We start from the raw sequence: 47,874 nt of genomic DNA, 5'->3' as shown, positions 1-47,874 counted from the left end.
TTCGCAACTTGGTCTACGCGATGCCGCCGTACATCTGCACGCCCGACGAGATCTCCCGGATCACCTCGGCGATGGTGCAGGTGGCCCGGCTCGTTGGCCAGCAGTGACGACCCGCTGCGCCCGGCGTCGCCGCGCTGGCGATCGCCACTGGTCTGATGGTGGCGACCCGCTGCGCCCGGCGTCGCCGCGCTGGCGATCGCCACTGGTCTGATGGTGGCGACCCGCTGCGCCCGGCGTCGCCGCGCTGGCGATCGCCACTAGGCTGAACCGCTATGAACGCCTCCCCGCAGGCACCGATCGACGTCTCCCCGCTGGCCTGGCTGGGGGCGGTGGAGCGGCAGCGCCGCGAGGCCGGGCTGCGCCGCGCACTGCGGCCGCGCCCCGCCGTGGCCACCGAGCTGGACCTGGCATCCAACGACTACCTGGGGCTCTCCCAACACCCCGACGTGATCGACGGTGGGGTGGCCGCGCTGCGCATGTGGGGTGCCGGGGCGACCGGCTCCCGCCTGGTCACCGGCGACACCGAACTGCACCAGGAATTCGAGTCCGAGCTCGCCGACTACGTCGGTGCGGCCGCGGGATTGCTGTTCTCCTCGGGATACGCGGCCAACCTGGGAGCCGTCGTCGGCCTGTCCGGCCGGGGTTCGCTGCTGGTCTCCGACGAGCATTCGCACGCCTCGCTGGTCGATGCCTGCCGGCTGTCGCGGGCGCGGGTGGCGGTGACGCCGCATCGCGACATCGGCGCCGTGGAGGCGGCGCTGCGGGCACGCGACGAGGAACGCGCGGTCGTCATCACCGAGTCGGTGTTCAGCACCGACGGCGCGCTGGCGCCCTTGCGCGAATTGCACGAGGTGTGCCGCCGGCACCGCGCCCTGCTGATCGTCGACGAGGCGCACGGCCTGGGAGTGCGCGGCGGCGGGCGCGGGCTGCTGCACGAGGTGGGGCTGGCCGGCGCGCCGGACGTGGTCATGACGACCACGCTGTCCAAGGCGCTGGGCAGCCAGGGCGGCGCGGTGTTGGGGCCGGCGGCGGTGCGCGCCCATCTGATCGACGCGGCACGCACGTTCATCTTCGACACCGGCCTGGCCCCGGCGGCGGTGGGTGCGGCGCGTGCCGCGCTGAGGGTGCTGCGGGCCGAGCCCTGGCGGGCGGATGCCGTGCTGCGCCATGCCGGCACGCTGGCCGAGGTCTGCGGCGTGCTCGAGGTGCCGCAGTCCGCGGTGGTGTCGGTGATCCTGGGCGACCCGGACGTGGCGATGGCGGCCGCGACCGCCTGCCTGGACGCCGGTGTGCGCGTCGCATGCTTCCGGCCGCCGACCGTGCCCGCCGGCACCTCACGGCTGCGGCTGACCGCGCGCGCGTCGCTTGACGACGCCGAGCTGGTCATCGCGCGCCGGGTGCTGACCGATGTGCTTGCCGGGCTTGGGTAGGGCGCACCGGTGACGGTTCTGGTCGTCACCGGCACCGACACCGGGGTCGGGAAGACGGTCGTCACCGCGGCGCTGGCCTGTCACGCCCGCCAGGCCGGCATTGACGTGGCGGTGTGCAAACCGGTCCAGACCGGCACCGACTCCGGCGACGACGACCTTGCGGAGGTGGCCCGGCTGTCCGGGGCGACGGAGCTGGCCGGGTTCGCGCGGTATCCGCAACCGCTGGCTCCGGTCGCCGCGGCCGAGCAGGCCGGGATGGCGTTACCCACCCGCGAGCAGCTGCTGGCGCTCATCGCGGAGTTGGACCGGCCAGGACGGCTGACGCTGGTCGAGGGCGCCGGGGGCCTGCTGGTCGAACTCGGCGAAAACGGTTTCACCGCACGCGATCTGGCCTCGGGGCTGGGCGCTGCTGTGCTGGTGGTGGTCAGCGCCGCGTTGGGCACCCTCAATCACACCGCGCTGACCTTGGAATCGATTGCCGCGCAGAATATCTCGTGTGCCGGGCTGGTGATCGGCAGCTGGCCCCAGCGGGCCGGGGTGGTGGAGACGTCCAACCGGTCCGCACTGGCCCGGCTGGGCGCGGTGCGTGCCGCGCTGCCCGCGGGGGCGGCATCGATGAACGCCGCCGACTTCGCGGCGCTGTGCGTCAACGCCTTCGACCGCGACTGGGTCGACGCGCTGGTCGGCTGATGGTCCACTCCATCGAGCTGATCTTCGACCGCGACACCGAGGCGGCAGTCCGGACCATCTGGGAAGCGTTGGCCGCGGCCGGAATTCCCAGCCAGGCACCGGCCAGCCGGCCGCACGTGACGCTGGCGGTGGCCGAAGGCATCGCCGCCGACGTCGACGCGCTGCTGGGCCCGGTGAGCGAGCAGCTACCGCTGCGCTGCCTCATCGGTGCGCCGGTGTTGTTCGGCCGTGGCAGCGCCGTATTCGCGCGGCTCGTGGTGCCGACGGGCGAGCTGTTGGCCCTGCACGCCGAGGTGCACCGGCGGTGCGCCCCGCATCTGAGGCCCGGCCCGATGCCCAACACCCTGCCCGGTCAATGGACCGCGCACGTCACCATGGCCCGCCGCGTCGGCGGCCCCCAACTCGGGCGCGCGTTGCGCGTCGCCGGCCGGCCCGCGCAGATCGAGGGCAGCTTCGCGGGTTTGCGCCGCTGGGACGGCGGCAAGAAGGTCGAGCACCTGATCGGCTAGCCGCAGTGGTTGCGTTGGCCAATGCCGGACGGTTCGCGCAGGCGGGCGGGGATCATCGGTGTGAGTCGTGTGGTGAGTTGCGAGAAGAGCCGCCCGGCGATGAATTGCCTTACCAGCGTGGCGAATCCATCATGCGTGGTCCCGCGATATCGCGGATCGAGGTGTTGTCGTAGCCGGCGTCGGCGAATAGGCGGCGCGCGGTGGCCGCGATCCCGCTTCGGCGTCAGGGTTTCCGGGAGGTCGTCCTATCGGAGGCGTACTCAGAAACTCTACAGTCGTTGACTTATCTCGGTTCGCGTCGTTAGCCTGGACGTGTACAGGAAGCATCAAGACACCCGACTTCTTGCGGCTTGACATCGTCGCCGTATCTGGCGTGAAAACCGTTGGGAAAACGCGGCTTACGGCTCTGAGTGAAGGAGAGCATGATGCGTACAACGACTGCGGCGCTAGGCAGTGCGGCGTTTTTTCTCGTCGCTCCGGGGACTTTCGCCGGACTGATCCCCTGGCTGATCACCGGCTGGCAATCCCGCCAGCCGCTCCCGCATTGGGTGATCGCCCAAATCATCGGGGTGCTGCTGATCTGTGTGGGCCTGGTGCCGGTGGTGTCGGCGTTCGCCGAGTTCGCCAAGGCGGGTGGCACGCCCCTACCCGTCGCTGCGCCTCGACGACTCGTCGTCAGTGGATTCAACCGGTATGTCCGCAATCCGATGTACGTCGGGCTGCTGGTGGCCATCGTCGGCCAGGCCCTGCTGTTCGGCAGTCTCGGCACCCTCATCTACGCCGCGATCATGTGGGCGGCGACGGCCTCGTTCGTGCGCTGGTACGAAGAACCTACGCTGCGGCGCCAATTCGGGACCGAATACCAGAGCTATCGGCAGGCGGTGCCCGCGTGGTTCCCCCGACTGCGCCCATGGACGCCCGACCCAACATGACATCGCCCTCTGGATTCGATGCCCCACCGGGACATCAGCCTTGGTCGCGCTCCCGCATCGCCCGGGGGCGCACGCCTAGCCACCGAAGAGCAGATACAAACCGGTGAAGGTGTAGCCGACCATCACCAACATCATGCTCAGCTGCCCGGTGAGCTGATGGCCGGCGGGAAGCAGCCGCAAGGCCTTGTCGTGGGCGGCGATCACCGCGACGATGTGCCCGGTGACCACGCAGGTCACCTTGACGGCGGCCAGCACCGGCGGATGCATGGACAAGACGTAGGCCACGTGCAAATGCGCCAGGCCGAACGGGTTCCAGCCGCGGCCGAACGGGTCGGCCAGCGCGAACATCGCCTGCTGTCCGCGCTCCACCAGGTAGGACAGGTAGTGCGCGAAGATGTAGCCCACCACGATCGGGATCAGCGAATGCGCCATCTCGCCGGGCAACTCGCGGCGGCGCCCGCGGCTGACCCCGCCGGTGGCACGCGCGGCCAACGAAAACGTCACCGCCACAACGCATATGAACACGATCAGCCCGATGGTGCGCAACGCCGACGACGCCACGGCGGGGGACGCGCCGAAGTCCCGCGTGAGCCGATCGGCGAAGCCGCGCCAGGTCGGCGACGCCGAGAAGCTGTCGAACGCCGTGGACCCGAGCAGCACCGCCAGCAGCACGACGACGCCCGGGCGCACCGGCAGCGACGGCAGATGGTCGAGCGGGTTCCCGACGACGATCCTTCCGGTCTCCCGATTGCGGCGAAACGGCGACAGCCGGGAGACGGCCATGCTGTACACGGCGAACGGGTCGGCGCGCGCCAGCCAGCGCTGCCCGCACAGCCACGCCCCGCCCAGCATCAGCAGCGCGTAGCCGCCCACCCACGCCCTGACCCAGGGCAAAGACCCCGGGTTCGGGCTGGCCAGCTCCATCCACACGAAGGCGAACAGCCCCAGCGCCGCGGGCCGGTAGCCCCAGCCTTCCGGGTAGGACAGCCGCGGCCGGCCGAGCCGCTCCGGGGTGACGCGCCGCAGCAGCAGATACACCGTGCGCATCGGCGAAATCACCCGCCACACCGGCCCGACGGCCAGCGACAGCGCCACCAACCCGACCCACAGCAGCACATAGAACGCGCCGAGCAGCGCGTTGGACTCCGAATCGGGACCCCATACCCCGGCCGCCACCGCCCATGCCGCGAACGCCAGCGCCACCGCCGCGGCGGTCCGGCGGGTCACCCGGGCGTCGACGAACGTCGTCAGCGCCGCCGGCAACGGCCGGCCCGGCTTGAGCGGATCGAACCGGGGCCGACGCCACGCGAACGCGACCAGGGCAAAAGTGAACGTCAGCGCCCATGCCGCCCCGACCATCGCGTAGGCGTAGGGCACCGGAAGATCGCCCGATCCGCCGAGACCATGCGCGAGCACCACCGCCGCATGGGCGGAGGTCACGGCCGCACTTGGATGGTGGCGATCGTGCGATCCAGATGGTGCAGTTCGACCGCGACGTTGCCGGGCACCGTGACGGCGAACTCAAACGTCTGGTTGGGCGCCGCCGCCACCTGGAACTTGTGATCGGGCGTCGAATGCACGTGCAGCTCGTCGGTGGCATCGCTGGTCACGTGCAGGGTGATCTGCTGGTGCACGTTGGCCTGCAGCATGGCGTTGGTCGGGGTCACCTGCCCGTTGGCGATGGTCACGTCGACCACCAGGGGTGCCGCCGGGGACTTGCTTGCAGAGCCGCCGCAGGCGACCAGGCCGCAGGTCAGCACCGCCACCCACGCCGTGATGAGCGTGCCGCGAATCGTCATTTGTGCTACGCCGCCCGGGGGATCCGCTGCTTGTCCTCGACGGGTTCCGGTTCGGTGACGGCATTGCCCAGCCGGCCCGCGCCCCACGTCAGGCCGGCGATCACCGTCAACGTCAGGAACAGCACCACGATCGAGCCGGCGGTGAACAACCAGCCTGGGGCATTCTGGTCGCGTTCGCGCTGCAGGATGGTGATCTCCTGCACGAATGGCCGGTTCATCGCCGGCAACGCCGGAACCTCGGGTGCCGGAATGGCCTCGTCGGCCGGTTCGTAGATCGGCACCGCGGTCATCGTGTAGCCGTCCTGAACCCGCAACAGGGTCTTCCACGAACCCCACACGGGAAGCGGCCGCGTCGACCGGTAATGCCCGGGGCCGACCTTCTCGAGCTCGTCGATCTGTAGGCCGCGATCGTTTTCCATCCGGCCCTGCCAGGACAGGATGGTCACCCACTCCGGATGTTGGCTGACCATGTCGGCCGGTGCGAATTGGATGTCGGCCGACACCATGCGATGCCCGGGTGCGCTGGGCAGATCGGTCAGCGTGATGGCGGCATTGTTCTGGCGCGGCACAACGATATGCAACCCGTTGGCCACCGCCCCGCCGATCACCATCACGGTGACCACCACCACCGAGATACCGATGGCGCGGCCCGGGAGCCGCTGCCCGGTGAGCACCATGCCGAACAGCGCGCCACACATCCCCATCAGCACCGCGACCGGCACCGCCATGGCCAGGGCCTCGCCCCACATGCCGAGAGGCCACGGGTAGTGATACACCGCCGCGATCCACAGCGACTCCAGCCACAACCCGACGGTGCCCACACCGAGGCCTGCGGCGGCGCCAAAAGCGATGGGGCGCTTGAGAAGCGGAGTCAGCGCGATCAACTCGACCGCGAGCGCGGGGCCGAGATACAGCGGGAACCAGTTGATCGGAGCCCCCAGGACCGGCCCGACCAGCACGGCGACACCACCACGCAGGGCGATGGCGAAGACGGCCGCGATGAGGGCGGCTCCCCGGCCCATGGTGATGCGGGCGGCGACAGCCGCCAGCGCCGCCGCGGCGGCGATCATCATCGGCTGCAGGACGAGGCGGAATTGCTCGACGCCGAAGTCGTATTCGATCTGATAGACCGACAAGCCGATGAACATGCCGCCGAAGGACAGGTAGCGCAGGAAGGTGATGAAGACGCCGTGGTAGACCTCCTCGCCTTCGTCGGCCTCGCCCTCGCGCTCCAGCATCAGCACCGCGAACAGAGAAAAGCAGGCGCCGCCGATCATCATCAAATGCGTTGGGCCCCAAAGTGTTACATCCTGACCGAAGATGCGGTGCCAGACGTCGTCGAGGGGAAACCCGATCATCGCGTACAGCCCGCAGCCGGCCATCAGCACACCGCCGACCGGCGCGTGCCAATTGCGCGTGATGCGCACCGCCGCCGGGCCGGGCTTGTCGAACGGCAGCACGACCGCGGTCATCCCCCCTAGGAAGATTCCGAACAGTCCGATGATGATGAAGTAGTGCGCGGGGTTGGCCAACGGGCCGGGGTCGCGGCCGTTGCCGATATGCCAGCTCACGTCCCAGATGAACCCGAACAGCGCGCAGATGATCGACGTGGTGAACACCAGAACCGGCAGGGCCACCCAGCCGGGCCGGTGGAACTTCTCACCCACCTTGTCCGCGACCCGGGTCAACCATCCGATGCGGTGCGTGCGGTGGGCGTATCCGACCCACAGCATCAGCAGCGTGATCACCACCGCGGCGATCGAGAGCCCGATCACCTGGTCCAACCCCGCACCGCGTGCCGGTGCCTCAGCAACAATCGTCAGTTCATTCGACCGCATCGTCGTGCCTCCCAACCGTGCCGGGCCGCCCCGGAGGATCCGATTGAAGTCAACCGCTTATTACTGTCAAGTAGGTTCGTGATTGATTGTTTAATGCCCCGATCCGGCCCGCGTCAATCACGCTCTTTGCCCGGCGGGTCGGGTTTGGGAGCGTCTTCGGTGGCGACCGTGGCGTCCCGCCCTGCCCGACGGTCGCGCAGGGCGACGTACAAGACCACGGCGACGACGATCACCGCAGGCAGGAATGCCGGCGCCGCCAGCAGCAGGTAGTGGTGCGCCAGGTATTCGACGTGCGGAGTCACCATGGTCGTATACCCAGGGGTAGGCCGAGTTCTTCGGCCGTTACCCTACTTTGAACACCTTTTCATTCAGGCTGCACCATCACGGGGCAGATGCGTCCCCGCGCGCGGGCACGAGAAAGAGGCAAGGGAGTACCTGGTGACTCAAGCGGCAACTCGACCGGCGGCCGACACCGGCAGCGACAAGGACATCTTGGCGGAAGCCCGGCAACAGGTGCTCGAGGACGGCCAGGGATTGAGCCGCGACCAGGTGCTGCGGGTGCTCCAGTTGCCCGAGGACCGGCTCGACGAACTGCTGGCGCTGGCCCATGAGGTGCGGATGCGCTGGTGCGGCCCCGAGGTCGAGGTCGAGGGCATCATCAGCCTCAAAACCGGTGGCTGCGTGGAGGACTGTCATTTCTGCGCCCAGTCGGCGCTGTTCGACTCGCCGGTGCGCAGCGCCCGGCTGGACATCCCCAGCCTGGTCGAGGCGGCCAAACAGACCGCCAAGTCCGGTGCCACCGAGTTCTGCATCGTCGCCGCCGTACGCGGGCCCGACGAGCGGTTGATGGCCCAGGTCGCCGCCGGTATCGAGGCGATCCGCAACGAAATCGACATCAACATCGCCTGCTCGCTGGGGATGCTGACGGCCGAGCAGGTGGAACAGCTCTCGGCCATGGGTGTGCACCGCTACAACCACAACCTCGAGACCGCGCGCTCGTATTTCGCCAACGTCGTCACCACCCACACCTGGGAAGAGCGCTGGCAGACGTTGTCGATGGTGCGCGATGCCGGCATGGAAATGTGCTGCGGCGGGATCCTCGGCATGGGTGAGACGCTGGAGCAGCGCGCGGAATTCGCCGCCGAACTCGCCGAGCTCGCCCCCGATGAGGTGCCGCTGAACTTCCTCAACCCGCGGCCGGGCACCCCGTTCGGTGATCGCGACGTGCTACCGGCCAGCGAGGCGCTCAACGCGGTGGCCGCGTTCCGGCTGGCGCTGCCACGCGTCATGTTGCGCTTCGCCGGCGGCCGCGAGCTCACGCTGGGCGACCTGGGCGCCAAGAAGGGAATACTGGGCGGCATCAACGCCGTGATCGTCGGCAACTACCTGACCACGCTGGGTCGTTCGGCCGAATCCGACCTGGAATTGCTCGGCGATCTGCAGATGCCCCTCAAGGGGCTCAACGCCAGCTTGTAAGCCGGCTCGCCGCGGCTAGGGTTGGGACAATTGTGGTTGGCGATCTGGGCGCTGCGGTCAGCGCCGGTGTCTACAACGTCTACACCGGGGAATTAGGGGGCACCGCGGTGCCCACGGCGGCACAGTTGGGTCTTGAGCCGCCCCGGTTCTGCGCGGCATGCGGCCGCCGGATGGTCGTGCAGGTTCGCCCCGACGGCTGGCGGGCGCGTTGCTCGCGGCACGGTCAGGTCGACTCCGCCGATCTGGAGACGCAGCGGTGACCGAGCCAGCCAAGGCGAATGTTTCGGACGGCCCCGACGCGCCCGTTCCAGCCGGTATGCCGCGCCGGGCACGGGCGCGCGCACTTTTCGTCGTCGCCCTGGGCTCGGCGGCGACCGGTGTTCCGATCGGGGCACTGTGGGCGTGGATCGCCCCGCCGATCCACGCCGTGGTGGCACTCACCCGCTCGGGTGAGCGGGTTCATGACTATCTGGGCAGCGAGTCCGAGCACTTCTTCGTCGCACCCGCCCTGATGCTGGGACTGATGACCGTGCTGGCGGTGGTCGCCTCGGTGTGGGCGTGGCAGTGGCGCCGGCACCGCGGCCCGGGAATGGTGGTCGCCCTGTCGATCGGCATGGCGAGCGCCGCTGCCGCCGCTGCCGCGGTCGGGGCTGGGCTCGTCCGCCTCGGCTACGGCGCCTTGGACTTCGATGCGGTACCGCTGACCAAAAGCCCGTCGGTCGCCTACGTCACCCAGGCGCCGCCGGTATTCTTCTCGGACCGTCCGCTGCAGATCGCGGTGAGCCTGCTGTGGCCGGTCGGCGTCGCGGCCCTGGTGTTCGCCGTGCGTGTGGCCGCGGACGCCCGCGACGACCTGGGGGCGCTTCCGCCGGCGGCTCGGCCTACCGACGCGCTGCCGGTTGGGGGCGGCGGCGCGTCGGAAGCGACCGTGTCATAGCGGACGGCGGCGAATCCTGCGGCCCGTGACGACCTTGGCCGCGATCTTGGTCAGCCGGGCCATGCCGATGTAGGTCATCGGATTGAACATCGTCGGCCAGGTGGTTCGCACCAGGTGCTCGGTCAGCGGGCGGCCCTCGAAGCGATCCGTCAGCCAGCGCAAGGTCATCGGCGCCGACAGCGGGTGCAGCATCATGTGTTCGTTGAACGCGTCGCGGTGGTAGGTGACCCGCGCGCCGCCCGCCGAATAGGCATGCGCCAACACGTCGATGTCGTGGACGTCGATCAGGTAGTCGTGCACGGCTTGCACGATCAACACCGGTGGCGTCGGGACCGCCGCGCCCAGCTTGATGTGGTCGAAGACATACGTCACTTCCGGCGTGGACAGAATTTGCTCGAGCGGCTCGTCGAGGTAGTCACCCATGTCCTTGCCGGCCATACGCACGACCGCTCCCACGGTCGTCATCTTCTCCAGCGAGTCGAGCATGGCGCGCCCCTCCTCGTTGGTGTGCTCCCTGATCACCCGGTCCAGGTCGGGGTAGATGTGCGCGAGCGCGGCCACCACCAGCGCGGGCAGCCCGGACAGGAAGCTGCCGTTGAGCCGGCGGAAGGTGTTACCCAGGTCCCCGACGGGGGAGCCCAGCACCGCCCCGACGATATCGAGCTCGGACGCGTAGTCGGCGCACATTTCGGCCGCCCACGCGCTGGCCAGGCCGCCACCGGAATATCCCCACAGCCCGATCGGGGCCGACGCGGACAGCCCGAGGCGCTCCGAACTCAGCGCGGCCCGGAGACCGTCCAGGACGCGGTAGCCGGGCTCGTAGGGCGCGCCCCACAGGCCGCGGAGGCCTTCGTGGTCGGGCACCGAGACGGCCCAGCCCTCGGCGACGGCGGCGGCGATCAGGAAAAGCTCGAACTGGCCGATCGCCCCCAGCGCCTTCGCCCGCCGCCGCAGCGCGTAGGACGGGAAACAGCGTGACGACACGGCGTCGATCGCGCACTGGTACGACAGCACCGGGCAGGGCCGCCCGGGAGCGAGGTCGGCCGGGACGATCACCGTCGTGGCGGTTGCCTCGGGCTCGCCGTGCATGTCCATGGTCCGGTAGAGCAGCTGGACGGCTTTGATGGACTGCGGGATCAGCCCCAGGAACGCCAGCTCGACGTCGCGCGAGCGCAGCACCGTCCCGGGTTCGGCGTGCTGGAAGCCCAGCGGCGGCTGGTAAAACGGGTCGTCCGAGGGCAGCAGCGGCCGCACTTTGCGCTGCAGTTCCTCGTGGGGCGGCCGGGCGATCCATTCCGCACCGTGCGTGCCTGCCAGGTTGCCGAGCTCAGCCATTGAGGCTCCCTTCGTGGCCACCCGGCATTCTCGCGCACGAACGGCAGGTAACCAAAGCGTCATCGCCGCGCTGTGAGCGACTTCTCGTCATCGCAGGTAGGTCGGGTGCGCCACTGTGATCGATTTACCCCCGCGTCACCCGACGACCCCTTTCCGCCAGCCTAGCCGGGCAGGCCGGGCGGCCTGAGCGCGGCGAATTCATCGGTGACCCGCAGCGCCGCGTCGGTGAACCGGTACAGGGCGGCAGGGCGTCCGCCGCTGCGGCCGGATTGCGCGATGGTGCCCGTCGCGGTGATGACCCCGCGCCGGACCAGCACCCGCTGCAGGTTCGTGGCGTCGACCTGATAGCCCAGTGCGGCGCCGTAGATGTCGCGCAGCGTGGAGAGTGCGAATTCCCTTGGTGCCAAGGCGAACCCGATGTTCGTGTAGGAGAGTTTGGCGATCAGCCGGGTGCGGGCGTTGTCGACCATCGGGGCGTGGTCGAAAGCCATCGGCGGCAGGTGATTCACCGGATGCCAGCGGGTGTCCGGCGGTAGCTCGGGGCTGGCGGGGGAGGGCACCAGGCCCAGGAAGGTGGACGCGATCATCCGGGCGCCCGGCACCCGGTGCGGGTCGGAGAACACCGCGAGTTGCTCCAGATGTGCCAACTCCTTGAGGTCGACCTTCTCGGCGAGTTGGCGGCGGACCGAGGTGATCATGTCCTCGTCGTTGCGCACCTGCCCGCCCGGCAGCGACCACGCGCCCCGTTGCGGATCCTTGGCACGCTGCCATAGCAGGACGTTAAGCCGCGGTTTCGCCGTGCTTAACCTGTTTGCTCGCCCCCGCGCGACCTGTTCGGTTTCTTCGCGAACCTGGAACACGACCGCGAGCACTTCGTGGGCGGTGCTACGATGGGCCATGTTTTCGATTATAAGTCGAAAACCTCCCGGCCCGAAAGGAGCCCCCATGACGGTCACCAATCGCATGGACACGCTCGCCGAAGACATGGTTGCCGGCATCACCGATTCGCCCACCGGCTACACCGGCGTGGCCGCTGATGCGCAGTGGGCCGCGGAGATCCGCCGATTGGCGAAGTTGCGCGGCGCCACCGTGCTCGCACACAACTACCAGCTACCCGAGATCCAGGACGTCGCCGACCACGTGGGCGACTCGCTGGCGCTGGCGCGGGTGGCCGCACAGGCCCCCGAGGACACCATCGTGTTCTGCGGCGTGCACTTCATGGCCGAGACCGCCAAGATCCTCAGCCCGGACAAAACCGTGCTCATCCCGGACCAGCGCGCCGGCTGCTCGCTGGCCGAGTCGATCACCGCAGACGACCTGCGCGCCTGGAAGGACGAGCATCCCGACGCCGTCGTCGTCTCCTACGTCAACACCACCGCCGCCGTCAAAGCGCTCACCGACTTCTGCTGCACCTCGTCCAACGCCGTCGACGTCGTCGAGTCGATCGATCCCGATCGCGAGGTGCTGTTCTGCCCGGATCAGTTCCTCGGGGCACATGTCCGCCGCATCACCGGCCGCCAGAACATGCACGTGTGGGCCGGCGAATGCCACGTGCACGCGGGGATCAACGGCGAGGAGCTCACCGAGCAGGCCCACACCCACCCCGATGCCGAACTGTTCGTGCACCCCGAGTGTGGTTGCGCCACCTCCGCGCTCTATCTCGCCGGGGAGGGCGCCTTCCCCGAGGACCGGGTACAGATCCTGTCCACCGGCGGCATGCTGGATGCCGCCCGAGCCACCAACGCCAGGCAGGTGCTGGTCGCCACCGAGGTGGGCATGTTGTATCAGCTTCGAAAGGCGGCGCCCGACGTCGACTTCCGCGCGGTCAACGAGAAGGCGGCGTGCAAGTACATGAAAATGATCACGCCCGCGGCCCTGCTGCGCTGCCTCGTCGAGGGCGCCGACGAAGTTGACGTCGACCCCGACATCGCCGCGGCCGGCCTCCGCAGTGTGCAGCGAATGATCGAGATCGGGCAGCCGGGCGGCGGCGAATGACCGCCCGTCCCCACTGGACTCACCGCGCCGACGTCGTCGTGATCGGCACCGGCGCCGCCGGATTGGCCGCCGCGCTGGCCGCCCATCGCGCCGGTCGCAGTGTCGTCGTGTTGAGCAAGGCCGATCAGGCGGGCGGGGCGACCGCGACCCACTACGCGCAGGGCGGCATCGCGGTCGTCCTGCCCGACAACGACGACTCGGTCGAGGCGCACGTCGCAGACACCGTGGTCGCCGGTGCGGGCCTGTGCGACCCCCAGGCGGTGTACTCGATCGTCGCCGACGGGTACTCGGCCGTCTCCGAATTAGTCGGTGACGGAGCACGATTCGACGAATCCGCCCCCGGCCAGTGGGCGCTGACGCGTGAAGGCGGGCACTCGCGGCGGCGCATCGTGCACGCCGGGGGCGACGCCACCGGCGCCGAGGTGCAGCGCGCGCTCGACCACGCCGCGCGTGCGCTGGACATCCGCACCGGGCACGTGGCCCTGCGGGTGCTGCACGACGGAGCGGCCGTCACCGGCGTCCTGGTGGGCAACCCGCAGGGATACGGAATCGTCAGCGCGCCATCGGTGATCCTGGCGTGCGGCGGCCTCGGGCATTTGTACGGCGCGACCACCAATCCCGAAGGATCCACCGGCGACGGAATCGCCTTGGGCCTGTGGGCCGGCGTCGCGGTCAGCGATCTCGAGTTCATCCAGTTCCACCCCACGATGCTCTTCGCCCCCGGTGCCGCCGGCGGGCGGCGTCCGCTGGTCACCGAGGCCATCCGCGGTGAGGGTGCGAGACTGGTTGACCGGCAAGGGGATTCCGTGACGGCCGGTGTTCATCCGATGGGAGACCTGGCGCCGCGGGATGTCGTCGCCGGGGCCATCGACGCTCGGCTGAAGGCCACCGGCGACGCGTGCGTGTTCCTCGACGCGCGCCACATCGGGGACTTCGCGAACCGGTTCCCCACCGTGACGGCCGCCTGCCGGGCCGCCGGAATCGACCCCGTTCGCCAGCCCATTCCGGTTGTCCCCGGGGCGCATTACAGCTGCGGGGGCATCGTCACCGACGTGTGCGGCCAAACCGAGCTGCCCGGACTGTTCGCCGCGGGTGAGGTGGCCCGCACCGGACTGCACGGCGCCAACCGGTTGGCGTCCAACAGTCTCTTGGAAGGTTTGGTGGTCGGTGGCCGGGCCGGCAAGGCGGCGGCCGCGCATGCGGCGGCGATCGGGCCCGTCCTTGCGGTCGCCCCCGAGTCCGTCGCGCATACCGCGCCCGAGCGCGGCGAACTGCAACGCGCGATGGGCCGCCACGCGTCGGTGGTACGCGACGCCGCCGGGATGACGCGATTGTCCACGATGCTGTCGCAGGCCGAGGTCCGCACCGTGGCGGGCCGACGTGATTTCGAAGACGTCGCGTTGGCCGTCGCCGCCCGCGCGGTGACCGCGGCGGCCCTGGCCCGCACCGAAAGCCGGGGCTGCCACCACCGCGAGGAGCACCCGCAGACCGCTGCCGAGCAGGCGCGCAGCAATGTGCTGCGACTGTCCGATGACCAGACCTCGGTGCTGGTGGAGGCGCTGGCGGCGGTGGTGTGACCATGATGTCCGACAGCGAACTCACCACCGCGCGGGAAACCATCCGGCGCGGTCTGGTCGAGGACATGCGCTACGGGCCGGACGTCACCACGCTGGCAACGGTGCCCGCCGAGGCGGTGGCCACCGCGTGCATGGTGCCCCGGCAGCCCGGCGTGATCGCCGGCATCGACATCGCATTGCTGGTGCTCGACGAGGTGCTCGGCCCGCGCGGCTACCAGGTCGTCGACCGCGTCGAAGACGGCGCCCACGTGCAACCGGGCCAGCCCGTGCTGACCGTGCAGGCGGAAGCCCGCGGGCTGCTCACCGCCGAGCGGACCATGCTGAACCTGATCTGCCACCTGTCGGGGATCGCCACCGCGACCGCGCACTGGGTGGCCGCCGTGCAGGGCACCAAGGCCCAGGTGCGCGACACCCGCAAAACCCTGCCCGGCCTGCGCGTGTTGCAGAAATATGCGGTCCGCGTCGGCGGGGGCGTCAACCACCGGCTCGGACTCGGCGATGCCGCGCTGATCAAGGACAACCACGTGGTGGCCGCGGGATCGGTGGTCGACGCGCTGCGCGCGGTGCGGGACGCGGCACCGGAGCTGCCGTGTGAGGTGGAAGTGGATTCACTCGAGCAGCTGGATGAGGTGCTGCCCGAAAAGCCCGAACTGATCCTGCTGGACAACTTCCCGGTGTGGCAGACGCAGATGGCCGTGCAGCGCAGGGATGCGCGCGCACCCGCCGTCCTGCTCGAGTCTTCCGGCGGCCTCGGCCTGGAGAACGCCGCCGCCTACGCCGCGACCGGGGTGGACTACCTGGCCGTCGGTGCGCTCACGCATTCGGTGGTTGTACTCGACATCGGCCTGGATATGTAGTTCGGCCGCGGTGTCGCAGGTGTCCCTCGGCCGTCGAGTGTGAATCGTTGGCCTTGCGGGTGAATCGTTGGCGCGATCATTCGGCGTGTCGCCGCCGTGGACGCACACTGAAAGCCGCCCGCGCACACTCGCCGCCGCCATCGCCCACTCAACGCGCGAGGCGACCAGGCCTCAGGCGATGTCGGCGACGAAAACCCCGATCCGGCGCAGCTGCATGCGCGCCAACCTGGGCAGCCCGTCCCCGTCGGAGCCGGCGGGCAGGATCCGCGGGTTGATGATGTGCACCGCCCGATTGCGGCTGAACTCCACGTCCGCCTGCCCGGCGGCCAGCACGTTCTTCACCCAGTTCGTCTTGCCGTGGCCCAGCGCGATCGCCAGGGTGTTGCCCTTGCGGTACGTGGTCACGATCGTGTCGTAGGGCTTGCCGGAGGTGCGACCGCGATGCTTGATCGTCGCGGTGCCGGGCAGGTAACGCACGATCGGCTTGACCGCAGGGTTGAAGTATTTGATCTGAAGGCGCTCGAACCAGGGCGGGAACACCATCGGGACGCCAGGGGCGTTGTTGGGGTGATCCTTGGCGGACATGGCGGCTCCCTGGGTTGGCTCTTCCTTTTAGCGCGGGGTGTGGCCTCTCTAGCGGCACACTACCGGTCGGATATTGATTTGAGTTCCTCTGGGACAATGGACACCGTGAGCACCACCCGACCGTCACCGATGGCCCGTATCGACCTGCGGGGCGCGGCATTGACGGCTGCCCGATTGCGGGCGGCGCTGCCGCGCGGCGGCGCCGACGTGGAGACGGTGCTGCCCCGGGTGCGGCCGATTGTGGAGGCCGTCGCGAAGCGCGGCGCCGAAGCCGCGCTGGAGTACGGGGCCTCCTTCGACGGGGTCCGGCCCCCGGCCGTCCGGGTGCCCGGGGAGGCACTCGAGAAGGCGCTCGCCGAGCTGGACGCCGGAATCGCCGACGCCCTGCGCGTGATGATCGAACGCACCCGCGCGGTGCACGCCGACCAGCGCCGCACCGATGTCACGACGACCCTGGGCCCGGGCGCGACGGTCACCGAGCGGTGGGTGCCGGTCGAGCGGGTGGGCCTCTACGTGCCCGGCGGCAACGCCGTGTACCCGTCCAGCGTGGTGATGAACGTGGTGCCGGCGCAGGCCGCCGGTGTCGCTTCGCTGGTGGTGGCCAGCCCGCCGCAGGCCCGGTTTGACGGCCTGCCGCATCCGACCATCCTGGCCGCGGCCCGGCTGCTGGGCGTCGACGAGGTGTGGGCCGTGGGCGGTGCGCAGGCGGTGGCGCTGCTGGCCTACGGCGGCACCGACACGGGCGTCGGATGGCCCGGCTTCCCCGCATCGTCGCCAGGCGACGGTGCGGAGCTGGCGCCCGTCGACATGATCACCGGGCCCGGCAACATCTACGTCACCGCCGCCAAGCGGCTGTGCCGTTCGCGGGTCGGCATCGACGCCGAGGCCGGGCCGACGGAGATCGCGATCCTGGCCGACCACACCGCCGACCCCGCGCACGTGGCCGCCGACATGATCAGCCAGGCCGAACACGACGAGATGGCCGGCAGCGTGCTGGTGACCCCCAGCGAGGACTTGGCGGCCGCCACCGACAACGAACTGGCCGCCCAGTTGCAGACGACCGTGCACCGTGAGAGGGTGACGGCCGCCTTGGGTGGGCGCCAGTCGGCGATCATCCTGGTCGACGACCTGGACGCCGGTGTCAAAGTCGTCAACGCCTACGCCGCGGAGCACCTGGAGATCCAGACCGTCGACGCGGCGGGTGTGGCCGGGCGGATACGCGCGGCCGGGGCCATTTTCATCGGCCCGTATTCGCCGGTGAGCCTCGGCGACTACTGCGCCGGTTCCAATCACGTCCTGCCGACCGCGGGTTGCGCGCGGCATTCCAGCGGCCTGTCCGTGCAGACCTTCCTGCGCGGCATCCACGTCGTCGACTACACCGAGGCGGCGCTCAAAGACGTGTCCGGCCATGTGATCACACTGGCCGAGGCCGAGGACCTGCCGGCGCACGGCGAGGCGGTACGGCGGAGGTTCGAGCGATGACGACCCAGAGGCCCACGCGCCAACCGACACTGGATGATCTGCCGATGCGCGACGACCTGCGCGGCAAATCGCCCTACGGCGCACCCCAATTGGCGGTCCCGGTGCGGCTGAACACCAACGAGAATCCGCACCCGCCCAGCAAGGCGCTGGTGGACGACGTGGTGCGCTCGGTGGGGGAGGCCGCCGCCGACCTGCACCGCTATCCCGACCGCGACGCGGTCGCCCTGCGGACCGACCTGGCCGGCTACCTGAGCGCCCAGACGGGTGTCCAGCTCGGAGTCGAAAATCTTTGGGCGGCAAACGGTTCCAATGAGATCCTGCAGCAGCTGCTGCAGGCTTTCGGCGGCCCCGGGCGCACCGCCATTGGCTTCGTCCCGTCCTACTCGATGCACCCGATCATCGCCGACGGCACCCGCACCGAATGGCTGCAGGCCGCCCGGGGCGACGACTTCGGCTTGGACGTCGACGCCGCGGTCGCCGCCATCACCGACCGCCGGCCCGATGTGGTGTTCGTCGCCAGCCCGAACAACCCGTCCGGGCAGAGTGTTTCGCTGCCGGACCTGCGCCGGCTGCTCGACGTGGTGCCTGGCATCCTGATCGTCGACGAGGCCTACGGCGAGTTCTCGTCGCAGCCGAGCGCGGTCGAGCTGGTGGGGGAGTATCCGACCAAGCTCATCGTCTCGCGCACGATGAGCAAGGCGTTCGCGTTCGCCGGTGGGCGGCTCGGCTATCTGATCGCCACGCCGGCGGTGATCGACGCGATGCTGCTGGTGCGGTTGCCGTACCACCTGTCGTCGATCACTCAAGCCGCGGCGCGGGCCGCGCTGCGGCACGCCGACGACACGTTGGGCAGTGTCGCGGCGCTGATCGCCGAACGCGAGCGTGTCTCAACAGAGTTGACGCGCCTGGGTTTTCGGGTGATTCCCAGCGACGCCAACTTCGTCCTGTTCGGGGAATTCGCCGGCGCACCCGCAACCTGGCAGCGGTATCTGGATGCCGGCGTGCTGATCCGCGACGTGGGAATCCCCGGGTACCTGCGCGTCACCACCGGCCTGGCGGAGGAGAACGACACCTTCCTGCGGGTCAGCGCCCAGCTCGCCGCCACCGAACTGGCCCCCGTCAACGTAGGAGCGCCATGACCACCGCCCAAACCGGAAAAACCACCCGCCGTGCGCGCATCGAGCGCCGGACCAAGGAATCCGACATCGTCATCGAACTCGACCTCGACGGCACCGGCCAGGTCGACATCGACACCGGCGTGCCGTTCTACGACCACATGCTGACGGCGCTGGGCACTCACGCCAGCTTCGACCTGACCGTGCGCACCAAGGGCGACGTCGAGATCGAGGGTCATCACACCATCGAGGACACCGCCATCGCGCTGGGGCAGGCACTCGGGCAGGCTTTGGGCGACAAGACGGGCATCCGCCGGTTCGGGGACGCCTTCATCCCGATGGACGAGACGCTGGCACACGCGGCGGTCGACGTGTCCGGCCGGCCCTACTGTGTGCACACCGGAGAGCCGGATCACCTGCAGCACACCACCATCGCCGGCAGCTCGGTGCCTTACCACACCGTCATCAACCGGCACGTGTTCGAGTCGCTGGCCGCCAACGCCCGCATCGCGCTGCACGTCCGGGTCCTGTATGGGCGCGACCCGCACCACATCACCGAAGCGGAGTACAAGGCGGTCGCCCGGGCGTTGCGCCAGGCGGTCGAGCCCGATCCCCGAGTGTCCGGCGTGCCGTCCACCAAAGGCGTTCTGTGACAAAGAAATCGGTTGTTGTCCTCGATTACGGCTCGGGCAACCTGCGTTCCGCGCAGCGCGCGCTCGAGCGGGTCGGTGCGTCGGTCGAGGTGACCGACGACGCCGACGCCGCGGCGGCCGCCGACGGATTGGTGGTGCCCGGCGTGGGTGCATACGAGGCCTGCATGACGGGACTGCGCACGATCGCCGGGGATCGCATCATCGCCGAGCGGGTCGCCGCCGGGCACCCGGTACTGGGTGTGTGCGTCGGGATGCAGATCCTGTTCGCTCGCGGTGTCGAATTCAGTGTGGAAACTTCCGGGTGCGGGCAGTGGCCGGGTTACGTGACGCGGCTGCAGGCGCCGGTGATCCCGCACATGGGCTGGAACGTCGTGGATTCCGGGCCCGGCAGCGTTCTGTTCAAGGGGCTCGACGCGGACACCCGCTTCTACTTCGTACACTCCTACGCCGCGCAACAGTGGGAGGGTTCACCGGAGGCGGTGCTGTCCTGGGCCACCCACGGGGGGCCATTTTTGGCCGCGGTCGAGGACGGGCCGCTGTCGGCCACCCAGTTTCACCCGGAGAAAAGCGGTGATGCCGGCGCGGCCGTGTTGAGCAATTGGGTCCACGGATTGTGACGGGACTCGCGAAAGCGCTTGCTGTCATGCAACAGCCGAGGGTGCGCGTAACCCGTCGCAGTCACGGCACACAGGAGGGAATGTGTTGATCTTGTTGCCCGCGGTCGACGTGGTCGACGGCCGTGCGGTGCGTCTGGTGCAAGGCAAGGCGGGCAGTGAAACCGAATACGGCACGGCGCTGGACGCCGCGCTGGGCTGGCAACGCGACGGTGCCGAATGGATCCATCTGGTCGACCTGGACGCGGCGTTCGGGCGTGGCTCCAACCGCGAACTGCTCGCCGAGGTGGTCGGCAAGCTCGACGTGCAGGTGGAGCTGTCCGGCGGGATCCGCGACGACGATTCGCTGGCCGCGGCCCTCGCCACCGGCTGCGCGCGGGTGAACCTGGGAACCGCGGCCCTGGAGAACCCGCAGTGGTGCGCCCGGGCGATCAGCGAGCACGGCGACAGGGTCGCCGTGGGGTTGGACGTCGAGATCGACAAAACCCATCCGGCCGGTGCGCACCGGCTGCGGGGGCGCGGCTGGGAAACCGATGGTGGTGACCTGTGGGAGGTGCTGGAACGCCTTGATGGCGAAGGGTGTTCGCGGTTCGTCGTCACCGATGTCACCAAGGACGGCACGCTCGGCGGCCCCAACCTGGAGCTGCTGGCTTCGGTCGCCGATCGCACGGACGTCCCGGTGATCGCGTCGGGCGGCGTGTCCAGCCTGGACGACCTGCGCGCCTTGAATAACCTGGCCACCCCTTCAGGCCGCGGAGTCGAGGGCGCCATCGTCGGAAAGGCCCTTTACGCCGGCCGATTCACGCTGCCGCAGGCCCTGACCGCGGTCGGAGAGTAACGCCGCATGGACGTGGACGCGTTGGTCGAGAAGGCTTCGGCGATCCTCGACGACGCCACGGGACCGTTTCTCGCCGGTCACCGCGCCGATTCCGCGGTCCGCAAGAAGGGCAACGACTTTGCCACCGACGTGGACCTCGCGATCGAGCGGCAGGTCGTCGCCGCGCTGGTCGAGGCCACCGGAATCGGCGTCCACGGCGAGGAGTTCGGCGGCACGGCCGTCGACTCGCCCTGGGTGTGGGTGCTGGATCCCGTCGACGGCACCTTCAACTACGCGGCCGGATCACCGATGGCCGGGATCCTGCTGGCCCTGCTGCGCCACGGCGACCCGGTGGCCGGGCTGACCTGGCTGCCGTTCATGGACCAGCGCTACACCGCCGTGACCGGCGGCCCGTTGCGAAAGAACGGGGTCCCGCAGCCGCCACTGGCGTCGATCGACCTGGCCGATGCCCTGGTGGGCGCCGGATCGTTCAGCGCCGACGGGCGGGGCCGGTTCCCGGGGCGCTACCGGATCGCGGTGCTGGAGAACCTCAGCCGCTTCTCATCGCGGTTGCGGATGCATGGGTCCACCGGCCTCGACCTCGCCTACGTTGCCGACGGAGTACTCGGTGCGGCAATCAGTTTCGGTGGCCACGTGTGGGACCACGCGGCCGGGGTCGCGTTGGTGCGGGCCGCGGGCGGTGTCGTCACCGACTTGGCCGGCGAGCCGTGGAGCCCCGCGTCGGATTCCGCGCTGGCGGCGGGTCCCGCGGCGCACGCCGAGATCCTCGACCTTTTGCGCAGCACCGGCCGACCGGAGGACTTCTGAGATGCACGCGACCCCCAGCAGCCTTGCGGTGCGGGTGATCCCGTGTCTGGACGTCGACGGCGGGCGGGTGGTCAAGGGCGTCAACTTCGAAAACCTCCGGGACGCAGGCGATCCCGTGGAACTCGCGGCCGCCTACGACGCCGAGGGCGCCGACGAGCTCACCTTTCTCGACGTGACCGCGTCCTCATCGGGACGGGCCACGATGCTCGACGTGGTGCGGCGCACGGCCGAGCAGGTCTTCATCCCGCTGACCGTCGGGGGCGGGGTGCGTACCGTGGCCGACGTCGACGTGTTGTTGCGCGCGGGGGCCGACAAGGTGTCGATCAACACCGCCGCGATCGACCGGCCCGAGCTGCTGGCCGAGATGGCGCGGCAGTTCGGCTCCCAATGCATCGTGCTGTCCGTCGATGCCCGCACCGTGCCCCCGGGTTCGGTGCCCACACCGTCGGGCTGGGAGGTCACCACCCACGGTGGGCGTCGCGGCACGGGGCTCGATGCCGTCGAATGGGCGTCTCGCGGAGCCGATTTGGGGGTGGGGGAGATCCTGCTGAACTCGATGGACGCCGACGGCACCAAGGCGGGCTTCGACCTGGAGATGCTGCAGGCGGTGCGCTCGGCGGTCACCGTGCCGGTCATCGCGAGCGGCGGCGCCGGGGCGGCCGAACACTTCGCGCCGGCGATCGCCGCCGGAGCCGATGCGGTGTTGGCGGCCAGCGTTTTCCACTTCCGGGAGTTGACCATCGGGCAGGTGAAGGCCGCCATGGCCAAAGAAGGGATCACCGTGCGATGACGCTCGACCCGCAGATCGCGGCGCGCCTGAAGCGCAACGCCGACGGCCTGATCGCCGCCGTCGTGCAGGAGCGCGGCAGTGGCGACGTGTTGATGGTCGCCTGGATGGACGACGCGGCCCTGGCCCGCACCCTAAAAACCCGTGAGGCGACGTACTATTCGCGGTCGCGTCGCGAACAGTGGATTAAGGGAGCGACATCCGGTCACACCCAATACGTGCACTCGGTGCGATTGGACTGCGACGGGGACACCGTGCTGTTGACGGTCGACCAGGTCGGCGGCGCCTGCCACACCGGCGATCACAGCTGCTTCGACGCCGACGTGCTCCTGGAACCGAAGCCCTAGCCGGCGAACCGGGCGTGTCCAGAGTCGCTTTGCACAGGCGCGGGCGCACGACTTAGATAAGAATGGCGGGCAATGTCGAAATGGTTGTCCCGGGACGTCTTGTCCTGGAACGTCGTTGTGCCGGTGTTTGCCGTCGTCGTGCTCGTATTGATCTGGGGCGAGCAGCTGGGACCGGTACTGGTCGGGGTGGCTGCGCTGTTTCTCGTCGGCGCCGTGCTCGCCGCGGTGCATCACGCGGAGGTGGTCGCACACCGGGTCGGCGAGCCGTTCGGGTCGCTGGTGCTCGCTGTCGCGGTCACCATCATCGAGGTCGCCCTGATCGTCACCCTGATGACCTCCGGCGGCAACGAGGCCGCGACGCTGGCCAGGGACACCGCATTCGCCGCGCTGATGATCACCACCAACGGGATCGCCGGTTTGTCGCTGCTGCTCGGCTCGCGACGCGACGGCGTGACGCTGTTCAACGCCGAAGGCGCCGGAGCCGCGCTGGCCACCGTGACCACGGTGGCCACGCTGAGCCTGGTACTGCCCGCCTTCACCACTAGCAACCCGGGCAGGGAGTTCACGCCCAGCCAGCTCACCTTCGCCGCGATCGCCACCCTCTTGGTGTACCTGCTGTTCGTGTTCACCCAGACCGTTCGGCACCGCGACTTCTTTCTGCCGATCGCGCAGAAGGGCCAAAAGAGCCTGTTCGACGACGATGAAAGCCACGCCGAGCCGCCCAGCACCCGGCAGGCGCTGACCAGCCTGGCGCTGCTGCTCTGCGCGCTGGTGGCGGTGGTGGGCCTGGCCGAGGAGGAATCACCGGCCGTCGAGCACGCGGTGACGGTGGTGGGCTTCCCGCAGTCCTTCGTGGGTGTGATCATCGCGTCGCTGGTGCTGCTGCCCGAGACGCTCGCTGCGGCGCGCGCGGCGCGAAACGGCCGCATCCAGACCAGCCTGAACCTGGCTTACGGCTCGGCGATGGCCAGCATCGGCCTCACCATCCCGGCGATCGCGCTGGCGTCGATCTGGCTCAAAGGGCCGCTGGTGCTCGGCCTCGGCGGCATCCAGCTGGTGTTGCTTGCGCTGACCGTCGTAATCAGCGTGCTCACCGTCGTCCCCGGGCGGGCAACCCGGCTACAGGGCGAGGTGCATCTGGTGCTGCTGGCCGCCTACATCTTCCTGGCGATCAGTCCGTGACGGCCCCTGACCGCTAGGACCGGGCGCGCAGTGTCGTCAGCGCCTTGTCCGCGTGGGTGTTCATGTTGAATTCGCTGGAGATCACCTCGAGCACCGTGCGGTCGGTGTCGATGACGAACGTGGTGCGCTTGACGGGCATCAGCTTGCCCAGCAGACCGCGTTTGACGCCGAACTGCGCGGCGACGGCGCCGTCGGTGTCCGACAGCAGCGGGTAGTCGAACTTCTGCATGTCGGCGAACTTGGCCTGCTTTGGCACCGGATCGGCGCTGATCCCCACCCGGTTGGCGCCGACGGCGGCGAATTCGGAGGCCAGGTCGCGGAAGTGACACGCTTCCTTGGTGCAGCCGGGCGTCATCGCCGCCGGGTAGAAGAACAGGACGACGGGTCCGCCGGACAGCAGTTCGCTGAGCTTGCGCGGCGTCCCGGTCTGATCGGGCAGTTCGAAGTCGGCGACGGTCGCACCCGGTTTCATGGCGGACACGCTACGCCCGATGCCCGGCGGGCGCCTGCCCGCGAGCGTAACCACACTGCGAAATTCCACGCCCGGAATCGCAGCCTCGTTACGCTCGCGAGCCGTCCGTCGGCGTCTGGGAGGATGGGTCGGTGCACGCCCACCTCGCCGCGACGACCTCACGAGAGGACTTCCGCCAGCTGGCCGCCGAACACCGTGTGGTCCCGGTGACCCGCAAGGTGTTGGCCGACAGTGAGACGCCGCTGTCGGCGTATCGCAAACTCGCCGCCAACCGACCGGGCACTTTTCTGCTCGAGTCGGCCGAGCACGGGCGGTCCTGGTCGCGATGGTCGTTCATCGGCGCGGGAGCGCCCTCGGCGCTGACCGTGCGCGACGGTGAAGCCATCTGGCTGGGTGTGGTGCCGCAGGACGCGCCGACCGGAGGCGACCCGCTGCAGGCCCTGCGGGCCACCCTGGAACTGCTGGCCACCGGCCCGCTCGCGGGGCTGCCGCCGCTGTCGGGTGGCATGGTCGGTTTCTTCGCCTACGACCTGGTGCGTCGCCTGGAGCGGCTGCCCGAACTGGCCGTCGATGACCTGGGCCTGCCGGACATGCTGTTGCTGCTGGCCACCGATGTGGCGGCGGTGGACCACCACGAGGGCACCATCACGCTGATCGCCAACGCCGTGAACTGGAACGGGACCGACGAGCGGGTCGGCGAGGCTTACGACGACGCGGTCGCCCGGCTGGACGTGATGACCGCGGCGCTGGGCCAGCCGCTGTCGTCGACGGTGGCCACGTTCGACCGGCCGGAGCCGCGCTACCGCGCGCAGCGCAGCGTCGAGGAGTACGGGAAGATCGTCGACTACCTCGTCGACCAGATCGCCGCGGGTGAAGCCTTTCAGGTGGTGCCCTCGCAGCGGTTCGAAATGGACACCGGTGTCGACCCGATCGACGTGTACCGGATGTTGCGTGTCACCAACCCGAGTCCGTACATGTATCTGCTGCATGTGCCGAATGGCGCTGGGGGAATTGACTTTTCGATCGTCGGGTCCAGTCCGGAGGCGCTGGTCACCGTCGCCGACGGCGTCGCGACCACCCATCCGATCGCCGGAACCCGCTGGCGTGGCGAGACCGACGAAGAAGACCAGCTGCTGGAGAAGGAGCTGTTGGCCGACGATAAGGAACGCGCCGAGCATCTGATGCTGGTCGATCTGGGCCGCAACGACCTCGGCCGGGTCTGCGCGCCGGGCACCGTCCGCGTCGAGGACTACAGCCACATCGAACGCTATAGCCACGTGATGCACCTGGTGTCGACGGTGACCGGTCTGCTCGCGGAGGGGCGGACGGCCCTGGATGCGGTGACGGCCTGCTTCCCGGCCGGCACGCTGTCGGGGGCGCCGAAGGTGCGGGCCATGGAGCTGATCGAAGAGGTGGAGAAGACGCGCCGGGGCCTGTACGGCGGCGTGGTCGGCTATCTGGACTTCGCCGGCAACGCCGACTTCGCGATCGCCATCCGCACCGCCCTGATGCGCGCCGGCACGGCCTATGTGCAATCCGGCGGTGGCGTGGTGGCGGATTCCAACGGCCCCTACGAGTACACCGAGGCCACCAACAAGGCGCGCGCGGTGCTCAGCGCGGTCGCCGCCGCCGAGACCCTGACCGAACCGGGCGCGGGCCGCGATGGCTGAGGTCGGAGCGCGGCGGCTGGACAGCCGGTGGTTGATCCGGATCGCCCAGGTGACCCTGGTGGTCGCCGCGGGGGCGCTGTGGGTGGCCTCGCGCCTGCCCTGGGTCGTGATCCGGTCGTTCGACGGGCTGGGGCCGCCCAAGGAGGTGACCTTGTCCGGAGCGGCGTGGTCGACGGCGCTGCTGTCGTTGGCGATGCTGCTGCTGGCCGCGGCCGTCGCCGCCATCGCCGTGCGGGGCTGGCTGCTGCGCGCGCTGGCGGGGCTGCTGGCGGCGACCAGCCTGGCGGTCGGCTACCTGGGAATCAGTCTCTGGGCGCTGCCCGACGTGGCGGTCCGCGGTGCCGAGCTGGCGCACGTCTCGGTGATGTCGCTGGTCGGAAGCGAGCGGCGGTACTGGGGGGCAGGGGTCACGGTGGCCGCCGCGGCGTGCGCGCTGATCGCCGCCGTCTTACTGATGCGATCCGCGTCGGACCCGGGGTCGGCGCGGTCGAGCGCGATGAAGTACGCGACGCCGGCGACGCGCCGCTCGATTGCGCGCCGCAAAGACGCCGACGGGGCGATCCTAAAGAGGCCGGAGACGCCGGAAATGTCGGAGCGGATGATCTGGGACGCCCTTGACGAGGGCCGCGACCCGACCGATCGGCTGGGCGAGTCTGACACCGAGGGTCGGTGACGGGCCGCGAGCCGCGGGCCGCTACCCTTCATTGACGTCGTCGCAATCGGCTGGGGACAACTGGGTGGCAGTCCGATGACGCGGGGCGACAGGGCGAAGGGAAACGACAGGCATGAGTCCGGCAACCGTGCTTGACTCCATCCTCGAAGGAGTCCGGGCCGATGTCGCCGCGCGCGAATCCCTGGTCAGCCTGTCCGAGATCAAAGCCGCCGCGGCGGCCGCGCCACCGCCACGCGACGTGATGGCCGCCTTGCGCGAGCCCGGAATCGGTGTCATCGCCGAAGTCAAGCGCGCCAGCCCGTCGGCGGGTTCCCTGGCGGCCATTGCCGATCCGGCCAAACTGGCCAGGGCCTATGAAGACGGCGGCGCGCGCATCATCAGCGTCTTGACCGAGGAGCGCCGCTTTCACGGTTCGCTTGACGACCTCGATGCGGTTCGCGCGGCGGTCTCGATACCGATTTTGCGCAAAGACTTTGTCGTGCAGCCGTATCAAATCCACGAAGCGCGTGCGCACGGCGCCGACATGTTGCTGCTCATCGTGGCCGCGCTGGAGCAGTCGGCATTGGTGTCGATGCTGGACCGCACCGAATCGCTGGGCATGACGGCACTCGTCGAGGTGCATACCGAAGAGGAAGCCGATCGGGCGCTCAAGGCCGGGGCCAACGTAATCGGCGTCAACGCCCGCGATCTAGCCACGCTGGCGGTGGACCGGGACTGCTTCGCGCGCATCGCTCCCGGGCTGCCCAGCAAGGTGATCAGGATCGCCGAATCCGGTGTCCGCGGAACCGGAGACCTGCTGGCGTATGCCGGCGCGGGCGCCGACGCCGTATTGGTCGGCGAAGGTCTGGTCAAAAGCGGTGACCCGCGCGCCGCGGTTGCCGACCTGGTTACCGCCGGCACCCATCCGTCCTGTCCGAAACCGGCTCGCTAGTCGCTACGTCACTGAAGAGCCCCTGCGCTGATACGTTGAACCCCATGAGCCATCCCCGCGTAGAGCCTTGGTGATGGTGGGCATCTCCCAGCAGTCCCGCCCGGACCTTCCACTTCCGAGCGCAGCCATCGCCGAACCCACCCGTCACGAACCCGATGCGGGCGGCCATTTCGGCGTGTACGGCGGCCGCTACGTCGCCGAAGCCTTGATGGCGGTGATCGAAGAGGTCACCGCCGCTTACGAGAAGGAACGCGTCAACCAGGACTTCCTGGACACCCTGGATTATCTGCAGGCGCATTACGCTGGCCGGCCGTCGCCACTGTATGAGGCGCCACGGCTGTCCGAGCAGGCCGGCGCCCGCATCTTCCTCAAGCGAGAAGATCTGAACCACACCGGTTCTCACAAGATCAACAACGTGCTCGGTCAGGCGTTGCTGGCCCAGCGCATGGGCAAGAAACGGGTGATCGCCGAGACCGGGGCCGGCCAGCACGGCGTTGCGACCGCCACCGCGTGCGCCTTGCTCGGCCTGGACTGTGTGATCTACATGGGCGCCGTGGACACCGAGCGCCAGGCGCTCAACGTGGCACGCATGCGGTTGCTGGGAGCCACGGTCGTCTCCGTCCAGAGCGGTTCGAAGACGCTCAAGGATGCCATCAACGAAGCGTTCCGGGATTGGGTTACCAATGCCGACAACACCTTCTACTGTTTCGGCACCGCGGCCGGACCGCATCCGTTTCCCGCCATGGTGCGCGATTTTCAGCGCATCATCGGCCTCGAGACGCGCGCCCAGATCCAGTCCCAGGCGGGCCGGCTGCCCGACGCGGTGGTGGCCTGTATCGGAGGCGGATCCAACGCGATCGGAATTTTCCACCCGTTCATCGACGATCCCGGCGTGCGGCTGATCGGATTCGAGGCGGCCGGCGACGGCGTCGAAACCGGAAGGCACGCCGCGACTTTCAGCGGCGGTTCGCCCGGGGCGTTTCAGGGATCGTTCTCCTACCTGCTGCAGGACGACGACGGCCAGACCATCGAATCCCATTCCATCTCAGCGGGTCTCGATTACCCGGGGGTGGGCCCGGAACATGCGTGGCTGCGCGAGACCGGACGCGCCGAGTACCGCCCCATCACCGACTCCGAGGCGATGGATGCGTTTCGCACGCTGTGCCGCACCGAAGGAATCATCCCGGCCATCGAATCCGCGCACGCGGTGGCCGGGGCGCTGACGCTGGGACCCGAGTTGGGCAGGGGCGCGATCGTCGTGGTGAACCTGTCCGGGCGCGGGGACAAGGACGTCGAGACGGCCGCGAAATGGTTTGGGCTGTTGGGATCCAGCGACCGATGACCGTCAAGCAGAGCGAAACGAGCAGGCTCGAGCCGATCTTCGACGTGTGCCGCAAGGACAGTCGGGCGGCGCTGATCGGTTATCTGCCCACCGGCTACCCGGATGTGCCGACGTCCCTGGACGCGATGATCGCGCTGGTCGAATCGGGTTGCGACATCGTCGAAGTCGGGGTGCCGTATTCAGACCCCGGCATGGACGGCCCGACGATCGCCAAGGCCACCGAGGCCGCGCTGCACGCCGGGGTGCGCGTCCGCGACACCCTGGCCGCGGTCGAGGCGATCAGTGCGGCCGGCGGGCATGCCGTGGTGATGACCTACTGGAACCCCGTGTTGCGCTATGGAATTGACGCCTTCGCCCGCGACCTGGCATCGGCCGGCGGATACGGGCTGATCACTCCCGATCTCATCCCCGACGAAGCCGGGCAGTGGCTGGCGGCGTCCGAGGAGCATGGGTTGGACCGGATTTTTCTGGTGGCGCCGCCATCGACGCCGCAGCGCTTGGCGATGACGGTCGAGGCATCGCGCGGATTCGTCTACGCGGCGTCGACGATGGGTGTGACGGGAGCGCGCGACGTGGTGTCGCATGCCGCACCCGAGTTGGTGGGCAGGGTCAAGGAGATATCGGACATCCCCGTCGGTGTCGGGCTGGGAGTTCGGTCGCGAGAGCAAGCCGCCGAGATCGGCGGCTACGCCGACGGTGTCATTGTCGGGTCCGCGCTGGTGTCAGCGCTGGGAGACGGGGGTTTGACCGCATTGCGCGCATTGACTGAGGAACTCGCCGCAGGTGTCCGGCAGAGGGCGGCCGCGTCGTGACGAAGCTGCTCGCCTATTTTCCGAGCCCGTCGCAGGGTGTCTGGCATCTGGGGCCGCTACCCATCCGGGCCTACGCGCTGTTCATCATCGCCGGTATCGTCGCCGCCCTGCTGATCGGCGACCGGCGCTGGGAGGCGCGCGGCGGTGAGCGCGGCGTGATCTATGACATCGCGCTGTGGACCGTGCCGTTCGGGTTGATCGGTGGCCGGCTCTATCACCTGGCCACCGACTGGCGAACCTATTGGGGCCCGGGCGGCGCCGGACTCGGGGCGGCGATCCGGATCTGGGACGGCGGCCTGGGCATCTGGGGTGCGGTGGCGCTCGGTGCCGTCGGCGCGTGGATCGGGTGCCGGCGGCACGGCATTCCGCTGCCGGCCTTCGCTGACGCGCTCGCCCCGGGAGTCATTTTGGCGCAGGCCATCGGTCGGCTCGGTAACTACTTCAATCAGGAGCTCTACGGCCGCGAAACCACGCTGCCGTGGGGGCTGGAGATCTTCTACCGCCGAGACCCCTCGGGATACATCGACCCGCATTCGCTGGACGGCATCTCCACGGGCCAGGTCGCACTCGTCGTGCAGCCGACATTCCTGTACGAATTGATCTGGAACGTCCTGATTTTCGTCGCTTTGATCTACGCGGACCGGCGACTCACGCTGGGGCACGGCCGACTGTTCGCGCTCTATGTGGCCGGCTACTGCGTCGGGCGCTTCTGTGTGGAGTTGCTGCGCGACGACACCGCAACCCACATCGCGGGCATCCGGATCAATTCGTTCACATCGACTTTCGTGTTCATCGGGGCCGTGGTGTACCTCATGGCGGCGCCCAAGGGTCGCGAAGATCCGGAGAGCCTGCGCGGAAACCAATACGTCGACGAGGAATCCGCGGAACCCGAGCCCGCGGAGGAGCCGGCCACCGTTGCGGCGGCGGCGGCCGCTGCCGGTGCGGTGGGCGCGGCAGCCGGCGCTGATGATGCGCCGACCGAATCGGCTTCGGCGGGACCCGCCGAAGCCGCCGACACGACGGCCGAAGAACCGGAAGCCGAGGAGCCGGAAACGGTCCAGGCGGCGGCGCTCACCGAGGCGGAGCCCGGCGAAGCCGAGATCGAACAGCCCGAGGACGAAGCGGAGGGGCAAGAGTCCTTGGGTGAGGCGATAGCCGACGAGGCCGAGGCCGAGGAATCCGAGGCCGACGAGCTGGAGGTCGGGGAGCCGGAAGCCGAGCCGGAAGTTGAAGAGCCGCAAGCCGAACAGGCCGAGGCCACGACGGGAGCTGATGAACCGGAAGCCGAGGCGATAGCCGACGAGGCCGAGGCCGAGGAATCCGAGGCCGACGAGGTGGAGATCTCGGATCCGGAAGCCGAAGCGGAAGTTGAAGAGCCGCAAGCGGAACAGCCCGAGGCGAAAGACGGCCAGCCCGAAGCCGAAGCGGAACCAGAGGATTCCGAATCCGAGGAACCGGAGGCCGAAAGCGAACAACCCGACACTGAAGAGCCCGCCGCCGAAAGCACCTCGGATCAACCCGAAACCCGGCGGCGATGGGGCTCGCGGCTGCGGAACCGACTGTCGGGCCGCTGACTACCCGCCAACTACCCACTAACGACGGACGTGCCCGTTTCACGCGGCGGGGCACGAGGAATCTGGCATGCTCGAAGACTGTGACCAACGCAAGGTCAGCCGTTCGGTGATGCAACCTCATCCACTCGCGCAGGCCGGCCCACACGGCGTGCGTCGTCGTCTCGGCTATATCGGCGCCGGGACGGGCCTCGTGCTGGGCGGCGCGCTCGGCTATGTCGGACTGGCCGACCCGCACAACCCCGCGTCGATCTATCCGCCGTGTCCGTTCAAATTGCTCACCGGCTGGAATTGCCCGTTTTGCGGCGGGCTGCGGATGACGCATGACGTGGTGCACGGTGACCTGGTGGCCGCTGTCCACGACAACGTCTTCGTGCTGGTCGGGATCCCGGTGCTGGCCGCGTGGCTGCTGGTTCGCCGAGCACGCGGCAAATCATCATTGTCGCGACCGGCGTTGCTGACGGTCGTGGTCGCGACGATCGGATGGACGATTCTGCGTAACCTGCCCGCCTTTCCGTTGATTCCGACCGTTCTCGGTGGGTAAAAGCACACTGCGCGGCGGCGTTATGTGCGGGCCGTGGGGGTTGCACGCGACTATGCTGGGTCGGCGTGAGTAGACGCGGAAAGATCGTCTGCACCCTTGGGCCTGCGACCAATTCGGACGAGTTGATTCTGGCGCTGGTTGAGGCCGGCATGGACGTCGCCCGGTTGAACTTCAGCCACGGTGATTACTCCGATCACAAAGCCGCCTACGAACGGGTTCGGGTCGCCTCCGACGCCACCGGGCGCGCCGTCGGTGTGCTGGCCGATTTGCAGGGGCCCAAGATACGGCTGGGGCGCTTCGCCACCGGCCCCACTTACTGGGCCGACGGTGAAACGGTCCGGATCACCGTCGCCGACTGCGAAGGCAGCCACGACCGGGTGTCGACCACCTACAAAAGACTGGCCGAGGACGCCTCGCCCGGTGACCGGGTGTTGGTCGACGACGGCAAGGTGTGCCTGGTGGTCGACAAGATCGAGGGCGACGACGTCGTCTGCACGGTCGTCGAGGGTGGCCCGGTGAGCAACAACAAGGGCATCTCGCTGCCCGGGATGAACGTCTCCGCACCGGCCTTGTCGGAGAAGGACATCGAGGACCTCACCTTCGCGCTGGACCTCGGTGTCGACCTCGTGGCGCTCTCGTTCGTGCGTTCGCCGGCCGACGTCGAGTTGGTGCACGACGTGATGGACCGGGTCGGCCGGCGTGTACCGGTGATCGCCAAGCTGGAAAAACCGGAAGCCGTCGACAATCTTGAAGCCATCGTGCTGGCCTTCGACGCGATCATGGTGGCCCGCGGCGACCTCGGTGTCGAGCTGCCTCTGGAAGAGGTTCCGTTGGTGCAGAAGCGGGCCATCCAGATGGCCCGGGAAAACGCGAAACCGGTCATCGTCGCCACCCAGATGCTCGATTCGATGATCGAGAACTCACGGCCGACCCGGGCGGAGGCCTCCGACGTCGCCAACGCCGTCCTCGACGGCGCCGACGCGGTGATGCTGTCCGGGGAGACCTCGGTGGGCAAGTATCCGCTGGCCGCCGTGCGGACCATGTCACGCATCATCTGCGCGGTCGAGGACAATTCCACGGCGGCCCCGCCGCTCACGCACGTGCCACGCACCAAACGCGGGGTGATCTCGTATGCGGCCCGCGACATCGGCGAGCGCCTCGACGCCAAGGCGCTGGTCGCGTTCACCCAGTCCGGGGACACGGTCAAGCGACTCGCTCGCCTGCACACACCGCTGCCGCTGCTGGCCTTCACCGCGTGGCCGGAGGTGCGCAGCCAGCTGGCCATGACCTGGGGCACCGAGACGTTCATCGTCGCGATGATGACCTCCACCGACGGCATGATCCGCCAGGTCGACAAGTCGCTGCTGGAGCTCGGTCGCTACAAGCGTGGTGACCTGGTGGTCATCGTCGCCGGCGCGCCACCTGGCACAGTAGGGTCGACCAACCTGATCCATGTCCACCGGATCGGGGAGGATGACGTCTAGCCCGACGACGATGCGGTCCGTGTGGCGGACTGAGGAGGAGTCGGGCAACCCGACCCAGCCCGACGACGATGCGGTCCGTGTGGCGGACTGAGGAGGAGTCGGGGAATCCGACCCAGCCAGCCCAGAGGAGAGCCCGTGCCAGCCGGCGGTGAGCCGAACACCACGTCTGACTTCGCGGAACTGCTGGCGACACTCGACCTCCACCGTCTCTCCGATGACCTGTTCATCGGCTCGCATCCCAGCAAGAACCCGATGCGAACGTTCGGTGGTCAGCTCATGTCGCAGTCGTTCGTCGCGAGCAGCCGGAGCCTGATCCGCCAGGACCTGCCGCCGAGCGCGCTATCGGTGCATTTCATCAACGGTGGCGACACCGACAAGGACATCGAATACCGCGTGACCCGGCTGCGTGACGAGCGGCGGTTCGCCAACCGGCGCGTCGACGCGATGCAGGGCGGCACGTTGCTGTGTTCGGCGATGATCTCCTACATGGCCGGAGGCCGCGGCCTCGAGCACGGTATCGATCCGCCTCAGGTGGCCGAACCGCACACACAGCCCTCGATCAGCGAACTGCTACGCGGCTACGAAGAGACCGTCCCGCACTTCGTGAACGCCCTGCAGCCCATCGAATGGCGCTACACCAACGACCCGTCGTGGGTGATGCGCACGAAAGGGGATCGGTTGCCGCACAACCGGGTTTGGGTCAAGGCCCTGGGAGAGGTCCCCGACGACCCGGTGTTGCACACCGCAACAATGGTGTACTCCTCGGACACCACGGTGTTGGATTCCGTCATCACCACGCACGGTCTGTCCTGGGGATTTGACCGAATTTTCGCTGCGTCGGCCAACCATTCCATTTGGTTTCACCGACAGGTCAACTTCAACGACTGGGTCCTGTACTCGACGTCGTCGCCGGTAGCGGCGGATTCGCGCGGGCTGGGTGCCGGGCATTTCTTCGATCGGTCCGGGCAACCGCTCGCCACGGTGGTGCAAGAGGGCGTGCTGAAGTATTTCCCGTCGTCGCGCCGGTAAACCGTTACGCAATAGCCGCAGGATATCCGTCCGAATCACTCCCGATATCGCCCTGAACGGGCGTAGCTTTGACGATGCCGGGTATTCGGTGCAGAGGCGGCGGACACGCCGCCCAGCTGTTGTCAGCGCATCGGGAGGTGAGTGTGAACGGGCCGGTGGTGGACGTCACAGCGAGACCTCGCGCGCGCGAACGTGTTGTCGTTTCGGCCGATTCGCTGGCGGCCCGCTTGATCGGTGCCCTGGCGTTGCTCTGCGCGACGTGCTGGTTCATCGAGATACTCGCTCGTCACCACAGCAATCCGAGCTGGCATTTCGCCGATCGGCTGGCCTGGTCACTGACGGTTCTGGCAGCGGTGGCGTGGATCGCGCGCGGCATCTTCCTGGGCCGCCCGGTGACGACGATGCACGCCATTGCGGCCGCGTTTTTCGTGCTGGCGGGGTTGGGCCTGCATGTGTTGTCCTTCGATCTGCTCGGTGACGTCGTGATCGCCGGCTCGGGCATGGTGCTGATGTGGCCGATGCCCTCGCACCCGCGGCCCGCCGACCTGCCGCGTATCTGGAAATTGATCAACGTGACCAGCGATGACGCGTTGGCGCCGTTCACCATGCAGACCGGCAAGAGCTACCACTTCACCGCCGACGGCGCCGCGGCGCTGGCCTACCGGACGCGGATGGGAATCGCCGTGGTCAGCGGTGACCCGATCGGCGCCGAGGAGCGCTTCCCCGAACTGGTGGCCGATTTCGCCGCGAGCTGTCATGCCCACGGATGGCGCATCGCGGTGGTCGGGTGCGGCGAGCGTCGCCTCACACTGTGGAACGACTCGGCGATATTGGGACAGTCGCTGCGGGCCATACCCATTGGGCGCGATGTGGTCGTCGACGTGTCCGGTTTCGACATGGTGGGCCGCAGGTTCCGCAACCTGCGTCAGGCGGTGAAGCGCACCCATAACTGCGGCGTCACAACCGAAATCGTGGCCGAGCAGGGACTCGGCGAACAGCTGCTGGCCGAGCTGACCGAGGTGGTGCGGGAATCATCCAAAGGGGCGCGCGCCGACCGCGGATTCCACATGAACCTCGATGGCGTGCTGGAAGGCCGCTTTCCCGGCATTCAGCTGATCGTTGCCAGGGACGCCACGGGCACGGTGCAGGCGTTTCACCGGTATGCCACGGCCGGCGGTGGCAGCGACATCACCCTCGACGTCCCGTGGCGCCGCCGCGGTGCCCCCAACGGACTCGACGAGCGGCTCAGCGTCGACATGATCATGGCCGGCAAAGACAGTGGGGCACAGCGGGTATCGCTCGCATTCGCCGCATTCCCCGAGATCTTCGACGACAAGAACCGCGGCCTGACCCAGCGCGTCTTCTACGGGCTGATCCACGTCCTCGACCCGCTGATCGCGCTGGAGTCGTTGTACCGGTACGTGCGCAAGTGGCATGCCCTCGACGCGCGACGCTACGCGCTGATCTCCATGACGCAGATCGTCCCGCTGCTGTTCGTGTTGTTGTCGCTGGAGTTCATGCCGCGCCGGCGACACCTCTGAACACAAGCACGGCGGTCGGGCCGCTTACGTGCTACGAGCCCTGATCGACGCGCAGTTCGTCGCAGCCAATTCCCTTGCCCAGGTGGTGAGTAGCCACCACCACGGTGCGTTCGGGGGACAGCAGCCCGGACCCCGGGGCCAACAGGTCGCGGAGGACCTGTTCGGCGTCGGTGATATCGAGGTGTTCGGTGGGTTCGTCGAGCAGCACGATCCGCGCGGGTGAGATCACCGCCCTGGCCAGCAGTAGCCTCCTGCGCTGCCCCGCCGAAAGGGCCTGCGCGCCACCGGTGAGCACCGTGGACAGGCCCTCGGGTAAACCGGTGAGCCATGAGCCGAGCCCGACCGTGTCCAGTGCCGCGGCGAGTTCGTCGTCCCGGCAGTCGCCGCGGGCGACCAGCAGGTTGTCTCGAACGGTGGTGGCGAATACGTGGGCGTCCTCCGCGAAAAGTCCGATGGCGCTCCGCAAATCGACCTCGTCGAACTGAGTCAAGGCGGTGCCGTCGAGTAGCACCTGCCCGTGCAGTGGCGGCAGCAGGCCGGCGAGCGTCATCAGCAGTGTCGTCTTCCCGGAACCGCTGGCGCCGGTGACGGCCAGCCGCGCGCCCGGCGGCAGGTCCAGCGCGATGCGGGTCGAGCGTGCCCCGCCGTGGTGACCGGAGCGAACGTCTGCCGAAAGCCGGCCGGTGCCGGCCGGCCTCGCTGGCGTCTCCCTCGCCTCGGTGGATTCACGCGGCCCGTCGGCGGCCAGTTCCAGCAACCGGCGCGCGGCGATCCGCGACCGCGTCAACTGCACGGCGGCCCCCGGCAGCGGCGTCATCGCCTCGAAAGCGGACAACGGCAGCAACATCAGGACGGCCAGCGTGGTGGGCGCGACCGCGTGCGCCAACCCGATCCCGGCCACCACCGCGCCCAGCACGCTGGCCCCGATGGCCGCGGTGGACATCGCCTCGGCGATGGCGGCCGGTTTGGCCGCGGCGTCCAGGGCATCACCCCAAGCGCGTTGGCGCCGTTGCGATTCGGCGATGACATCGGGCAGCAGGCCGGCGACCCGAAGCTCGGGCGCATGTTCGAGGGCGATCATCGCCGAGGTGTCGCGCTCGGAATGGTGTTGCCGCGCAATGTCTTCCTGGCTCGCGGCGGCCCGGCCGGCGAGGCGGGGCGCGACGAAACCGGCGATCAGCAGGCAGATGGCCAGCACGGCGGCCGCGGGCGGTGAGATGGCGGCGACCACCGCGGTGGCCGCCACCGCCAGCACCGCCGCGACGCCGATCGGCACCAGGGCGCGCACCAAGACGTTGGCCAGTTCGTCGACGTCGGCGCCCACCCGGGCCACCAGTTCGCCGCTGTGCAGCCGGACGGCGGCCGCCGCGGGCCCGCGCGCCAGCCGTTGGTAGACCTGCACCCGGGCGGTGCCGGCCGCGCGTAATGCCGTGTCGTGGGTGACCAGGCGCTCGCAGTAGTGCAGCACGGCCCGCGAGATCGCGAACATACGCACCGCGACCGCCGCGACCGACAGGTCCAGCACGGGCGGCATCTGCCACGCGCGGGTGATCAGCCACGCCGCAACGCCGGCCAGCGCCAGCGCGCTGCCCAGCGACAGCACCCCGAGCGCGATCGCCGCCAGCACGCGGGGCAGCCGGGGACGCAGCAGGGCAGTGGCGGCCAGTAGGGGTTTATCGAGGCGACCCGTCGTGGTCGGCGGAGACGTGGAATCAGATTGGGGCATAACGCACTCCGCGGTCGGCGACCACGTCGACGATCTGGTCGCCGATGGCCAGCACCGGCTCACGATGTCCGACCACGATCACGGTCGCACCGGCGCGGGCCCGCTCCACGATCGCCCGCAGGACCCGTTCCTCGGTGCGGGCGTCCAGATGTGCGGTCGGCTCGTCGAGCAACAGCACGGCGGCCGCCGATCCGAGTGCCCGCGCGAGGCCCAGCCGTTGCCGCTGCCCCAGGGACAGTCCGACCCCGCCGCGCCCGAGCGCGGTGCCACCTCCCTGGGGAAGCTCAGCCACCACGGTGTCGAAACCGGAGATGGCACAAGCATTATCGATGTCCTCGAGCTCTCCGAGCAGCGCCAGGTTGTCATCGATGGTGCCCGGCACCAGCACCGGGCGCTGCGGCAGCCAGGACAGCTGCCCCCACCACCGGGGCGGCTCCAGGTCGGCGACGTCGACTCCGCCGACGGTGACCCGGCCCGACGAGGGCGCGGTGATGCCGGCGATCACCTGCAGTGTGGTGCTTTTGCCGGCGCCGTTTCGTCCGGTCAGCACGGTCACCGTGCCGGGGTCGATCACCGCGTTCAGATCGCGCGGCGCCCCTCCGTCGCGGCCGGCGACGGTGAGATGTTCGAGGCGAATCCGCGCGCCGCGCGCGGTGACCGTCCGGTGCCGAGCCCTGGACGGGGCCGGCTGACCGATGAGGGCGAACGCCTCGTCGGCGGCGGCCCTACCGTCTTGAGCGGCATGGAATTCCACGCCGATGCGGCGCAATGGCCAGTACACGTCCGGCGCCAGCAACAACACCGTCAAACCCGTGGTCAGGGTCATCTCACCGAAAACCAGGCGAAGCCCTATTCCGACGGCGATCAGCGCCACGCCCAGCGTGGCCAGCAATTCGAGCACGAGGGCCGACAGGAAGGCGATCCGCAGGGTCGCCATGGTGGAGCGGCGGTGCGCGGCAGCGAGTTCGGCGATGCGCCGTTCGGGTCCCGCGCTGCGTCCCAACGCCCGCAGCGTGGGGATTCCGGCGATCAGGTCCAGCATCCGGGCCTGCAGGGTGGCCATGGCGGCCAGCGCGGCTGCCGAGCGGTCCCGGGTTGCCAGCCCGATCAGCACCATGAAGATCGGTACCAGCGGCAGCGTGATCGCCACGACCGCCGTCGATTTCAGGTCATAGACCGCGATCACCGCGACGGTGGCCGGTGTCAGGATCGCGGCGAGCAGCAACGTCGGCAGGTATCCGGTGAGATAAGGACGCAGACCGTCCAGGCCGCGGGTGACCACCACCGCGGCGGTGTCGCGTTGCGCCGCGAGTTCACCGGGCTGCCTGGCGGTCACCGCCTCCAGTACCTGGCCGGACAGGTCGGCGATGACGACGCTGGCTCCCCGCTGCCCCAGCCGGGCCTGAAGCCAATGCGTCACCGCGCGAACGACCCACAGCGCCAACAGGATTGACAGCGGCCCCAACCAGGCGCGCAGTCCGCGTGCGAACGGGACGCCGACGACGCGTGCGACGATGCTCCCCAACACGATCGCCGAACCGATCGCGCAGGCGGAGATCAGCACCCCGCAGCCCACCGCGGCGACCAGATAACGGCGCAGCGCCGCCGATGCCCGCCACAGTCTCGGGTCCAGGGGCGCTCGGCTCGCGCCGTCTTCACCGCTCAGGACGGGCGCCTAGCCAGACCGATGGGGGCCGGGATCCGGTCGGCCGAGATCCGTTGCCGGAAAACCCAGTACGTCCACGCCTGATACACCACCGTCAGCGGGGCCATGAACGCCGTCACCCACGTCATGACTTTGAGTGTGTAGTGGGTCGAGGAGGCGTTGTAGATGGTCAGACTCCATTGCTTGTTCAGCGTCGAGGGCACCAGGTTCGGATACAGCGAGCCGAAGAGCAGGATCACCACGGCCGCGACCACCAGCGCGATGCAGGTGAACGCCCAACCGTCGGATGCGCGCCGCCAGACCAGCAGTACCGCCGTCAGTTGCGCGATCACGGCCACGGCCAGCACCAGCCAGGTCCAGCTCTTGCCGTAAGCCAGTTGCGTCCAAAGCCCGAAGCCCGCGACCAGTCCGGTGACCGGAAGCGAGAGCCATACGCCGAATCGGTACGCGTCGTCGCGGAGGGCGCCGGACGTCTTCAACGCGACGAACACCGCACCGTATAGCAAGAACAGACCGGCGGTGGCCAACCCGCCCAACACCGTGTAGGCGTTCAGCACATCGGTGATCGCGAGGTGAATGTGGCCGTCGGCGTCCACCGGGAGTCCGCGGACCAGGGCGGCGAACGCGACACCCCACAAGACGGCCGGCAGCCATGACCCGGCGGCGATGCCGAAATCGGCCCAGCCGCGCCATTTTGTGCCGTCGATCTTGCCGCGCCACTCGATCGCCACGGCCCGCAGGATCATGCCGAACAAGATGGCCAGCAGTGGCAGGTAGAGCGTGGAGAACACGGTGGCGTACCAGCCGGGAAAGGCGGCGAACATGGCCGCGCCGCCGACGATCAGCCAAACCTCGTTGCCGTCCCAGACCGGGCCGATGGTGTTGAGCGCGGTGCGGCGCAACGGTTCGGCTTCACCGATGCCGACGCGCGCGAACGGCTCCATCAACATGCCCACGCCGAAGTCGAAGCCCTCAAGGATGAAGAAACCCAGGAACAGCACCCCGATGATGCCGAACCATACTTCTTGCAGTCCCACTCCGATCAGCTCCTTTCGGCCTCGGTAAGCCCCATCACGCCTCAGTAGGCGAAAGACAGCGGCGCCATCTCGTCCTCGCCGGGCGCGTGCGGGGGAGCGGGTTCGGCGTCGTGCTCCAGTGGACCTTCGACGGTGTAGCGCTTGAGCAGAAAGAACCAGAGCACCGCCAGCACCGCGTAGACGAGGGTGAAGGTCACCAGCGACGTGATGACCATGCCGGGCACGTGGTTGGACACACCTTCGCGGACGGTCATCCGGATCAACTGGTCGCCGGTGGGGTTCGGAGCCACCACCCATGGCTGGCGGCCCATCTCGGTGAACACCCATCCCGAGATGTTGGCCAGGAACGGCGTGGGAATGGTGAGCAGCGCGAACCAGGAAACCCAGCGGCTCTTGGGGGTTCGCCCGGCGCGAGTCAGCCACAGCACGGTCAGGGCGAACCCCACGGGGATCACCAGCAATCCGATCATCAATCGGAAGGACCAGTAGGTGACGAACAGATTCGGCCGGTAGTCGTCGGGCCCGAAGCGGTATTGGTACTGCTGCTGCAGTTCGTCGACCCCTTGCAGGGTCACCCCGCTGAGCTTGCCTTCGGCCAGGAACGGCAGGACGTAAGGCACCTTGATCACTTCGGTGACGCTGCTGCAGTTGTTGTGGGTGCCGATGGTCAGCACCGAGAAGTCGGGGTCGGTTTGGCTGCGGCACAACGCCTCCGCCGATGCCATCTTCATCGGCTGCTGGACGAACATCAGCTTGCCCTGGCGATCACCGGTGAAGAACAAGCCGAGAGCGGCGAGCAGCACCACCGCACACCCCAGCATCGCCGCGGGACGAAACATGGTGCGGGCCTCGGCTTCCGCGACGGGGGCGGCGGATCCGGGCGTGCGTGCACGTACCATCCACCATGCACTGACGGCGGCGACGAAAGCGCCGGCGGTCAGCAGCGCTCCTGCCACCGTGTGTTGAAACGCCGCTTGGGCAGTGTTATTGGACAGCAGGGCGAAAATGCTGTCCAGCTCGGCGCGCCGCGTCACCGGATTGTAGTGTGCGCCGACCGGGTGCTGCATGAACGAGTTCGCCGCGATGATGAAGAACGCCGAGACGTTGACGCCGATCGCGACGACCCAGATGCAGGCCAGGTGTAGCAGCTTCGGCAGCCGGCTCCAGCCGAAGATCCACAGGCCGATGAACGTGGATTCGAAGAAGAAGGCGAACAGCCCCTCCATCGCCAGCGGCGCACCGAAGATGTCGCCGACGAACCGCGAGTACTCGCTCCAGTTCATGCCGAACTGAAACTCTTGGACGATGCCGGTCGCCACGCCGATGGCGAAGTTGATCAGGAACAGCTTGCCGAAGAATTTGGTCAGTCGATACCAGGCGGTGTTGCCGGTAGCCACCCACACCGTTTGCATGATGGCGATCAGCGGGGCCAAGCCGATCGTGAGCGGCACAAAGATGAAGTGGTAGACGGTAGTTATACCGAACTGCCACCGCGAAATATCGACGACGTTCATCTGTCATCTCCCGACTGCGGAGGCCCCGACCAACGGCTACGACAGAGTGTAGTAGATAGGCCGGCGCCTGCGCTACCGGCGCCCGCCTCAGCTGCCGAGGCTGTTGGACGCCTTGCGGATGCCGAACGAGGAAATGACCTCGAATACGCCGATCACGACGAACCACGCGCCGACCACGATCGCCAGGGTGACAATCGATTCGAACGGTGACGCCAGGACCACGATGCCGGCGAGCAGGCTGAGCACACCGAGGAAGATGTTCCAGCCCCGGCCCGGCAGGTGCGGGTCGCTGACGGCCGAAATCGTCGTGGCGACGCCGCGGAAGATGAACCCGATACCAATCCATATGGCCAGCAGCAAAATTGCGTATCCCTGACCGAAGTGGCGGAACGCGAGCAGCGCCAGGATCAGCGACGCGGCCCCGCTGATGAACAGCAGGATCCTGCTCCCCGCCGAGACATGCAGTGAGAACGCGAAGACGACTTGCGCGATACCGGTGATGAGCAGATAAACACCGAAGGTGACGGCGGCGACCAGGATGGAAATTCCCGGCCACGCCAGCATCAGGACACCGAGGACGATCGACAGAATTCCCGACAGCAGAGCGGATTTCCACAGATGCGGCAGCAGGCTTGGAACAGGGTGGGTTCCAGGAGGGCCAGGGGAGATAGTCATCGCCGCAGTCTGGCACAAACGCGGGCCTTGGTATAGGGACTTTTGATCAGACGTGGGCGGTGCGTGATCGTTCGGTGAGCAGGTCGGTGGGTTGTTCGCCGGGCTTGCGGCCGATGAGATACCAGGTGCGCATGACGCCCTTGCCTTTTACCTCGATGCGGCCGCGCTCCTGTAGGACGAAGTCGTTTTTGAGGCGCTCGTACATCGCCTGGGGCACTTGGATTCGGCCCACCGAATCGGTGGACTCCATCCGCGACGCGACGTTGACAGCGTCGCCCCACACGTCGTAGAAGAAGCGGCGCGAACCCACGACGCCCGCGACCACGGGTCCGCAGGCCATGCCCATCCGCAGCGGGACCGGGTTGCCATGCGGGTCCTTCAGTGCGGCAGCAACATTGGCCATGTCGAGCGCGAAATCGGCTAGAGCTGCGGCGTGGTCGGGCCGCACCCGCGGGACGCCACTGACCACCATGTAGGAGTCTCCGCTGACCTTGATCTTCTCCAGGCCGTGTTTGTCCACCAACTCGTCGAAGGCGCTGTACAGCCGGTCCAGGAACCGCACCAGGTCGGCAGGCGCTGTGCTGCTGGCGCGTTCGGTGAAGCCGACGATGTCGGCGAACAGCACGGAGGCTTCGTCGTACTTGTCGGCGATGACATTTCGCTCGGCACTCTTGAGGCGCTCCGCGATGCTGCCCGGCAACATGTTCGCCAGTAGCGCCTCGGAGCGCTGGTACTCGGATTCCATCACCGCCTCGGCGCGGGCGGTGTCACGCAGGGCGAACCACACCGTCACGACCACCATCACGACGCTGGAGATCGCGGTGACGATAAAGCCGGTCGACTGGACCCAGGCCGGCTGCAATCCGGTGTTGCGGGGGACGAGAAACTCAACGGCGATTATCAGGCCGGCGGCGGTGGCCGCCAGCGCAGATGCCAAAACGATGTGTTCGATCCCCAGCAACAGCACGACGATGCAGGCACCGACCAGGAAGAAGAACTGAGCGCCCGCACCGGTACCCAGGTCCAGACAGCTGGCGAAGACCGAGACATACGCCGCGCCCAGAAACGTGAGCGGAGCAATGAGTTCCCCGAATCGCTGCAGCCACGGGACCGCCGCGAAGACCATGGCGCCGACCACGTTGATTGAGCTGACCTGCCACAACCACGTCCCGCTGACGATCTGCACCACGACAAAGCTGACGCTCACCATCACGGCCAGCCATGCGGCGATGGTGAGGATCCGGGCCCGGCGCGCCGCGCTGTCGGCGTAGTGCTGGTTGCGGGCGCGCGACTGGGCCCGCGCCGCGGCTACGCAGTCCGGGCGCTTCGACAGGCCGTCTGGCCATCGCGGTGGGGCACCACAGCTCTTGGCCGCCACGGTGCAAGCCTAGCCGCCGAACAGAAAATTTTGTCGGCAGTCACGTCAATATTTGCCGTTTTCGCCTCCGTAAGTTTCCCGAGTCTGATACGACATGTGTTATCGGGTTGTTATCGGGTTTACGAGTCATTTGGTTCGGTTATTTAACACGTGTTTGACGCTTTTGCATGACGCGTGTTCGCCTCGACTAAGGGGTGCCTGATGGCGGGTCTCAGAAGAATCGTTCTCGCGTTAGTCATTGCCGCCACCGCCGTGCTCACGGAGAGCTGTAGTGGCGCCTGTAGTGATCCGAGCTGGCTACTGCGAGTGGCCGGCGATTCCATCGGCACCTACACCGCGGGGGGAGACGTATCGGCTTCCGGCCAGGTCTGCATCAGCCGAACATTAGGCGACTGAGGCGATTACACCTGCCCGACGTCCTCGGTGCTTGAACTCATGCCGGTTTTGAGGAGATCGCCAGGACCGATGGCGAGGTCGATGCGGGGGTGTGCCCGTCGTCGTTCGGCGCCCGGCTGCCGGTGGCAATGACCGCCGTGGGCCACGCCGTCACGAAATACTATGAATTCAAGTGATCCGTAATGCGCCATGCACTGCTCGTAACGCCGCATAAATGCACGCGGTATATAAGTAATAGGAAATCCATACTATTAGAAGGTATTTTGCCCGATAACCAGACTTTGGAATCGGTAATGTCCGGGAGAACCACTACGTTAGTACCGGAAGACCCAGCGGGATCGATGAGCTGCCGGGAGCGTTCGCTGGTGCCCTCGGTGAGATTCGAACTCACACTGGACGGGTTTTGAATCCGTTTCCTCTGCCAGTTGGGATACGAGGGCTTGCGGCCTCTTACCTTAGAGGCAGCCTCCCACCATAGAGGATTTGGTGTCCTCACCTGTCACACCGCCCCCGCGGTCGCTGGTCTGAGGCGTTCGCGACACAATGTCCGTCATGACAGGCCCCACGACCGACACCGACGCCGCTGTGCCGCGCCGGGTCCTGATCGCTGAAGACGAAGCGCTCATCCGAATGGATCTCGCCGAGATGCTCCGAGAGGAGGGCTACGAGATCGTCGGTGAAGCGGGCGACGGACAGGAAGCCGTCGAGTTGGCCGAGCGTCATCAGCCCGACCTGGTGATCATGGATGTGAAGATGCCGCGCCGCGACGGCATCGACGCGGCCTCGGAGATCGCCAGCAAGCGCATCGCCCCGATCGTCGTTTTGACCGCGTTCAGCCAGCGCGACTTGGTCGAGCGTGCCCGAGATGCCGGGGCGATGGCCTACCTGGTGAAGCCGTTCACCATCAGCGATCTGATCCCGGCCATCGAATTGGCCGTCAGCCGCTTCGGCGAGATCGCCGAGCTGGAACGCGAGGTGGCGACGCTGTCCGAGCGGTTGGAGACCCGCAAACTCGTGGAACGCGCCAAAGGCCTGCTGCAGACCGAGCAGGCCATGACCGAGCCCGAGGCGTTCAAGTGGCTTCAGCGGGCCGCCATGGACCGGCGGACCACGATGAAGCGAGTGGCCGAAGTCGTCCTGGAGACCCTCGGCCCCAAGGACGAGTAATTTTCGACGGTCGGGTGCCCGATCGTGGCGTCGAGTGTGCGCGCGGGGCTCCGAGTGTGAACCCATGGCGTTGACTGTTAGCTCAGGGCGACGACACGCCGCACGCAGCCGCCGTGGCTTGACACTGAAAGCCGTAGCTTCACAGCCAAATCCATGGCTTCACGCTGGCCGGCGCACGCTCGCGCGGCGGCCGAAAACCCTAGCGGGCGACGATCACCGACGAGCCGTGCCCGAACAGGCCCTGGTTGGCCGTGATGCCGACCGTGGCGTTTTCCACCTGCCGGCCGGTGGCCTGACCGCGCAGTTGCCACGTCAGCTCGCAGACCTGGGCGATTGCCTGCGCGGGGATGGCCTCGCCGAAGCACGCGAGCCCGCCGGACGCGTTGACGGGAACCCTGCCGCCGATGCTGGTGGCGCCGCTGCGCAGCAGCGCCTCGGCGTCGCCCTTGGGGCACAGGCCCAGGTGCTCGTACCAGTCGAGTTCCAGCGCGGTGGACAGGTCGTAGACCTCGGCCAGGCTCACGTCCTCGGGCCCGACGCCCGCCTCGGCGTAGGCCGCGTCGAGGATATGGTCCTTGAAGGCCCGATCCGGTGCGGGCACCGCGGCGGTGGAATCCGTTGCGATATCGGGTAATTCGGGTAGGTGCTGCGGATAGTTCGGGGTGACCGTGCTGACCGCCCGCACGGACGGCACACCGGCCAGCGAGCCGAGGTGTTCACGAGCGAACTTCGCACTGGCCACGATCAGGGCCGCTGCGCCGTCGGAGGTGGCGCAGATGTCCAGCAGGCGCAACGGGTCGGCCACCACCGCGCTGGCCAGCACGTCCTCGACCGATACCTCCTTGCGGTACCGCGCATTCGGGTTCTGCAGGCCATGCCGCGAGTTCTTGACCTTGACCTGGGCGAAATCCTCGAGCGTGGCACCGTAGAGGTCCATCCGCCGCCGCGCCAGCAGCGCGAAATACACCGGATTGGTGGCGCCGATCAGGTGGAAGCGCTGCCAGTCGGGATCGTTTCTGCGCTCACCGCCGACCGGGGCGAAAAAGCCCTTCGGCGTGGTGTCCGCGCCGATGACCAGGGCCACGTCGCAAAAGCCGGCCAGGATCTGGGCCCGGGCGCTCTGCAGCGCCTGCGAGCCACTGGCGCACGCGGCATAGCTCGAGCTGACCGGCACGCCATTCCACCCGAGTTTCTGGGCGAACGTCGCACCGGCGACGAACCCGGGGTAGCCGTTGCGGATGGTGTCCGCGCCGGCCACCAACTGGATCTGGCGCCAGTCCAGGCCCGCTTCGTTCAGCGCTGCCCGGGCGGCGGCCACCCCGTATTCGGTGAAGTCGTTGCCCCATTTGCCCCAGGGGTGCATCCCGGCGCCCAGGATGTACAGCGGTTCGGGCGCGGTCGTCATGCGATCCTCCACGCGTGCACGATGCGCTGCACGCCGTCGTCGTCGGTGTACAGCGGCATGGTGGTCAATTCCATCTCGATGCCGACCTTCAAGTCGGCGGCCAGCGTGCCTTCGACCACCTTGCCCAGCACGATCAGGCCCTCCTTCGCCAGCTCCACGGCGGCGACGGCGAAGGGCTCAAAGGGATCCGGCGACGGGTAGGGCGGCGGTGGCGCGTAACGGTTCTCGGTGTAACTCCACAGCGTTCCCCGCGTCGACAAGGCGACCGAATCCAGCGAGTCGCTCGTGCAACCCGGATTGGGGCAGTTGTTCTCCCGCGGCGGGAAGACGTAGGTGCCGCACTGCGGGCATTTACCGCCGATCAGATGCGGAACACCGGCTTCGTCGCTAGTGGACTCGGTGGTGAACCATCCATCGACCGCCGGTTCTTGTCGGATGACTTCTGGCACCCGACCAGCGTACCCAGCTCACGCACAAAACTGAAACGTGTTGCAGTTCCGCGGGCGGCACGGTCGGGGCGCGTCGCCCGTCACACCGGATGCCTAAAGTGAGAGCCGTGCCCGCCACGAAAACCGCTACGAAGCCCAGCGAGGAACAAACCAGACCGACGCTCATGCTGCTGGACGGCAATTCCCTGGCGTTTCGGGCGTTCTATGCGCTGCCCGCCGAAAACTTCAAAACCCGCGGCGGGCTGACCACCAACGCGGTCTACGGCTTCACCGCGATGTTGATCAACCTGTTGCGTGACGAGGCCCCGACCCATATCGCCGCGGCCTTCGACGTATCCCGGCAGACATTCCGCTCCGCGCGCTACCCGGAGTACAAGGCCAATCGGTCGGCGACGCCCGAGGAGTTCCACGGCCAGATCGACATCACCAAGGAAGTCCTGGCGGCGCTGGGCATCACGGTGCTCGCCGAGGCGGGGTTCGAGGCCGACGACCTGATCGCCACCCTGGCCACCCAGGCCGAAAACGAGGGCTACCGCGTGCTGGTGGTCACCGGCGACCGCGATTCCCTCCAGTTGGTCAGCGACAGCGTGACGGTGCTCTATCCCCG

Annotated in this window: 47 protein-coding genes, 1 tRNA gene and 2 pseudogenes; 32 read left to right on the top strand and 18 right to left on the bottom strand. The window is 68.2% G+C overall.

What is annotated here, in order from left to right; translation table 11 throughout:
* The 4 genes from Q0W90_RS04675 to Q0W90_RS04660 form a co-directional block, all read left to right on the top strand.
* A partial coding sequence (locus Q0W90_RS04675; protein WP_297773387.1) for a hypothetical protein occupies nt 1-107 on the top strand: 107 nt, incomplete at its 5' end.
* Between the two features lie 165 nt (nt 108-272).
* Nucleotides 273-1,430: an 8-amino-7-oxononanoate synthase gene (locus Q0W90_RS04670; protein WP_297701371.1), complete on the top strand. Its 1,158-nt coding sequence runs from the start codon at nt 273-275 to the stop codon at nt 1,428-1,430.
* 9 nt (nt 1,431-1,439) lie between these two features.
* On the top strand, nt 1,440-2,120 hold the full coding sequence (gene bioD, locus Q0W90_RS04665; RefSeq protein WP_297773377.1) for a dethiobiotin synthase: 681 nt from the start codon (nt 1,440-1,442) through the stop codon (nt 2,118-2,120).
* A complete protein-coding gene (locus Q0W90_RS04660; protein WP_297773374.1) occupies nt 2,120-2,629 on the top strand; it encodes a 2'-5' RNA ligase family protein in 510 nt (169 codons plus the stop codon). Before bioD ends, Q0W90_RS04660 begins: the two co-directional genes overlap by 1 nt.
* 109 nt (nt 2,630-2,738) lie before the next feature.
* Here the strand turns inward: Q0W90_RS04660 and Q0W90_RS04655 are convergent, their stop codons facing one another.
* A complete protein-coding gene (locus tag Q0W90_RS04655; protein WP_297773385.1) occupies nt 2,739-2,840 on the bottom strand; it encodes a TetR family transcriptional regulator in 102 nt (33 codons plus the stop codon).
* 211 nt (nt 2,841-3,051) lie between these two features.
* On the opposite strand from Q0W90_RS04655, the gene Q0W90_RS04650 reads away from it, so the two are divergent.
* Complete coding sequence (locus tag Q0W90_RS04650; RefSeq protein ID WP_366894575.1) at nt 3,052-3,561, top strand: isoprenylcysteine carboxylmethyltransferase family protein; 510 nt, start codon at nt 3,052-3,054, stop codon at nt 3,559-3,561.
* Nucleotides 3,562-3,636: 75 nt separating this feature from the next.
* Here the strand turns inward: Q0W90_RS04650 and Q0W90_RS04645 are convergent, their stop codons facing one another.
* From Q0W90_RS04645 to Q0W90_RS04630, 4 genes are all read right to left on the bottom strand, one after another.
* The gene (locus Q0W90_RS04645) at nt 3,637-5,001 is read right to left on the bottom strand and encodes a hypothetical protein (protein WP_297773369.1); all 1,365 of its coding nucleotides are present in this window, start codon (nt 4,999-5,001) and stop codon (nt 3,637-3,639) included.
* Nucleotides 4,998-5,360 carry a hypothetical protein gene (locus tag Q0W90_RS04640; protein ID WP_297773367.1) on the bottom strand — a complete coding sequence of 121 codons (363 nt, stop codon included), beginning with the start codon at nt 5,358-5,360 and terminating at the stop codon, nt 4,998-5,000. Before Q0W90_RS04640 ends, Q0W90_RS04645 begins: the two co-directional genes overlap by 4 nt.
* A 5-nt stretch (nt 5,361-5,365) precedes the next feature.
* Nucleotides 5,366-7,198, bottom strand: a complete 1,833-nt coding sequence (locus tag Q0W90_RS04635) for a hypothetical protein (protein WP_297773364.1) — start codon at nt 7,196-7,198, stop codon at nt 5,366-5,368.
* A 113-nt stretch (nt 7,199-7,311) separates the two neighbouring features.
* Entirely contained in the window at nt 7,312-7,503 is a 192-nt protein-coding gene (locus Q0W90_RS04630; protein WP_297601451.1) for a hypothetical protein, read from the bottom strand.
* Between the two features lie 133 nt (nt 7,504-7,636).
* Between Q0W90_RS04630 and bioB the strand changes: the two genes are divergently transcribed.
* The 3 genes from bioB to Q0W90_RS04615 are packed head-to-tail and all read left to right on the top strand — an operon-like array spanning nt 7,637 to nt 9,611.
* A complete protein-coding gene (gene bioB / locus Q0W90_RS04625) occupies nt 7,637-8,674 on the top strand; it encodes a biotin synthase BioB (protein WP_297601454.1) in 1,038 nt (345 codons plus the stop codon).
* Between the two features lie 32 nt (nt 8,675-8,706).
* Complete coding sequence (locus Q0W90_RS04620) at nt 8,707-8,934, top strand: hypothetical protein (protein ID WP_297601457.1); 228 nt, start codon at nt 8,707-8,709, stop codon at nt 8,932-8,934.
* A 56-nt stretch (nt 8,935-8,990) separates the two neighbouring features.
* Complete coding sequence (locus Q0W90_RS04615) at nt 8,991-9,611, top strand: DUF2567 domain-containing protein (RefSeq protein ID WP_297601468.1); 621 nt, start codon at nt 8,991-8,993, stop codon at nt 9,609-9,611.
* Here the strand turns inward: Q0W90_RS04615 and Q0W90_RS04610 are convergent.
* Both Q0W90_RS04610 and Q0W90_RS04605 read right to left on the bottom strand, forming a co-directional pair.
* Nucleotides 9,606-10,946 carry a lipase family protein gene (locus tag Q0W90_RS04610; protein WP_297773359.1) on the bottom strand — a complete coding sequence of 447 codons (1,341 nt, stop codon included), beginning with the start codon at nt 10,944-10,946 and terminating at the stop codon, nt 9,606-9,608. The two genes, Q0W90_RS04615 and Q0W90_RS04610, sit on opposite strands and share 6 nt — an antisense overlap.
* A gap of 161 nt (nt 10,947-11,107) precedes the next feature.
* Nucleotides 11,108-11,845 (bottom strand): NUDIX domain-containing protein, encoded by a 738-nt coding sequence (locus tag Q0W90_RS04605; RefSeq protein ID WP_297601972.1) that lies wholly within the window; start codon nt 11,843-11,845, stop codon nt 11,108-11,110.
* 46 nt (nt 11,846-11,891) lie between these two features.
* Between Q0W90_RS04605 and nadA the strand changes: the two genes are divergently transcribed.
* From nadA to nadC, 3 genes are read left to right on the top strand one after another with little or no spacing between them, the layout of a single operon-like run.
* Nucleotides 11,892-12,941 (top strand): quinolinate synthase NadA, encoded by a 1,050-nt coding sequence (nadA, locus tag Q0W90_RS04600; RefSeq protein ID WP_297601974.1) that lies wholly within the window; start codon nt 11,892-11,894, stop codon nt 12,939-12,941.
* Nucleotides 12,938-14,518: an L-aspartate oxidase gene (locus Q0W90_RS04595; RefSeq protein WP_297773355.1), complete on the top strand. Its 1,581-nt coding sequence runs from the start codon at nt 12,938-12,940 to the stop codon at nt 14,516-14,518. The genes nadA and Q0W90_RS04595 overlap by 4 nt, the downstream gene beginning before the upstream one ends.
* Before the next feature lie 2 nt (nt 14,519-14,520).
* Nucleotides 14,521-15,375, top strand: a complete 855-nt coding sequence (gene nadC / locus Q0W90_RS04590; protein ID WP_297773351.1) for a carboxylating nicotinate-nucleotide diphosphorylase — start codon at nt 14,521-14,523, stop codon at nt 15,373-15,375.
* A gap of 171 nt (nt 15,376-15,546) precedes the next feature.
* On the opposite strand, the gene Q0W90_RS04585 is transcribed toward nadC, so the two are convergent.
* Nucleotides 15,547-15,960, bottom strand: coding sequence for a nitroreductase family deazaflavin-dependent oxidoreductase (locus tag Q0W90_RS04585; RefSeq protein WP_297700235.1), 414 nt, complete (start codon nt 15,958-15,960; stop codon nt 15,547-15,549).
* 96 nt (nt 15,961-16,056) lie between these two features.
* Here Q0W90_RS04585 and hisD point away from each other — a divergent pair, with 96 nt between their 5' ends.
* The 9 genes from hisD (at nt 16,057) to Q0W90_RS04540 (ending at nt 23,785) form a co-directional block, all read left to right on the top strand.
* Nucleotides 16,057-17,442 carry a histidinol dehydrogenase gene (hisD, locus tag Q0W90_RS04580; protein ID WP_297773347.1) on the top strand — a complete coding sequence of 462 codons (1,386 nt, stop codon included), beginning with the start codon at nt 16,057-16,059 and terminating at the stop codon, nt 17,440-17,442.
* Nucleotides 17,439-18,581: a histidinol-phosphate transaminase gene (locus Q0W90_RS04575; RefSeq protein WP_297773343.1), complete on the top strand. Its 1,143-nt coding sequence runs from the start codon at nt 17,439-17,441 to the stop codon at nt 18,579-18,581. Before hisD ends, Q0W90_RS04575 begins: the two co-directional genes overlap by 4 nt.
* Nucleotides 18,578-19,210 carry an imidazoleglycerol-phosphate dehydratase HisB gene (hisB, locus tag Q0W90_RS04570; RefSeq protein WP_297599069.1) on the top strand — a complete coding sequence of 211 codons (633 nt, stop codon included), beginning with the start codon at nt 18,578-18,580 and terminating at the stop codon, nt 19,208-19,210. The genes Q0W90_RS04575 and hisB overlap by 4 nt, the downstream gene beginning before the upstream one ends.
* Nucleotides 19,207-19,827 (top strand): imidazole glycerol phosphate synthase subunit HisH, encoded by a 621-nt coding sequence (gene hisH / locus Q0W90_RS04565; RefSeq protein ID WP_297599071.1) that lies wholly within the window; start codon nt 19,207-19,209, stop codon nt 19,825-19,827. Before hisB ends, hisH begins: the two co-directional genes overlap by 4 nt.
* A gap of 82 nt (nt 19,828-19,909) precedes the next feature.
* Nucleotides 19,910-20,662: a bifunctional 1-(5-phosphoribosyl)-5-((5-phosphoribosylamino)methylideneamino)imidazole-4-carboxamide isomerase/phosphoribosylanthranilate isomerase PriA gene (priA, locus tag Q0W90_RS04560; protein WP_297599073.1), complete on the top strand. Its 753-nt coding sequence runs from the start codon at nt 19,910-19,912 to the stop codon at nt 20,660-20,662.
* A 6-nt stretch (nt 20,663-20,668) separates the two neighbouring features.
* Nucleotides 20,669-21,469 (top strand): inositol monophosphatase family protein, encoded by an 801-nt coding sequence (locus tag Q0W90_RS04555; RefSeq protein ID WP_297599075.1) that lies wholly within the window; start codon nt 20,669-20,671, stop codon nt 21,467-21,469.
* Between the two features lies 1 nt (nt 21,470).
* Nucleotides 21,471-22,259: an imidazole glycerol phosphate synthase subunit HisF gene (gene hisF, locus Q0W90_RS04550; RefSeq protein ID WP_297599077.1), complete on the top strand. Its 789-nt coding sequence runs from the start codon at nt 21,471-21,473 to the stop codon at nt 22,257-22,259.
* Nucleotides 22,256-22,603: a phosphoribosyl-AMP cyclohydrolase gene (gene hisI / locus Q0W90_RS04545; RefSeq protein ID WP_297700241.1), complete on the top strand. Its 348-nt coding sequence runs from the start codon at nt 22,256-22,258 to the stop codon at nt 22,601-22,603. Before hisF ends, hisI begins: the two co-directional genes overlap by 4 nt.
* A gap of 72 nt (nt 22,604-22,675) precedes the next feature.
* Entirely contained in the window at nt 22,676-23,785 is a 1,110-nt protein-coding gene (locus Q0W90_RS04540; RefSeq protein WP_297599081.1) for a calcium:proton antiporter, read from the top strand.
* Between the two features lie 13 nt (nt 23,786-23,798).
* Here Q0W90_RS04540 and Q0W90_RS04535 read toward each other — a convergent pair whose 3' ends face one another.
* Nucleotides 23,799-24,257: a peroxiredoxin gene (locus Q0W90_RS04535; protein ID WP_297599083.1), complete on the bottom strand. Its 459-nt coding sequence runs from the start codon at nt 24,255-24,257 to the stop codon at nt 23,799-23,801.
* Nucleotides 24,258-24,388: 131 nt separating this feature from the next.
* Here Q0W90_RS04535 and Q0W90_RS04530 point away from each other — a divergent pair, with 131 nt between their 5' ends.
* From Q0W90_RS04530 to Q0W90_RS04485, 10 genes are all read left to right on the top strand, one after another.
* A complete protein-coding gene (locus Q0W90_RS04530) occupies nt 24,389-25,927 on the top strand; it encodes an anthranilate synthase component I (RefSeq protein WP_297599085.1) in 1,539 nt (512 codons plus the stop codon).
* Nucleotides 25,920-26,600 carry a TIGR02234 family membrane protein gene (locus tag Q0W90_RS04525; RefSeq protein ID WP_297773336.1) on the top strand — a complete coding sequence of 227 codons (681 nt, stop codon included), beginning with the start codon at nt 25,920-25,922 and terminating at the stop codon, nt 26,598-26,600. Before Q0W90_RS04530 ends, Q0W90_RS04525 begins: the two co-directional genes overlap by 8 nt.
* Nucleotides 26,601-26,712: 112 nt before the next feature.
* The gene (gene trpC / locus Q0W90_RS04520) at nt 26,713-27,531 is read left to right on the top strand and encodes an indole-3-glycerol phosphate synthase TrpC (protein ID WP_297599089.1); all 819 of its coding nucleotides are present in this window, start codon (nt 26,713-26,715) and stop codon (nt 27,529-27,531) included.
* Nucleotides 27,532-27,601: 70 nt separating this feature from the next.
* Nucleotides 27,602-28,873 carry a tryptophan synthase subunit beta gene (gene trpB, locus Q0W90_RS04515; RefSeq protein WP_297700245.1) on the top strand — a complete coding sequence of 424 codons (1,272 nt, stop codon included), beginning with the start codon at nt 27,602-27,604 and terminating at the stop codon, nt 28,871-28,873.
* The gene (trpA, locus tag Q0W90_RS04510; protein ID WP_297773332.1) at nt 28,870-29,685 is read left to right on the top strand and encodes a tryptophan synthase subunit alpha; all 816 of its coding nucleotides are present in this window, start codon (nt 28,870-28,872) and stop codon (nt 29,683-29,685) included. The genes trpB and trpA overlap by 4 nt, the downstream gene beginning before the upstream one ends.
* On the top strand, nt 29,682-31,259 hold the full coding sequence (locus tag Q0W90_RS04505) for a prolipoprotein diacylglyceryl transferase (RefSeq protein WP_297773329.1): 1,578 nt from the start codon (nt 29,682-29,684) through the stop codon (nt 31,257-31,259). Before trpA ends, Q0W90_RS04505 begins: the two co-directional genes overlap by 4 nt.
* 109 nt (nt 31,260-31,368) lie before the next feature.
* Nucleotides 31,369-31,800: a DUF2752 domain-containing protein gene (locus Q0W90_RS04500; protein ID WP_297773381.1), complete on the top strand. Its 432-nt coding sequence runs from the start codon at nt 31,369-31,371 to the stop codon at nt 31,798-31,800.
* A gap of 65 nt (nt 31,801-31,865) precedes the next feature.
* Entirely contained in the window at nt 31,866-33,284 is a 1,419-nt protein-coding gene (gene pyk, locus Q0W90_RS04495) for a pyruvate kinase (RefSeq protein WP_297598488.1), read from the top strand.
* A 135-nt stretch (nt 33,285-33,419) separates the two neighbouring features.
* Nucleotides 33,420-34,313, top strand: a complete 894-nt coding sequence (locus Q0W90_RS04490) for an acyl-CoA thioesterase II (protein WP_297598490.1) — start codon at nt 33,420-33,422, stop codon at nt 34,311-34,313.
* 143 nt (nt 34,314-34,456) lie between these two features.
* A complete protein-coding gene (locus tag Q0W90_RS04485) occupies nt 34,457-35,854 on the top strand; it encodes a phosphatidylglycerol lysyltransferase domain-containing protein (RefSeq protein ID WP_297773325.1) in 1,398 nt (465 codons plus the stop codon).
* Here Q0W90_RS04485 and cydC read toward each other — a convergent pair.
* From cydC to Q0W90_RS04450, 7 genes and pseudogenes are all read right to left on the bottom strand, one after another.
* Nucleotides 35,767-37,580 (bottom strand): annotated as a pseudogene (gene cydC, locus Q0W90_RS04480) (thiol reductant ABC exporter subunit CydC). The gene Q0W90_RS04485 and the pseudogene cydC overlap by 88 nt on opposite strands.
* Nucleotides 37,567-39,180 (bottom strand): thiol reductant ABC exporter subunit CydD, encoded by a 1,614-nt coding sequence (gene cydD, locus Q0W90_RS04475; RefSeq protein WP_297773379.1) that lies wholly within the window; start codon nt 39,178-39,180, stop codon nt 37,567-37,569. The pseudogene cydC and the gene cydD overlap by 14 nt, the downstream one beginning before the upstream one ends.
* Before the next feature lie 62 nt (nt 39,181-39,242).
* A complete protein-coding gene (cydB, locus tag Q0W90_RS04470) occupies nt 39,243-40,283 on the bottom strand; it encodes a cytochrome d ubiquinol oxidase subunit II (RefSeq protein WP_297598494.1) in 1,041 nt (346 codons plus the stop codon).
* Nucleotides 40,284-40,324: 41 nt separating this feature from the next.
* Nucleotides 40,325-41,797 carry a cytochrome ubiquinol oxidase subunit I gene (locus Q0W90_RS04465; RefSeq protein ID WP_297598496.1) on the bottom strand — a complete coding sequence of 491 codons (1,473 nt, stop codon included), beginning with the start codon at nt 41,795-41,797 and terminating at the stop codon, nt 40,325-40,327.
* Nucleotides 41,798-41,884: 87 nt separating this feature from the next.
* On the bottom strand, nt 41,885-42,472 hold the full coding sequence (locus tag Q0W90_RS04460; RefSeq protein ID WP_297598498.1) for an HdeD family acid-resistance protein: 588 nt from the start codon (nt 42,470-42,472) through the stop codon (nt 41,885-41,887).
* A gap of 46 nt (nt 42,473-42,518) precedes the next feature.
* Nucleotides 42,519-43,850 carry an adenylate/guanylate cyclase domain-containing protein gene (locus Q0W90_RS04455; protein ID WP_297598500.1) on the bottom strand — a complete coding sequence of 444 codons (1,332 nt, stop codon included), beginning with the start codon at nt 43,848-43,850 and terminating at the stop codon, nt 42,519-42,521.
* 759 nt (nt 43,851-44,609) lie between these two features.
* Nucleotides 44,610-44,686: transfer RNA gene (locus tag Q0W90_RS04450), tRNA-Leu, on the bottom strand.
* A 112-nt stretch (nt 44,687-44,798) separates the two neighbouring features.
* On the opposite strand from Q0W90_RS04450, the gene Q0W90_RS04445 reads away from it, so the two are divergent.
* Nucleotides 44,799-45,413 carry an ANTAR domain-containing response regulator gene (locus tag Q0W90_RS04445; RefSeq protein WP_297598502.1) on the top strand — a complete coding sequence of 205 codons (615 nt, stop codon included), beginning with the start codon at nt 44,799-44,801 and terminating at the stop codon, nt 45,411-45,413.
* A gap of 199 nt (nt 45,414-45,612) precedes the next feature.
* Here Q0W90_RS04445 and Q0W90_RS04440 read toward each other — a convergent pair whose 3' ends face one another.
* Both Q0W90_RS04440 and Q0W90_RS04435 read right to left on the bottom strand, forming a co-directional pair.
* Nucleotides 45,613-46,818: a lipid-transfer protein gene (locus Q0W90_RS04440; protein ID WP_297598504.1), complete on the bottom strand. Its 1,206-nt coding sequence runs from the start codon at nt 46,816-46,818 to the stop codon at nt 45,613-45,615.
* Nucleotides 46,815-47,267: an OB-fold domain-containing protein gene (locus Q0W90_RS04435; RefSeq protein WP_297773319.1), complete on the bottom strand. Its 453-nt coding sequence runs from the start codon at nt 47,265-47,267 to the stop codon at nt 46,815-46,817. Before Q0W90_RS04435 ends, Q0W90_RS04440 begins: the two co-directional genes overlap by 4 nt.
* A gap of 89 nt (nt 47,268-47,356) precedes the next feature.
* Here Q0W90_RS04435 and Q0W90_RS04430 point away from each other — a divergent pair.
* Nucleotides 47,357-47,874: pseudogene (locus tag Q0W90_RS04430) on the top strand (DNA polymerase I); the annotation flags it as partial.

The sequence above is a fragment of the Mycobacterium sp. genome (genome assembly GCF_025933915.1).
GTDB lineage: Bacteria > Actinomycetota > Actinomycetes > Mycobacteriales > Mycobacteriaceae > Mycobacterium.
This window is presented reverse-complemented; position numbering and strand designations above follow the sequence as displayed.

Excerpts from the sequence above, each read along its gene's own strand:
- Q0W90_RS04610 (WP_297773359.1), bottom strand. The coding sequence starts at position 10,946 with ATGGCTGAGCTCGGCAACCTGGCAGGCACGCACGGTGCGGAATGGATC.
- hisD (WP_297773347.1), top strand. The coding sequence starts at position 16,057 with ATGGACACCGTGAGCACCACCCGACCGTCACCGATGGCCCGTATCGAC.
- Q0W90_RS04500 (WP_297773381.1), top strand. The coding sequence starts at position 31,369 with ATGCAACCTCATCCACTCGCGCAGGCCGGCCCACACGGCGTGCGTCGT.
- Q0W90_RS04660 (WP_297773374.1), top strand. The coding sequence starts at position 2,120 with ATGGTCCACTCCATCGAGCTGATCTTCGACCGCGACACCGAGGCGGCA.
- Q0W90_RS04445 (WP_297598502.1), top strand. The coding sequence starts at position 44,799 with ATGACAGGCCCCACGACCGACACCGACGCCGCTGTGCCGCGCCGGGTC.
- Q0W90_RS04440 (WP_297598504.1), bottom strand. The coding sequence starts at position 46,818 with ATGACGACCGCGCCCGAACCGCTGTACATCCTGGGCGCCGGGATGCAC.
- Q0W90_RS04670 (WP_297701371.1), top strand. The coding sequence starts at position 273 with ATGAACGCCTCCCCGCAGGCACCGATCGACGTCTCCCCGCTGGCCTGG.
- Q0W90_RS04615 (WP_297601468.1), top strand. The coding sequence starts at position 8,991 with ATGCCGCGCCGGGCACGGGCGCGCGCACTTTTCGTCGTCGCCCTGGGC.
- Q0W90_RS04630 (WP_297601451.1), bottom strand. The coding sequence starts at position 7,503 with ATGGTGACTCCGCACGTCGAATACCTGGCGCACCACTACCTGCTGCTG.
- Q0W90_RS04465 (WP_297598496.1), bottom strand. The coding sequence starts at position 41,797 with ATGAACGTCGTCGATATTTCGCGGTGGCAGTTCGGTATAACTACCGTC.
- Q0W90_RS04525 (WP_297773336.1), top strand. The coding sequence starts at position 25,920 with ATGGCTGAGGTCGGAGCGCGGCGGCTGGACAGCCGGTGGTTGATCCGG.
- hisB (WP_297599069.1), top strand. The coding sequence starts at position 18,578 with ATGACCACCGCCCAAACCGGAAAAACCACCCGCCGTGCGCGCATCGAG.
- Q0W90_RS04575 (WP_297773343.1), top strand. The coding sequence starts at position 17,439 with ATGACGACCCAGAGGCCCACGCGCCAACCGACACTGGATGATCTGCCG.
- Q0W90_RS04540 (WP_297599081.1), top strand. The coding sequence starts at position 22,676 with ATGTCGAAATGGTTGTCCCGGGACGTCTTGTCCTGGAACGTCGTTGTG.
- Q0W90_RS04640 (WP_297773367.1), bottom strand. The coding sequence starts at position 5,360 with ATGACGATTCGCGGCACGCTCATCACGGCGTGGGTGGCGGTGCTGACC.
- nadA (WP_297601974.1), top strand. The coding sequence starts at position 11,892 with ATGACGGTCACCAATCGCATGGACACGCTCGCCGAAGACATGGTTGCC.
- Q0W90_RS04585 (WP_297700235.1), bottom strand. The coding sequence starts at position 15,960 with ATGTCCGCCAAGGATCACCCCAACAACGCCCCTGGCGTCCCGATGGTG.
- trpC (WP_297599089.1), top strand. The coding sequence starts at position 26,713 with ATGAGTCCGGCAACCGTGCTTGACTCCATCCTCGAAGGAGTCCGGGCC.
- Q0W90_RS04650 (WP_366894575.1), top strand. The coding sequence starts at position 3,052 with ATGATGCGTACAACGACTGCGGCGCTAGGCAGTGCGGCGTTTTTTCTC.
- Q0W90_RS04595 (WP_297773355.1), top strand. The coding sequence starts at position 12,938 with ATGACCGCCCGTCCCCACTGGACTCACCGCGCCGACGTCGTCGTGATC.
- trpA (WP_297773332.1), top strand. The coding sequence starts at position 28,870 with ATGACCGTCAAGCAGAGCGAAACGAGCAGGCTCGAGCCGATCTTCGAC.
- Q0W90_RS04635 (WP_297773364.1), bottom strand. The coding sequence starts at position 7,198 with ATGCGGTCGAATGAACTGACGATTGTTGCTGAGGCACCGGCACGCGGT.
- Q0W90_RS04555 (WP_297599075.1), top strand. The coding sequence starts at position 20,669 with ATGGACGTGGACGCGTTGGTCGAGAAGGCTTCGGCGATCCTCGACGAC.
- hisI (WP_297700241.1), top strand. The coding sequence starts at position 22,256 with ATGACGCTCGACCCGCAGATCGCGGCGCGCCTGAAGCGCAACGCCGAC.
- Q0W90_RS04460 (WP_297598498.1), bottom strand. The coding sequence starts at position 42,472 with ATGACTATCTCCCCTGGCCCTCCTGGAACCCACCCTGTTCCAAGCCTG.
- nadC (WP_297773351.1), top strand. The coding sequence starts at position 14,521 with ATGATGTCCGACAGCGAACTCACCACCGCGCGGGAAACCATCCGGCGC.
- Q0W90_RS04605 (WP_297601972.1), bottom strand. The coding sequence starts at position 11,845 with ATGGCCCATCGTAGCACCGCCCACGAAGTGCTCGCGGTCGTGTTCCAG.
- hisF (WP_297599077.1), top strand. The coding sequence starts at position 21,471 with ATGCACGCGACCCCCAGCAGCCTTGCGGTGCGGGTGATCCCGTGTCTG.
- Q0W90_RS04535 (WP_297599083.1), bottom strand. The coding sequence starts at position 24,257 with ATGAAACCGGGTGCGACCGTCGCCGACTTCGAACTGCCCGATCAGACC.